This window comes from Streptomyces sp. NPDC093546 (genome assembly GCF_044765045.1).
Lineage (GTDB): Bacteria > Actinomycetota > Actinomycetes > Streptomycetales > Streptomycetaceae > Streptomyces.
Genome location: NZ_JBIWJG010000008.1, coordinates 1 through 56,769 on the forward strand (window position 1 = coordinate 1; position 56,769 = coordinate 56,769).

Annotated in this window: 52 protein-coding genes (1 of these 52 only partly in view); 35 read left to right on the forward strand and 17 right to left on the reverse strand. The window is 73.6% G+C overall.

The features are described 5' to 3' along the window. The first annotated feature begins 242 nt into the window (after positions 1–242). From ACIRNI_RS19105 to ACIRNI_RS19120, 4 genes are all read left to right on the forward strand, one after another. Positions 243–752 (forward strand): phospholipase, encoded by a 510-nt coding sequence (locus ACIRNI_RS19105; RefSeq protein WP_403552554.1) that lies wholly within the window; start codon positions 243–245, stop codon positions 750–752. A 27-nt stretch (positions 753–779) separates the two neighbouring features. Next, positions 780–2,513 (forward strand): DNA polymerase/3'-5' exonuclease PolX, encoded by a 1,734-nt coding sequence (gene polX / locus ACIRNI_RS19110; RefSeq protein ID WP_403552555.1) that lies wholly within the window; start codon positions 780–782, stop codon positions 2,511–2,513. A gap of 71 nt (positions 2,514–2,584) precedes the next feature. After that, complete coding sequence (locus ACIRNI_RS19115; RefSeq protein WP_403552556.1) at positions 2,585–3,169, forward strand: redoxin domain-containing protein; 585 nt, start codon at positions 2,585–2,587, stop codon at positions 3,167–3,169. Between the two features lie 7 nt (positions 3,170–3,176). Next, entirely contained in the window at positions 3,177–4,034 is an 858-nt protein-coding gene (locus ACIRNI_RS19120) for a cytochrome c biogenesis CcdA family protein (RefSeq protein ID WP_403552557.1), read from the forward strand. 27 nt (positions 4,035–4,061) lie between these two features. Here ACIRNI_RS19120 and ACIRNI_RS19125 read toward each other — a convergent pair whose 3' ends face one another. From ACIRNI_RS19125 to ACIRNI_RS19155, 7 genes are all read right to left on the reverse strand, one after another. After that, a complete protein-coding gene (locus tag ACIRNI_RS19125; RefSeq protein ID WP_403552558.1) occupies positions 4,062–5,456 on the reverse strand; it encodes a vanadium-dependent haloperoxidase in 1,395 nt (464 codons plus the stop codon). 97 nt (positions 5,457–5,553) lie between these two features. After that, a complete protein-coding gene (locus ACIRNI_RS19130) occupies positions 5,554–6,774 on the reverse strand; it encodes a DUF6895 family protein (protein ID WP_403552559.1) in 1,221 nt (406 codons plus the stop codon). Beyond that, entirely contained in the window at positions 6,771–7,550 is a 780-nt protein-coding gene (locus ACIRNI_RS19135; protein ID WP_403552560.1) for an ABC transporter permease, read from the reverse strand. Before ACIRNI_RS19135 ends, ACIRNI_RS19130 begins: the two co-directional genes overlap by 4 nt. Beyond that, positions 7,547–8,500: an ABC transporter ATP-binding protein gene (locus tag ACIRNI_RS19140; RefSeq protein ID WP_403552561.1), complete on the reverse strand. Its 954-nt coding sequence runs from the start codon at positions 8,498–8,500 to the stop codon at positions 7,547–7,549. Before ACIRNI_RS19140 ends, ACIRNI_RS19135 begins: the two co-directional genes overlap by 4 nt. Then, positions 8,497–9,843, reverse strand: a complete 1,347-nt coding sequence (locus ACIRNI_RS19145; protein WP_403552562.1) for a lanthionine synthetase C family protein — start codon at positions 9,841–9,843, stop codon at positions 8,497–8,499. The genes ACIRNI_RS19140 and ACIRNI_RS19145 overlap by 4 nt, the downstream gene beginning before the upstream one ends. Beyond that, positions 9,840–13,079, reverse strand: a complete 3,240-nt coding sequence (locus ACIRNI_RS19150) for a lantibiotic dehydratase (protein WP_403552563.1) — start codon at positions 13,077–13,079, stop codon at positions 9,840–9,842. The genes ACIRNI_RS19145 and ACIRNI_RS19150 overlap by 4 nt, the downstream gene beginning before the upstream one ends. A gap of 97 nt (positions 13,080–13,176) precedes the next feature. Next, positions 13,177–13,347 carry a gallidermin/nisin family lantibiotic gene (locus ACIRNI_RS19155; RefSeq protein WP_355364373.1) on the reverse strand — a complete coding sequence of 57 codons (171 nt, stop codon included), beginning with the start codon at positions 13,345–13,347 and terminating at the stop codon, positions 13,177–13,179. 243 nt (positions 13,348–13,590) lie between these two features. On the opposite strand from ACIRNI_RS19155, the gene ACIRNI_RS19160 reads away from it, so the two are divergent. The 7 genes from ACIRNI_RS19160 (at position 13,591) to ACIRNI_RS19190 (ending at position 19,025) form a co-directional block, all read left to right on the forward strand. Next, a complete protein-coding gene (locus ACIRNI_RS19160) occupies positions 13,591–14,148 on the forward strand; it encodes an RNA polymerase sigma factor (RefSeq protein ID WP_403552564.1) in 558 nt (185 codons plus the stop codon). Then, complete coding sequence (locus ACIRNI_RS19165; protein WP_403552565.1) at positions 14,145–15,161, forward strand: hypothetical protein; 1,017 nt, start codon at positions 14,145–14,147, stop codon at positions 15,159–15,161. The genes ACIRNI_RS19160 and ACIRNI_RS19165 overlap by 4 nt, the downstream gene beginning before the upstream one ends. A gap of 182 nt (positions 15,162–15,343) precedes the next feature. Next, complete coding sequence (locus tag ACIRNI_RS19170; protein ID WP_403552566.1) at positions 15,344–16,024, forward strand: hypothetical protein; 681 nt, start codon at positions 15,344–15,346, stop codon at positions 16,022–16,024. Then, the gene (locus ACIRNI_RS19175; protein ID WP_403552567.1) at positions 16,021–16,815 is read left to right on the forward strand and encodes a hypothetical protein; all 795 of its coding nucleotides are present in this window, start codon (positions 16,021–16,023) and stop codon (positions 16,813–16,815) included. The genes ACIRNI_RS19170 and ACIRNI_RS19175 overlap by 4 nt, the downstream gene beginning before the upstream one ends. After that, on the forward strand, positions 16,812–17,714 hold the full coding sequence (locus ACIRNI_RS19180) for an ABC transporter ATP-binding protein (protein WP_403552568.1): 903 nt from the start codon (positions 16,812–16,814) through the stop codon (positions 17,712–17,714). Before ACIRNI_RS19175 ends, ACIRNI_RS19180 begins: the two co-directional genes overlap by 4 nt. 13 nt (positions 17,715–17,727) lie before the next feature. After that, entirely contained in the window at positions 17,728–18,171 is a 444-nt protein-coding gene (locus ACIRNI_RS19185; RefSeq protein WP_403552569.1) for a DUF2511 domain-containing protein, read from the forward strand. Positions 18,172–18,281: 110 nt separating this feature from the next. Continuing rightward, the gene (locus ACIRNI_RS19190) at positions 18,282–19,025 is read left to right on the forward strand and encodes a helix-turn-helix transcriptional regulator (protein ID WP_403552570.1); all 744 of its coding nucleotides are present in this window, start codon (positions 18,282–18,284) and stop codon (positions 19,023–19,025) included. 72 nt (positions 19,026–19,097) lie between these two features. Here the strand turns inward: ACIRNI_RS19190 and ACIRNI_RS19195 are convergent, their stop codons facing one another. Both ACIRNI_RS19195 and ACIRNI_RS19200 read right to left on the reverse strand, forming a co-directional pair. Then, entirely contained in the window at positions 19,098–19,856 is a 759-nt protein-coding gene (locus ACIRNI_RS19195) for an ABC transporter ATP-binding protein (protein ID WP_403552571.1), read from the reverse strand. A gap of 2 nt (positions 19,857–19,858) precedes the next feature. Continuing rightward, positions 19,859–20,662: an ABC transporter permease gene (locus tag ACIRNI_RS19200; RefSeq protein ID WP_403552572.1), complete on the reverse strand. Its 804-nt coding sequence runs from the start codon at positions 20,660–20,662 to the stop codon at positions 19,859–19,861. Positions 20,663–20,948: 286 nt separating this feature from the next. Between ACIRNI_RS19200 and ACIRNI_RS19205 the strand changes: the two genes are divergently transcribed. Together ACIRNI_RS19205 and ACIRNI_RS19210 are read left to right on the forward strand one after the other, a co-directional pair. Then, positions 20,949–21,272 (forward strand): hypothetical protein, encoded by a 324-nt coding sequence (locus tag ACIRNI_RS19205; protein WP_355364343.1) that lies wholly within the window; start codon positions 20,949–20,951, stop codon positions 21,270–21,272. 53 nt (positions 21,273–21,325) lie between these two features. After that, complete coding sequence (locus ACIRNI_RS19210; protein WP_403552573.1) at positions 21,326–21,574, forward strand: hypothetical protein; 249 nt, start codon at positions 21,326–21,328, stop codon at positions 21,572–21,574. Positions 21,575–21,623: 49 nt separating this feature from the next. Here the strand turns inward: ACIRNI_RS19210 and ACIRNI_RS19215 are convergent, their stop codons facing one another. Beyond that, complete coding sequence (locus ACIRNI_RS19215; protein ID WP_403552574.1) at positions 21,624–24,320, reverse strand: SpoIIE family protein phosphatase; 2,697 nt, start codon at positions 24,318–24,320, stop codon at positions 21,624–21,626. Positions 24,321–24,418: 98 nt separating this feature from the next. Here ACIRNI_RS19215 and ACIRNI_RS19220 point away from each other — a divergent pair, with 98 nt between their 5' ends. From ACIRNI_RS19220 to ACIRNI_RS19235, 4 genes are all read left to right on the forward strand, one after another. Beyond that, positions 24,419–24,820 carry a cell division protein SepF gene (locus tag ACIRNI_RS19220; protein ID WP_355364334.1) on the forward strand — a complete coding sequence of 134 codons (402 nt, stop codon included), beginning with the start codon at positions 24,419–24,421 and terminating at the stop codon, positions 24,818–24,820. Between the two features lie 54 nt (positions 24,821–24,874). Then, on the forward strand, positions 24,875–26,047 hold the full coding sequence (locus ACIRNI_RS19225) for an ATP-binding protein (protein WP_403552575.1): 1,173 nt from the start codon (positions 24,875–24,877) through the stop codon (positions 26,045–26,047). Next, entirely contained in the window at positions 26,044–26,412 is a 369-nt protein-coding gene (locus ACIRNI_RS19230) for a nucleotide pyrophosphohydrolase (protein ID WP_403552576.1), read from the forward strand. The genes ACIRNI_RS19225 and ACIRNI_RS19230 overlap by 4 nt, the downstream gene beginning before the upstream one ends. Positions 26,413–26,537: 125 nt before the next feature. Then, a complete protein-coding gene (locus ACIRNI_RS19235) occupies positions 26,538–27,140 on the forward strand; it encodes a DUF6099 family protein (RefSeq protein ID WP_403552577.1) in 603 nt (200 codons plus the stop codon). 34 nt (positions 27,141–27,174) lie between these two features. Here ACIRNI_RS19235 and ACIRNI_RS19240 read toward each other — a convergent pair whose 3' ends face one another. After that, on the reverse strand, positions 27,175–27,354 hold the full coding sequence (locus ACIRNI_RS19240; RefSeq protein ID WP_403552578.1) for a hypothetical protein: 180 nt from the start codon (positions 27,352–27,354) through the stop codon (positions 27,175–27,177). A 170-nt stretch (positions 27,355–27,524) separates the two neighbouring features. Here ACIRNI_RS19240 and ACIRNI_RS19245 point away from each other — a divergent pair, with 170 nt between their 5' ends. Then, complete coding sequence (locus ACIRNI_RS19245) at positions 27,525–28,448, forward strand: LLM class F420-dependent oxidoreductase (RefSeq protein ID WP_403552579.1); 924 nt, start codon at positions 27,525–27,527, stop codon at positions 28,446–28,448. An 88-nt stretch (positions 28,449–28,536) separates the two neighbouring features. Here the strand turns inward: ACIRNI_RS19245 and ACIRNI_RS19250 are convergent, their stop codons facing one another. The 3 genes from ACIRNI_RS19250 to ACIRNI_RS19260 are packed head-to-tail and all read right to left on the reverse strand — an operon-like array spanning position 28,537 to position 32,939. After that, positions 28,537–28,860 (reverse strand): hypothetical protein, encoded by a 324-nt coding sequence (locus tag ACIRNI_RS19250; RefSeq protein ID WP_403552580.1) that lies wholly within the window; start codon positions 28,858–28,860, stop codon positions 28,537–28,539. 33 nt (positions 28,861–28,893) lie between these two features. Further along, positions 28,894–31,458 carry a polynucleotide kinase-phosphatase gene (locus ACIRNI_RS19255; RefSeq protein ID WP_403552581.1) on the reverse strand — a complete coding sequence of 855 codons (2,565 nt, stop codon included), beginning with the start codon at positions 31,456–31,458 and terminating at the stop codon, positions 28,894–28,896. Continuing rightward, positions 31,455–32,939 (reverse strand): 3' terminal RNA ribose 2'-O-methyltransferase Hen1, encoded by a 1,485-nt coding sequence (locus ACIRNI_RS19260; RefSeq protein ID WP_403552582.1) that lies wholly within the window; start codon positions 32,937–32,939, stop codon positions 31,455–31,457. The genes ACIRNI_RS19255 and ACIRNI_RS19260 overlap by 4 nt, the downstream gene beginning before the upstream one ends. Positions 32,940–33,328: 389 nt before the next feature. On the opposite strand from ACIRNI_RS19260, the gene ACIRNI_RS19265 reads away from it, so the two are divergent. From ACIRNI_RS19265 to ACIRNI_RS19275, 3 genes are all read left to right on the forward strand, one after another. Then, complete coding sequence (locus ACIRNI_RS19265) at positions 33,329–34,561, forward strand: arginine deiminase (protein ID WP_403552583.1); 1,233 nt, start codon at positions 33,329–33,331, stop codon at positions 34,559–34,561. Between the two features lie 130 nt (positions 34,562–34,691). Then, on the forward strand, positions 34,692–35,690 hold the full coding sequence (argF, locus tag ACIRNI_RS19270; protein ID WP_403552584.1) for an ornithine carbamoyltransferase: 999 nt from the start codon (positions 34,692–34,694) through the stop codon (positions 35,688–35,690). Between the two features lie 163 nt (positions 35,691–35,853). After that, on the forward strand, positions 35,854–37,293 hold the full coding sequence (locus ACIRNI_RS19275; RefSeq protein ID WP_403552585.1) for an amino acid permease: 1,440 nt from the start codon (positions 35,854–35,856) through the stop codon (positions 37,291–37,293). Here the strand turns inward: ACIRNI_RS19275 and ACIRNI_RS19280 are convergent. Continuing rightward, on the reverse strand, positions 37,265–37,696 hold the full coding sequence (locus ACIRNI_RS19280; RefSeq protein ID WP_403552586.1) for an ATP-binding protein: 432 nt from the start codon (positions 37,694–37,696) through the stop codon (positions 37,265–37,267). The two genes, ACIRNI_RS19275 and ACIRNI_RS19280, sit on opposite strands and share 29 nt — an antisense overlap. A gap of 267 nt (positions 37,697–37,963) precedes the next feature. On the opposite strand from ACIRNI_RS19280, the gene ACIRNI_RS19285 reads away from it, so the two are divergent. Both ACIRNI_RS19285 and ACIRNI_RS19290 read left to right on the forward strand, forming a co-directional pair. Further along, positions 37,964–38,791, forward strand: coding sequence for an enoyl-CoA hydratase family protein (locus ACIRNI_RS19285; RefSeq protein WP_403552587.1), 828 nt, complete (start codon positions 37,964–37,966; stop codon positions 38,789–38,791). Between the two features lie 18 nt (positions 38,792–38,809). Then, positions 38,810–41,152 carry a bifunctional salicylyl-CoA 5-hydroxylase/oxidoreductase gene (locus ACIRNI_RS19290; protein ID WP_403552843.1) on the forward strand — a complete coding sequence of 781 codons (2,343 nt, stop codon included), beginning with the start codon at positions 38,810–38,812 and terminating at the stop codon, positions 41,150–41,152. On the opposite strand, the gene ACIRNI_RS19295 is transcribed toward ACIRNI_RS19290, so the two are convergent. Together ACIRNI_RS19295 and ACIRNI_RS19300 are read right to left on the reverse strand one after the other, a co-directional pair. After that, on the reverse strand, positions 41,118–41,948 hold the full coding sequence (locus ACIRNI_RS19295; RefSeq protein WP_403552588.1) for a PaaX family transcriptional regulator C-terminal domain-containing protein: 831 nt from the start codon (positions 41,946–41,948) through the stop codon (positions 41,118–41,120). The two genes, ACIRNI_RS19290 and ACIRNI_RS19295, sit on opposite strands and share 35 nt — an antisense overlap. A gap of 4 nt (positions 41,949–41,952) precedes the next feature. Then, on the reverse strand, positions 41,953–43,578 hold the full coding sequence (locus ACIRNI_RS19300) for an AMP-binding protein (RefSeq protein ID WP_403552589.1): 1,626 nt from the start codon (positions 43,576–43,578) through the stop codon (positions 41,953–41,955). A 164-nt stretch (positions 43,579–43,742) separates the two neighbouring features. Here ACIRNI_RS19300 and ACIRNI_RS19305 point away from each other — a divergent pair, with 164 nt between their 5' ends. The 12 genes from ACIRNI_RS19305 to ACIRNI_RS19360 all read left to right on the forward strand — a co-directional run. Further along, positions 43,743–44,900, forward strand: coding sequence for an acyl-CoA dehydrogenase family protein (locus ACIRNI_RS19305; protein WP_403552590.1), 1,158 nt, complete (start codon positions 43,743–43,745; stop codon positions 44,898–44,900). Next, a complete protein-coding gene (locus ACIRNI_RS19310; RefSeq protein ID WP_403552591.1) occupies positions 44,897–45,295 on the forward strand; it encodes a RidA family protein in 399 nt (132 codons plus the stop codon). The genes ACIRNI_RS19305 and ACIRNI_RS19310 overlap by 4 nt, the downstream gene beginning before the upstream one ends. A 126-nt stretch (positions 45,296–45,421) precedes the next feature. Beyond that, positions 45,422–47,734: a collagenase gene (locus ACIRNI_RS19315; RefSeq protein ID WP_403552592.1), complete on the forward strand. Its 2,313-nt coding sequence runs from the start codon at positions 45,422–45,424 to the stop codon at positions 47,732–47,734. Positions 47,735–47,814: 80 nt separating this feature from the next. After that, a complete protein-coding gene (locus tag ACIRNI_RS19320) occupies positions 47,815–48,996 on the forward strand; it encodes an NAD(P)/FAD-dependent oxidoreductase (protein WP_403552593.1) in 1,182 nt (393 codons plus the stop codon). Beyond that, positions 48,993–49,280 (forward strand): (2Fe-2S)-binding protein, encoded by a 288-nt coding sequence (locus tag ACIRNI_RS19325; RefSeq protein ID WP_403552594.1) that lies wholly within the window; start codon positions 48,993–48,995, stop codon positions 49,278–49,280. The genes ACIRNI_RS19320 and ACIRNI_RS19325 overlap by 4 nt, the downstream gene beginning before the upstream one ends. Continuing rightward, positions 49,270–50,646, forward strand: coding sequence for an NAD(P)/FAD-dependent oxidoreductase (locus ACIRNI_RS19330; RefSeq protein WP_403552595.1), 1,377 nt, complete (start codon positions 49,270–49,272; stop codon positions 50,644–50,646). The genes ACIRNI_RS19325 and ACIRNI_RS19330 overlap by 11 nt, the downstream gene beginning before the upstream one ends. Continuing rightward, the gene (locus tag ACIRNI_RS19335; RefSeq protein WP_403552596.1) at positions 50,643–51,542 is read left to right on the forward strand and encodes a dihydrodipicolinate synthase family protein; all 900 of its coding nucleotides are present in this window, start codon (positions 50,643–50,645) and stop codon (positions 51,540–51,542) included. The genes ACIRNI_RS19330 and ACIRNI_RS19335 overlap by 4 nt, the downstream gene beginning before the upstream one ends. Positions 51,543–51,544: 2 nt before the next feature. Continuing rightward, on the forward strand, positions 51,545–52,546 hold the full coding sequence (locus ACIRNI_RS19340) for a proline racemase family protein (protein ID WP_403552597.1): 1,002 nt from the start codon (positions 51,545–51,547) through the stop codon (positions 52,544–52,546). A gap of 17 nt (positions 52,547–52,563) precedes the next feature. After that, entirely contained in the window at positions 52,564–53,241 is a 678-nt protein-coding gene (locus ACIRNI_RS19345) for a GntR family transcriptional regulator (RefSeq protein ID WP_403552598.1), read from the forward strand. Positions 53,242–53,317: 76 nt separating this feature from the next. Next, complete coding sequence (locus ACIRNI_RS19350; protein WP_403552599.1) at positions 53,318–54,724, forward strand: FAD-binding oxidoreductase; 1,407 nt, start codon at positions 53,318–53,320, stop codon at positions 54,722–54,724. Between the two features lie 212 nt (positions 54,725–54,936). Then, entirely contained in the window at positions 54,937–55,992 is a 1,056-nt protein-coding gene (locus tag ACIRNI_RS19355; protein ID WP_403552600.1) for an MBL fold metallo-hydrolase, read from the forward strand. 57 nt (positions 55,993–56,049) lie between these two features. Then, positions 56,050–56,769: the beginning of a SpoIIE family protein phosphatase gene (locus ACIRNI_RS19360; protein WP_403552601.1), read on the forward strand. The gene runs 2,028 nt beyond the window's last position; the window shows 720 of its 2,748 coding nt (coding positions 1–720); the start codon lies at positions 56,050–56,052; its stop codon lies off the right edge, out of view.

The following is a 56,769-nucleotide window of genomic DNA, read 5'->3' on the forward strand; positions in this document are numbered from 1 at the left end:
CAACGGAGCGATCAACGCCCACGACTCATCCGTCAATTCATGCCGACGTACCACGAACAGAGCAACGAGCGATCGACTTTCCGGACACGGCCTAGGACCGGCCCTCGCGGCGAACACACTTACGCCGCCTCGGCACTGACGTGGCGTCAACTCGCCACCGAGGTTCAACGCCCGGCCACGCCGGTGAAGCTCCACTCAGCCGGATACCTCCGGGCCCGCCGGTCCCCCACTCGGAGGCCCCCATGCGCCGTCGCCTCGCCGGTCCCTTCGCCGGACCGCTCGCCGCGGTCGTCCTCGCCGTCCCCGCCGCCCTCCTGCCCGCCGCCGACGCGGTGGCGGTCCCGGCGGACAAACCCCAGGTGCTCCAGGCCTGGACCCAGCCCGAGCTGAGCAGCTACCAGGCCTGGGACGCCGCCCGCAGGAACCAGGCCGCCTGGCGGGCGTACGCGTTCGACTGGACGACGGACTACTGCTCCGGCGCGCCCGAGAACCCGCTCGGTTTCCCGTTCAAGGACGCCTGCGCGCGCCACGACTTCGGCTACCGCAACTACAAGGCGGCCGGCGCCTTCCCGGCCAACAAGCCCCGCCTCGACAAGGCCTTCCACGCCGACATGAACCGCGTCTGCGCGACGTACTCCGCCTCCCTGCGCACCCGCTGCCAGGGCGTCGCCTGGATCTACTACCAGGCGGTCGTCGTCGGCGGCAGGTCCTCGGGGCCGTCCGTGGCGCCCCACGGCTCCCCCCTCGCCTGACCCGCCCGGCCGTCGCATCCTGGAGTCATGGCCCGAGTCAACGACGAGGTCCAGGCGCTGCTCCAGGAGTACGCCGACCTCATCGCGATCACCGGAGGCGACGCCTTCAAGGCGCGCGCCTACGAGAAGGCCGCCCGCGCCGTCGGCGGGTACCACCGGGACGTCTCCACGCTCGACGCCAAGCAACTGCGCGAGATCCCCAACGTCGGCAAGTCCATCGCCGACAAGATCACCGAGTACCTCGCCTCCGGTCACGTCCCCGCCATCGAGGAGCGCCGCGACGCCATCCCCGCCGGCGTCCGCGAGCTGATCACCATCCCCGGGCTCGGCCCCAGGAAGGCCATCGTGCTCTACGAGGAGCTGGGCGTCTCCTCCGTCGACCAGCTCCTCGACGCCCTCCACCACGAGCGGCTGCGCGACCTGAAGGGCTTCGGCGAGAAGACCGAGGAGAACATCCTCCACGGCATCGCCCTGCTGCAGAAGGCCGGCGACCGCATCCTCCTCGACGCCGCCATGGACACCGCCGAGCAGATCGTCGCCGAGCTGTCCCGCATCACCGGCTGCGCCGGCTGCTGCTACGCCGGGTCACTGCGCCGCATGCGCGAGACCATCGGCGACATCGACGTCCTGGTGGCCGCCGAGCGGTCCGCGCCGTTCATGGAGGCCCTCGCCGGCCTCCCGTACACCGCGGAGATCATCGCGCACGGCGAGAAGAAGACCTCCCTCCGCACCACCAAGGGCCTCCAGATCGACGTCCGCGTCCTGCCCCCGGACTCCTGGGGCGCGGGCCTGCAGTACTTCACCGGCTCCAAGGCGCACAACATCCGCACCCGCGAGATCGCCGTGCGCCACAAGCTCAAACTCTCCGAGTACGGCCTCTTCGACGCCAAGAGCGGCAAGAAGATCACCTCCGAGACGGAGGAGGACATCTACGCCCGCCTCGGCCTGCCCTGGATCCCGCCCACCCTGCGCGAGGACCGCGGCGAGATCGCCGCCGGACTGCGCGGCGACCTCCCGGACCTCGTCCAGGAACGCGACATCAAGGGCGACCTGCACACCCACACCGACCTCACCGACGGCCTCGCGCCGCTGGAGGACATGGTCGCCGCTGCCGCCGAGCGCGGCTACGCCTACTACGCGGTCACCGACCACGCCCCCGACCTCGCCATGCAGCGCATGACCAAGGAGAAGATCCTCGCCCAGCGCGAACGCGTACGCGCACTGGACCGCGCCCACCACGGCATGCGCCTCCTGCACGGCACCGAGCTCAACATCGGCCCCGAGGGCACCGTCGACTGGCCCGACGACTTCCTCGCCGGCTTCGACCTGTGCGTGGCCTCCGTCCACTCGCACTTCACCCTCGGCCGCCAGGCCCAGACCCGCCGGCTCGTCCGCGCCTGCGAGAACCCGCACATCGCCGTCCTCGGCCACCCCACCACCCGGCAGCTCGGCAGACGCCCGCCCATCGACGCCGACTTCGACGCGGTCTTCGAAGCCTGCGCCCGCACCGGCACCGCCCTGGAGATCAACGCCCACCCCAACCGCCTCGACCTCCGCGACGAGGACATCCTGCGGGCCAAGCGGTACGGCGTGAAGTTCGCCGTGAACTCCGACGCCCACGCCGTCACGCACCTGCCCTACCTGCGCTACGGCATCGGCACGGCACAGCGCGGCTGGCTCACCAAGGACGACGTCGTCAACACCTGGCCGCTGACCAGGCTGCGCCGCTTCCTGCGCGGCAGTGGCGTCACCGTTTCGTAAGGCCGCCGACCCGCCCGAACGGACCTCTCCGCGCCTACGGTGAAGCTCCCTTTCCCGTACAGGAGTTCACCATGCGCGCCCAGTCCCTCGCCGCCACTGTCCTCGCCGCTGCCGCCGCTCTGGCCCTGACCGGCTGCGGCGGCGACACGCAGCCGTCGGCGGACAAGCCACCGGCCGCCCCGGCCACCAGCAGCGCCACCACCGGAGGCACCGCCGGCAGCACCACCGAAAGCACCACCAGCCCCAGCGCCCCCGAAGCCCTCCGCTTCACCGGCACCACCGTCGACGGCAAGCCCTTCGATGGTACGAGCCTGGCCGGCAAGCCCACCGTCCTGTGGTTCTGGGCCCCCTGGTGCCCCAAGTGCAAGGCCCAGTCCGCCGAAACCGCCAAGGTCGCCGCCGAGTACGTCGGCAAGGCCAACGTCGTGGGCGTCGCCGGGCTCGACAAGCAGGCCGCCATGAAGGACTTCGTGACCCGGAACAAGGTGGACGCCTTCCCGCAGCTCTCCGACGAGATGGGCGACATCTGGAAGAAGTTCGAGGTCACGCAGCAGAGCGTGTACGTCGTCCTCGACAAGGACGGCAAGACCACCTTCTCCGGGTCGCTCCCCGGCGGCGAGGGACTCGCCGACAAGGTCGCGAAGCTCGTCGGCTGACCCACTGATGACCGACCTGCCCTTCGCTCTCGCCCTGTCCGCGGGCATGCTCGCCGCCGTCAACCCCTGCGGCTTCGCCCTGCTCCCCGCCTACCTCTCCCTCCTCGTCCTCGGCGACGACACACCCACCCGCACGGCCGCCGTCGGCCGCGCCCTGGTCGCCACCGCCGGGCTGACCGCCGGCTTCACCGCCGTCTTCGCCCTCTTCGGCCTCGCCGTCGCCCCGGTCGCCGGCCAGGTGCAGGAGCACCTGCCCTGGTTCACCGTCGTGTTCGGCGTCGTCCTCGCGCTCGTCGGCGGCTGGCTGCTGGCCGGCCGTACGCTCCCGGCGATGCTGCCGAAGATCCGCCGGGCGCCCGGCGTCACGCGCTCGCTGCCCTCGATGGCCCTGTTCGGCGCCGCGTACGCCATCGCCTCGCTCGGCTGCACCATCGCGCCGTTCCTCGCGATCGTCGTTTCCGCCTTCCGCAGCGGCTCGACCGCCGAGGGCACGCTGCTCTTCGCCTCGTACGCCGCCGGCATGGGCGCCATCGTCGGCGCCGCCGCCCTCACGGTGGCCCTCACCCGCACCACCCGCGTCAGCGGGCTGCGCAAGCTGGGCGCGGCCGCCTCCCGCCTCGGCGGGGCCCTGCTGCTCCTGGTCGGTGCCTATGTGGCGTACTACGGCTGGTACGAGATCCGCGTCCTGCGCGGCGGCGCCGCCGACGACCCGGTGGTCGACGCGGCGGGAGTGGTGCAGGGAACGATCGCCGACGCCCTCGACGGCATCGGCGTACCGGTGGTGGCGGCCGTCCTGGGGCTGCTGGTGGTGACCGCACTTGTGTTGCGGCGCCGTCGCCGCAGCCGTACCGCCGCCGAGGGGTGAGCGGCACCTCACCCCTCGGCGGGGCCGTCAGGACGGGATCGCCTTCAGCTTCGTGGTGAAGACGTGCTCGGCGATGTCCTCGCCGAGCTTCAGCCCGTCCGTCGCGTCCCACGGGTAGTGGACGCCCAGATACACGCGGCTGTCGGCGTTCTCCCGCGCCGCCTGGCTGAAACTGGTGTACGACCGCGTCCGCACGGGCGCGTGCGGATCCTCGGTCGTCAGGCTGAAAGAGACCCCGTCACCATCGAAGAAACGTTTCATGATCCCGGCCCACGCGCCCGCGAACGCCGCGTGGCCCGACGCCCATGCCGGGAAGCACGGCGTGGTGTTCACCCCCGCCCGGTTGGCCGACAGCGGCTTCCACGCCGGGTCGAGACCCCCCTCCCGGATCGCGGACACCGGCCGCCACAGGTCGATCGTCGTCAGGTACTTCACGTCCCACTCAGCGATCGCCGCGTCGGCCATGGCGATCGACACCAGCGCGAACAGCCGCGCGTTCTGGTACGTGTTCAGGCCGCGCGCCTGCGCGACCTCCTTGGTGTGCTGGAGCAGCTGCCCCGGCGGCTTGTACGTGCCGTCGAGGTCGTTCGCCCAGAACCAGGCGATCGCCGTCTGGTCGGTCGTCCGCTCCGCCGAGTCCGCCGCGCCCAGCCGCCGCACCGTGTCGACCTGGCTCTTGTACGCGGGGCTCGCCAGCATCTTCTCGTACGTGCCGTACATGCCCGGCGTCGGCGGCCGGAACTGCGCGCCGGAGGTGAGCGCGAACGGCTTCACCTCGCCCCAGCGCGGCGTGGCCGCCTCGCTCGCCTGGTCGCAGCCGGGGTCGGGCAGGTCCGGGTAGCTGGTCGGCCGCCACGCGCCGGGCACCCCCTCCGCCGTGTACACCCGCTGGTCGTCGGCCTTGTCACCGGCGCGGGCGTTGCGCAGCTGGGTCACCATCTGGTTGACCACCGTGGTGTCCAGCAGGTCGAAGTCGGTCGGCTGCGTCCCGAAGCGCTGCGTGAACGTGCTGTTCAGGTACGCCTTCTGCTCGGGGAAGAGGTCCAGCAGGACGTTGTAGGCGGTGCGCCCCACCACCCGCTCCTCCTCGCCCGGGCCCTCGTTCCAGGCCGCGTAGTTCGAGGCGGCGATGTACGGCTCCGAGGTCATCCGGTGCCAGCGGAGGCGGTAGGAGCTCTCCGCGTCGTACATCGCGGCGTTCAGCATCGCGGCGGCACGGGCCAGCGGGCCGGGGGCGCCGCCGCGCGTGCGCATGAGCTGGAGGAGCACGTCGTTCCAGTAGTGCACCGGGTCACCGGTGTAGTTCGGGGGAGCGGCGACCGCGTGCTGCGGCGGCAGCGCGACCGAGGTCCCGGCGGCCGCGGCCAGCGCGACGGCGAAGGCGACGACGCGTCTTCGGTGGGTACGGCGGCGTGAGGTCACGGTGCTGATCCTTTCGGCGAGGCGATGTCGCGTCAGGTGCTACCCGCGGTACACATCCGCACGCGACCGGCCTGCGGAATGACCGGTTTCGGCCACCTCAAGGTCCGGCTCCCGCCCACGCGGCCAGCAGCGCCGCCGCCGCGCCCACCAGCGGATCGTCACCGTGGCCGAGCCCCTGGGCAGCGGCCAGCGCGGCGGCCACGACCTCCGTATCCCGCCGCTGGACACCCGCCGCCAGCAGCGGCGCCCACACCTCCGGTCCGGCCGCCCCGGACACCTCGCCCGCCCAGCGGGCGACGTCCCGCGGCTCCGCCTGGGGCAGCGGCGGCGGTCCCGGCGGCCGCTCGACCGGAACGGGCCCGGACCGGACGGCGGCGGCCAGGGCCGCGGCCAGCGTCGTGTGGTAGCAGGTCCCGAAGACGTACGCCGCCGCCTTGGCGCCGTCCAGACCGGCCCACACCTCCGCGCGGTGCACCGGGCTCGGCACCGCGCCGTCCGGACGGGCCGCCTCCGCCAGCGCGGCCCACGCGTCGTACACGAGCGCGTCACCGGTGGCCCCTGCGGGCCCGGCCCCCGGCGGGTGCTCCAGCGCCGTGTCGCACAGCAGCAGCTCCGCCAGCAGGTCCAGGCCCCCGCGCACCAGCTGCGCGCCCAGCAGCACCCGCACCGTCCCGCGCAGCCGCGCCACCTCCCCGGCCCCGCCGAGCAGGTCCCGGCGGCGGGCGAAGTCCGTGGCGTAGAACAGCGCGTGCGTCAGGGCGTACGTCTCGCTCGCCGTCAGCTGGAGCACGTCCGGGTCCAGCGCCGCGACGCTCCCCCGGTACAGCGTCCCCAGGTCCGGCAGCCGGGCCGGGGCCGTGAAGCCGCCCCGGTCGGCGAAGTACCGCAGCTCCAGCCGCCCCAGCACCGGCTTGTACGCGCGGCAGTGGCCCCCCGCGTCCGCCGCCAGCAGCTCCCCGCACACCGCACGCAACCGCGGCTGCGGCCGGCCCAGCACCTCCAACAGCGCCACCAGGTTCAGGTGGTACGGAAACAGCTCGTCACCGCGGCGCAGCCCCCGCGCGAACTCCGCCTCCCCGGCGGCGTCCTCCGCCAGGTCCAGCGCCCGCCGCGCGAGCGGCGCGTCCTTCGCCACCACCCCCGCCCGGTCCAGCACCCGCACCAGGCCCAGCAACTCCAGCAGCGGCCCCGGCCGGAACGGCCGCCGCGGCAGGAACTCCTCCCAGCGGCCCGGCGCGAACCACTCCAGGTTCGCCTCCACCCAGCGCAGCGCCCCCGCGAGCACCCGCCGGTCCGCCGGTCCCGGCCCCGCGCTCACCGCCCGCTCCGCACCCGCAGCAGCGCCAGCACCACCACCAGGACCCCGCCCAGCACGCCCAGATCCGCCCACCACGGCAGCAGCCCGCCCCCGCCCAGCAGCGTCTGCCGGGCCAGGTCGACGGCGTACGTCATCGGGTTGGCGTACATCACCCACGCCAGCCACCGCGGCGCGTCCTCGGCGCTGAAGACCGAGCCCGACAGGAACAGCATCGGGAACATGGCCAGCTGCACCGTCGCCTGAAGCGTCTGCATCCGCGTGATCACGGTCGCCAGGCACAGCCCGATGACGCTGAACACGGTCGCGGCCAGCGCGTAACACCCCACCGCCGCCACGAACCGCCCGGGCGTCAGCTCCACACCCATCAGCGGCGCGAACGCGAGCATCAGCACGCTCTGCACGGTCACCGTCCCGGCCCCCGCCACCACCTTCCCCAACGGCAGGCACACGCGTGGCACCGGCGCCACCAGCAACTCGCGCAACACCCCGAACTCCCGGTCCCACGCGTACGACTGGCCGGACGCCACCCCGATGGACACCACCTGGATCGCGATGATGCCCGGGAAGACGTACGCGCTGAACGGCACGGGCTCGGCGCCCGCCGCGCCGACCGAGCCGATCATGCCGTCGAAGCCGACCGCGTACACCAGCACGAAGAACAGGATCTGCACGGCCTGGCTGAACAGCACACCCGGCCGCTTCACCTGGCGCAGCAGATCGCGGTGGGCGATGACACCGATCGCGGCGAGCGAAGGCCCCGCCGTCACGGCCCTCACGACGCACTCCCCGCCGCCGCCACGTACACGTCGTTCATGGACGGATGGCGCACGGACACGGTCAGCCCCGGCACGTCCAGGGCCCGCACCACCGCGGCGATCCGCGCCTCGGGATCGGCGCAGTGCACCGCCACCCCGCCCGGCTCGACCAGCGGCTCGAAGCCCGCCGTCCGCAACTGCCGCACCGCCGCCTCCTCGTCAGCACAGCTCACCACGATCCGCGACGCCTCCAGACTGCTCTTCAGCTCGGCCACACCGCCGCGGCGCACGACCCGGCCGGCCCGCAGGATGACGATCTCGTCGGCGTACTCCGCCTCGTCCATGTAGTGCGTCGCGAACAGCACGGTCACGCCCAGCTCGGCGCGCAGCCGCAGCAGGTCCGCCCAGACGGTCGCGCGCGCGGCAGGGTCCAGGCCGTTGGTCGGCTCGTCCAGGACGATCAGACCGGGCCGGTGCAGCAGGGCACGGGCGATCTCCACCCGCCGGGCCAGCCCGCCGGACAGCTCCTCCACCGGCTGACGGCGCCGGTCCACCAGCTCGAACAGCTCCAGCAGCAGCGCGATCCGCTCCCGCGCGTCCGCCCGCCGCATCCCGAACAGCCGCGCATGGAACCACAGATTCCGCTCCACCGACAGCTCCTTGTCCAGCGTCCGCTCCTGGAACACCAGCCCCAGGCGCCGCCGCGCCGCCATCGGCGCCTCGCGCACGTCGTGCCCGAAGATCCGCACCGTCCCGGCGTCGGGCCGCGCCGCCGTCGACAACACGCCCAGCAGACTGGACTTGCCCGCGCCATTGGGCCCGAGCAGCGCCGTGATCCGGCCCGGGGGAGAAGCCATCGACACACCGTGCACGGCGGTCACCCGGCCGTGGCGCACCACCACGTCGGCCAGCTCGAACGCCGGCGCTCCGCCGCCCGTCCCGCTCACCTCCGCCGCCCTCACGGCACTCACGCGAGCCCCAGCGTGCGGTCCCACGGCAGCGGTACGCCGTCCTCGACGGGCAACAACGACAGCGCCACGCCCGCCGCGCCCTCCAGCATCCCCGCCGTGTCCACGGCCCGGTGCGGCACCGGCGAACGCGCCGCCGCCGGAAAGCGCATCAGATGCCGGAAGCCGAACGGCGCCTCCTCCTCGGCACACGCGAGCACCTTGTCCACGAGCCGCTCCCGCCCCGCCGCCAGCTCCGCGTCACCCGTCATCGCCGCGGCCCGCGCCACGATCCGCAGCAGGCCCGCGTAGCCATGGCACACCGTCGCGCCCTCGATCGCCCACAGCGCCTCGTCGCGCCGCAGCGCCGCACGCAGCCCCTCGACGGCCGCCGCGCACCACTCCGGCCGCTCCATCGCCCGCCCTGCCCGCACCAACGCCGCGGCCACACCCGGAGTGCCGTAACACCACGCCGTCCGCGTGAACAGCGCGTTCGGGCGCCGCTCCGCCACCTCGTACTCCAGCCCTGCGCGCGCCGGCCAGTACGGCCCCGCCTCATCGCGAAGCGTCCAGCCCAGCAGCCAGTTGGCGATCCGCTCGACGGCCTCGCGCAATTCGTCTACGTCGCGCCCCGCCTCGTACGCCGAACAGAGCACCGCCAGCGGGCCCGCGATGCCGTGCGCCATCCCGAGGTTGAGGTCACCGCGCGGATAGTCGCGCCGGTCCCGCTCACTGACCTGCAACTCCGGTGGCACCCACCACCCCGGCACCTCGTGCCCGTCCACCCGCACCGGCTTGGTCAGGCGCACCAGGTGCCGCAGCGACTCGGTCAGCGCCGACTCGACGGCGGGCGAGGCCTCCGCCGGATCGGCCGCCGCGTCCAGCAGCAACCGGGTCGTCCCGGAGAGGCCGTTGATCAGGTCGTACGCCGCCCAGTCCACGCCCGGGCCGGTACGCGTTCGGAACACCGCCAGCCGGTCCAGCTGGTCCTCGGCCAGCCAGGCGGCCAGCTTCCGGCGCAGCCCGGCGTAATGCCCCTCCGGACCGGCGCAGGTCTGCGCGGCGGCCAGCAGCGCGGCCGGACCGGAGAACAGCCCCCGGCTCGGCGCCGTGGCCATCGCCCGCCCGGCCGCCGCCAGATGCCGGTGCGCCACCGGCCGCCACGCCTCGTCGGCGCGCGCGAGCTCGCCGTACAGCAGCGCGGTCCCGGGCAGGCCGTTGGCGAGCGTCAACGGCCCCCACATCACCGCGTCGTACACCGGGTCCCGGTTGTCGTCGCGCGAGGCGACCGCCGCCACCCGGTCGGGGTCGGCGAGCCGCTCCGCCACCAGCTCCACGGCCTGGGCCGTACGGACCGCTGTCGTCATGACCGGTGCCTCCGGCGGTTGAGGTGATCCTGCACCGCGCCCCGGGCGATCCCCAGCACGGTCAGCTCGCGGGCGCTCTCCCCGCCGAAGAGCCGGTTGCAGACCATGTGCAGCAGGCTGCCCACGACCCGCCCCTCCGGCGTGCCGCCCGCCTCCCGTACGACACGGGCCAGCTCCCGTACGGCCTCGTCACGCGGGCGCAGCGCGTCCAGCGCGCCCGCACCCGCCGGGTCCCGGTCCCCGGTGAGCCCGGGCCAGCCGCCGTACGGATCGACCGTACGGCGCCAGTGCGCGGCGCGGCCCCGGTACGCGGGCGGCAGGTCGCGGCGCCCGCCGGTCATCGACAGCCAGGCCGCCGCCGCGTCGTCGCCGCAGTCCTCCGCGAGGAGCGGATGACCGGGGTCCGGAGGCCCGAAGGCGTGCGCCAGCGCGGCGCAGGAGAGGACGGCCAGGTCGTCGACGCCGTACGCGTTGGCCGGGTCCTTCGCCAGTCGCAACAGCGCGAGCGCCGCCTCGCTGTCGCACTGGAAGACCCGCTCCGCGAGCCGCTGCGCGGCCGGACCGCCGTACCGCTCCACCTCCGGGTCGTACGCGGCCAGGGCGTGCCCGCGTACCAGCCCCCGCTCCCGCCACCGCGCCAGCAGCGCCCCCACGGCCGGGGCCCCCTCGCCCCACAGCCGCGCCGGGTCGGGGCCGTGCAACCGCAGCCGCAGGTGGTGGCCGCCCTCGTCGGTGTAGCGGATGAAGAACCAGCCGTCGGCGCCGTGCCCGGCCGCCGTCGCGACCAGCTCGGGGACGTGGTCCCGCAGCAGGTCGTCCTGCGTCCGCGCCGAGCCGTACAGCTTCAGGTACAGCCACTCGCCGCCCAGGCCGTGCACGGTCCGCGCGGGCTGGTGGCTCCCCGCGTACGGGCGGCGGCGCTGCCCCTCCGCGTCGCGGCGCGTCAACGGCACCACCAGCTCCGCCAGATGCCCGGCCAGCGGGCTGTCCAGCCACCCCTCGTACTCGCCCGGCACCTCCTGCGCGATCAGGTCCGGGTGACGGGCGACCTGGTCCCGCAGCAGCTCCCGGTGGAACGCGTCGTCCAGGTCCAGCAGCAGCCGCTGGTCCGCCGTGACGGCCAGGACCCGGCGCGGCACGTCCCAGGTGGCGCGCCAATCGGCCACCGCGCGCGACCAGTCCCCGCCCGCCGGGTCCCGCAGCGCGTCGAGCCGCCACACGGCCGGCGCCAGGACGAACCTCCCGTACCGCACGCGCGGCACGAACGGCGCGTCGGCGAGCGTGCCCCAGTTCCACGGCTCCCACAGCCGCTGCCCCTCCAGGCCGATCTCCCACAGCAGCCGTACGGCGTTGGGCGCCTGGGCCGGGGCGCTCACCATGTTGCCGAGGACCGGGACGATCTCGCGGCCCGTGGGCAGGTGCACGGCGGTCAGCCGCTCCAGCGTCGCCCCGATGCCGATGTCGGCGAGCCGCAGCTCCTCGACCCCGCCGCCCGGCACGTCGGGCACGCCGACGCCGATGCGGCGGCCGGTGGCCGGGACGGTGTGCGCCAGGTTCGCCGCCCGGCCCGAGCGGGGCCGGAACGCCAGGTCCACCGGGACCGCCCCCGCGACGTGCACCGGATCGTCACGGTGCAGCGCCGCGAACTCCGCGCGCCAGACCGGGTCCATGTCCGCGAAGCGCGCGAAGGTCGACCCGGCGCGGTGCGACCCGGGCGACGGCGCCAGGAAGACCCGGAACTCCCCGTCGTCCAGCGCCTCCACCGACGGGGCCACCACCTGGACGGTCACCTCGCACGAACTCGGCAGTTCGGCGGGATCGTCGGGGCCCACGTGCTCGTGACGCAGCTCCGCCAGGTCCTCGTCGGCCAGGACGACCTCGCGCCGCCCGGCGCGCAGCGCGCCCGCCACCAGCCGCGCCATCGCACGGTCCCGGCGCGCGGAGCGCGGATCGTGCGGCTCCACGGGCGCCGCCTCGCTGTTGGGCCAGCCGTAACCGGCCGGAGCCCCGAGCCCGGTCGACTCGTCGACGAGCTCCAGGACCGGCACCAGGCGGTCGGCGCCGTACACGTCGAGGAAGCGGCGGTGGTAGTCGCGCAGCGCGAACAGCCCGAGCTTGGGCCGGGACAGCCGCCACATCACCTCGGTGGCCCGCTCGACCACCTCCCGTACGGAGTACGGGAGGTGCAGTGCGGCGTCGAGCCGGGTGTCGACGTGCAGGGGCGTGTCGTCCGGCTCCACCGCCCGCGCCGTCGCCAGCAGCCGGGTCAGCTCGGCGTGACCCGCGCCGACGGGGCGGTCGTCGTACGCGTGCCGCTCGCGCTCGACCGCCAGCAGGCCCTCGTGGACGCGGCGCGTCTCGGCGGACGGGCCCCGCACGGTCGCGAGCAGCCCGAGCACATGGTGCAGCGGGTCGCCACCGTCCAGGGGCGGGCGCAGCGCGGTGACGAGGATCTCCTGGCGCACCAGCTCCGCCAGCAGCCCCCGGATCCGCTCGACCGGTGCCCCGGGGAACCCCTGGGCGGTGTGCGGCACGAGCTCCTCGTACGGCACCGGCGCCACCGCCCCGGCCACCGCCCGCGCGACGACCGGTGTGTGCCGCACCGACACCGTGGAGCGGCCCTCGCCGGTCTCCGGGAGCCGTACGCCCTGGTTGGAGGGTGCGGTGAGGACCAGACGGTCCCCGCGTACGGCGAGGGCCTGGTGCGCCTGGACGGTCAGCGCGGCGAGGACGGCCGGGTCGCGCTCCAGGCGGTGGACGACCCGCGTGAGCCACTGCAGGTCGACGTGCGTGCGGGTGAGGTGGGCCGTGCCGCGCGCCGCCTTGGCCGTCGAGTCGAAGTGCCCGGCCGCCACGCCCGCGAACAGCCCGAAGGGCGTGGGGCGGGTGCGCATCCTGATGTCGTAGCGCGCCACCGCGAGCGCGGCCCGGCGCAGCCGGGCCGCCTTGACGCCCGCGGGCCCGTGCGCGGCGACGCGGCGGACGAGGGCGCTCAGGCTGGGGGAGGCGAGTTCGAGCGCCTCGGCGAGCAGCGGATCGGCGGCGGCGCGGTCGAGCACCGCGGCGCACGCGCCGAGGTCCGGGGGACCGTCGCCGGTCCCGCCGGTCCCGGCCGTCCCCGGGGCCAGCGGGGCCCGGTACAGGAAGACGTCCTTCGCCTCGAACAGTGCCGGTCGTGCCGGCGGTGCCGGCGGTGTCGGTCGTGTCGGCGGTGTCTCCGGTGCCGCTTCCCCCACGGGTCTCCCCTCTCCTCCTCCGAACGGACCTGAACGCCCGTGGGACCGGGGCGGGCAGTCGCCGGCCCCGGCCCCACGGACGCGTCGCGGTTGCGGTTCAGCAGCAGTGGCTGCAGCCGGAGCCGCCGCCCTCGCTGGTGCAGCCCGGGGTGCAGTAGGAGATGCTCGTGATGGCCGGGCCGGCGACGGACTGCTCCACGCCGATCTCCAGGTCGAGGTCGAACAGGTTTCCGTCGTTCTGCGACTGAGCAGGGGTGTTGATTCCCATGCTGAACTCCTCCGTGAAACCGAATGGATGTTCGTGGATCGCGATCCGGTGCCTCACGGAATCACGCCGCGTGATGCCCGTTCAATGGCTTCCGCCCGGCTTGGCAGTCCTGGCAGTTCGCTGGCAGGACGGCCATGACGGGACGGCCGCACCGCGATCGCGCGCACATCGGTTTCCGGTCGTACATCAATTCGGTGGCACGGGACCGTGAACCGATGAGTCAGTTCTGGATACGTACGTGATGTGTGTTCGGACGAAGCTCTGCTGACCGCCGTGGCCCGCGGCGACCAAACCGCCCTCCGCGCCCTCTACGAGCGGCATGCCGCCGCCATGCTCCGCCTCATCCGCAGGCTCACCTCCGACCAGGGAGTCTCCGAGGAGATCCTCCAAGAGGCATGGTTCGCCGTATGGCGCTCGGCGAGCGGCTTCCGGGGCGACTCCAGCGTGCGCGGGTGGCTCCTCGGCGTCGCCAGACGCCAAGCCCACAACCAGCTCCGCAGATCCCGCCCACAACTCACCGACATCGCCGAAGCCCAGGACGTCCCCGACCCCGCACCCAGCGTGGAGGACCAGATCCTGAAAGAAGCCGAACGCACCGAACTCGCCGCAGCCGTACGCGCCCTCCCCGAACACCTCCGCGAAGTGCTCGCACTCGTCCTCATCGAAGAACTGCCCTACCCCGAAGTGGCCACCGTGCTCGCCATCCCCGTGGGTACCGTCAAAAGCCGGATGTCCCACGCGCGAAGGCGGCTGGGCAGCATGCTCGCCGCCACGCGGCTGGAAGGAACGGGACGACGATGACCGACCACCACCACCCCCACCACACCACCGAACACCTCACCGACGACGTCCTGGCGCGCCTCGCCGCCACCCCCACACCCCACCCCGACCACACCACCCCCCACCACACGCACATGGCGCACTGCCCCGACTGCCGAACCCGCCTCGCCATCTGGCAGGACATCGGAGCGGCGGTACGCATCACCGAAACCCCGGCCGAAGCAACCACCCACGCCGAAGCCGCCCCCACCCCGCCCCCCTTCGACACCCTGCTCGGCCCCGCCCTCGCCGACCTCACCCGCCCCGCCGGCACCACGGACCTCAACGGCCTCACCGAGGCCCCGGCCCACTCCCCGGCCCAGCCCCAGCCCCCGGCCAAGCCCCAGGTCCGCACCCCCGGCGTCGCCCGCCCCTGGCGCACCGCATGGCAACTCGCCGTCAGACAAGCCACACTGATGCCCAGCCTCTGGGCACCCCTCAGCGCCGCCGGATTCGTCGGAGCCGCCCTCCTCGCGTCCACGCACGTACCGGACCGTTTCGCCGTACGGCTCTTCGGCGCCGTGGCCGTCCTGCTGGTGATGTTCGGCGCGCTGATGGTCGCCTCACCCGGTCGGGACCCCCGCCGCGAGCTGCTCTTCACCCTCCCCGTGCCGCCCGCCGCCGTGTTCCTCGCCCGCCTCACCGTGGTGCTCGCCGTCGACGTGACCCTCGCCATGGCCTGCTCCGCCCTCGTCGACGGGCCAGGATGGTGGCCCGTGGTCTCCAGCTGGCTCGGCGAAGCCCTGCTCGCCGCCTCCCTCGCCCTCGCCCTCGCCGTCCGCCACTCACCGGCCGTCGGCGCGGCATCCGGCGCCACCCTCTGGATGCTCGGAGTGTTCGGCGGACCCCAGGGCATCCTCGCCACCCCCTTCGACGGCCTGCTCGACATCCTCCTGTCCACCACCCCGTGGACCCTCCTCGCGGCCGCCGCCCTCCTCGCCTGGGCCGCCACCGCCATGCGCTCCTTCGGCGCCACGGGCACACAGCCGTCGTAGCTCCGGCGGCCCGCACACGTCGGCGAATTCTTCCGCGCCGGCCGTGAACCACCCCAGGCCGCACCGCTACGTACAGGGTGTACCGCCGCTTTCGGCCGGCATCCCGGTAGCCGCCGCCGGGCGGCGGTACACCACGCACGGCCGGCACCCCTGAGCGGGAGCCGAAAACGGGAGGAGCCGACATGACCGCTGCGACGTGGTGGACCCACGAGGTGCGCCGCTGCGGGAGGCAGGCGTACGCCCTGCCCCTGCTGGCCGCCCTCCTCGCGTACGCGGCGATGGCCACCGGCCCCGGCGGCGGCGCGCTCCTCGGACGCGCCCTGCTCACCACCGCGCTGCCCGCCGCCACCGCACTCGCCAGCGCGGCGATCGTCGCCCGCGAGCCCCTGCTCGAACTGCACCTCTCCCTGCCCACGCCGTACGCACGCACCGTCGCCCGCCGCCTCGCCTGGCCCGCCACCGTCACCGCGTTCGCCGCCGTCGCGCTGGTGAGCCTCCTCGCGACCACCGGCCGGGACCTCGACCCCGTGCCCACCCTGCTCGAACTGGCCGGGCTCACCGCCCTGCTGAGCGGCGCCGCCGTCTGGGCGACCGTTCGGACCGGCTCCGCCGCCCCCGCCACCGGCCTCGTCGTCGCGGCCGTCCTCGCCAAACTCCTGCTGGTCGACCGCGTCGTACCCGACGGAGCCGCGCAGGCCGTGCCCGCGCTGCTCGCCGGGGCCTGGCTCACCGCCCTCGCGCTGCGCGCCCTCGGCCCCGGCGGACACACCGGCGCCCACCTCCGCCCCACCACAGGACCGCACGGACCGCACGGACCGCACGGACCGCACGAATCGCACCTCGGCACCCGGGAGGGAGCATGACCGCACTGCTGTGGACCCTGCGGTACGAGGCCCTCATGGCCGCCCGCCGCAAAGTCGTCTGGGGCGCCGTCCTGCCGCTCGCCCTGCTGAGCCTGCTGCTCGCCGCCACCTCACCCGTCGTCACCGGACACGGCGACCCCGCCGCCCGCACCGGCGCCGCCGCCGTCCTCGTCAACACCCTCTGCACCCTCGGCGTCGGCCTCGCCCTCGCCGACCGCCTCCGCCGCGACATCGAAGCCCGCGGCATGCCCGAACTACTCGCCGCCACCCCGGCGCGCCCCCTCCCACGCACCACCGGAACCCTCGCCGGCCCCCTCCTCACCGCCCTCGGCCCCATCGCCGCCCTCTTCCTCCTCTACGCCACCGTCGTCTCGGCCACCAGCGGAACCCTCACCCCACTCGGCTCCGCCGCCGTCGCCCTGACCACCGCCGTGCTCCCCGCCGCGCTCCTCGTCACCGCCCTCGCCGGACTCCTCGGCGTACTCCTGCCAGTGGCCGCCGCCCGCGCCGTCACGGTCGTACTGTGGCTATGGGCCTGTCACTTCCCCCCGACCTTCTCACCGCTCCCCACAGCGACCGGAACCGTCCTGTCACCGCTCGGCGGCTACGCCCTGGTGGCGTGGGCACACGCGCCGCAGGTGTGGGCGACCCGGCAGGGCACCGGCGCGCTGCGCCCCGCCGTCAGCGACACCACCGCCCTGCTGAACATCGCCCTCGTCCTGGCCATGGCCGCCGTCTGCTACGCACTGGGACACCTCGTCGCCCGCGCCAAACACCACGGAGCATCATGAACATCACCACCGAGCAGCTCACCAAAATCCATCCAGGCGGCCGCCGTGCCCTCGACGCCGTCGACCTCCACATCGACAGCGGCACCGTCGGACTCCTCGGCGCCAACGGCGCGGGCAAAACCACCCTCCTGCGCATCCTCACCGGAGTCCTGCGCCCCACCTCCGGGCGCGTCACCGTCGCCGGACACGACCTGTCCACCAGCGCCGGCCTCACCGCCGTCAAACGCACCCTCGGCTACCTCCCGCAAGAGCTCGCCCTCTACCCCGACCTCACCACCCGCGAATTCCTCGACTACATCGGCGTCCTCAAAGGCATCCACGACAAACGCGAGCGCCGCCGACAAGTCGACGAGCACATCGCCGAAGTCGGCCTCCAAGACCGCGCCCGCGAACGACTCGCCGGATTCTCCGGCGGCATGAAACGCCGCGTCGGCATCGCCCAAGCCCTCATGGGCAACCCCACCGTCCTCATCGTCGACGAACCCACCACCGGCCTCGACCCGCACGAACGCATGCGCTTCCGCACCCTCCTCGCCGGACTCGGCCGCGGCCGCACGGTCCTCCTCTCCACCCACATCCTCGACGACGTCGCCCAAACCTGCCCCGAAGTAGCCGTCCTCTCCACCGGCCGGCTCGTCTTCCACGACACCACCACCGCCCTCGTCAGCCAAGCCGCCGGCTGCACCTACCTCACCCGCGCCACCGGTGCCGGCGGCCCACCCCCCGGCGCTGAAGTGGTCAGCGCCGTCACCACCGCCGAAGGCACCGAATACCGCATCGTCACCACCACACCGCCCGCCGGAGCACGCCCCGTCGAGCCCTCACTCGAAGACGGCTACGCCGCCCTCCTCGCCGCCGACGGCGCCACCCACCACCCCACCAGCACACTCCGACAGTGAGGCAGCAACACCCGTGAACACAACGCACACCCACAACACCCACAACCGCAACCACAGCCGCCACCGCACCCACACCGGCCTGGCCGTCCTCATCAGCGGCCTCACCCTCACGCTCACCGTCAGCCTCACGGCCTGCGGAGGCGGCGGCCGCACCGACCCCGCCACCAAAGAACCCGTCCCCCTGCCCAGCCCCACAGCGGCCAGCCAGCAGATGAGCGAAAAGAACCTCGGCTACATGTGGCCCCTCACCGTCGACCACGGCACCGCCGAATGCCGTAAAGGCGAGCAGGCCGTCTTCACCACCCCCGACGGCACCACCTACGCGCTCAACGACCGTGCTGAAAAGGCCGGTTACCGCACCATCGACGCCGTACGCGCCACCGGCGAAGGCGGCGACAAGGTCAGCCTCGGCACCCTCCTCAGCACCACCATGAAACTCTGCCGATTCTCCCGGTGACCGAACCCGGCACGTGACACGGCCGGGCACGCGCACCCACCAGCAACACCACGCACCCGGTCATCGGCCCGACCACCGATGACCACGGGACGACCACGGGGGACACGCCCTTGCACCCGCACGCCACACACACCAGCGACATTCACGTCCTCGCCCACTCCGGCCTCCAAACCCACCTCGACTCCCCGAACGCCCCACTCGGCACAGTCCGCACCATCCTCGACCGCGTCGACTTCGTCGACGACGACGACCTCACCGCACCCGGCGAGGCCATCGAACTGCCCGTACTGATACCTGTCACCAGCGAGTTCCAGGCCGAAGGCCTCCGCGCCATCCGCGTACGCCACCCCCTCTCCCTGCTCATCGCCGTCACCACCGACGTCTCGGGATACCGCACCTACTACGCCATCCGCTCCGGTGCGAACTTCGTCCTCAACCTCGCCATACCGGCCGAAAGTCAAATCGACATGCTGTACGCGCAGTTGAGGGCCCACAGCATGACCACCACCCGGCTAGAGCCCACCGCTGAGCCGGCCGGACCCGCCGCGCCCTGGCTCCAGGCCATCCGCAGCCACGACGAGCACCACCCTGAGGAGCCGGCCCGTCCCAGGACGTATCAGCACGTGTCGCACCCGCCGGCTCTGTGCGAGGGGGACCTGGAGCTGGCGCGCATGCTGTGCACGTCGATGACCGTGTCGGAGATCGCCCGCCGCCACTATTGCTCCGAGCGGTCCATGTACCGCCGCATCCGCAGGCTGTATGACGATCTCGGGGTCGCGGGCCGCGCCGAACTGATGGCGATGGCCGCCGTGTTGGGCTCGGGCCGCCAGGCGCTGACGGCCCGCGCGGGCTGATCCCTCGCTGTTGGGCCCCGTGACGCTCGCGTCGGCGGGGCTCAACAGTCGTGTCGGTCACCGGGTTGGTCGTCAGTGGATCCCCGCATCGGCGCGTTCCAGTAGCCGGAAGAAGCCGGCTTCCACGTCTCCGTCGACGGCGAGGCCCGCCAGCGGTCCCTCGTACTGGGTGCGTCCTGCCGCCAGGACTTGGACCCGGTCGCAGACCTGGGCGACTTCGGCGAGCTGGTGGCTGGCGATGAGCACGGCCACGCCTTCGCCGGCCAGCGACCGGATGATGCCGCGCATTTCGCGGATGCCGACCGGGTCGAGGCCGTTGGTCGGCTCGTCGAGGACGATGAGCCGCGGCCGGGCCAGCAGGGCGACGGCGATGCCCAGCCGCCACCGCATGCCGAGGGAGTAGGCGCCGACCCTCCGGTTGCGCGCGTCGGTCATCTTGACGAGGCTGAGCGCCGGTTCGATCCACTCCTCCGGTACGCAGCGCAGCTTGGCGTGGACCTTGAGGGTTTCGTCCCCGGTCAGTGTCGGCCACAGCCCCGGTACTTCGATCAGGGCGCCGACATCGGCCAGCGACTCCCGCCCAACGGGCTTGCCGAAGATCTCGATGGATCCCGATGTGGGCCGCTGGAGGCCCAGCAGTGCCTTCATCAGGGTCGTCTTGCCGGCGCCGTTGGGCCCGAGCAGGCCGTAGACCTCGCCCGTCCTGACGGTGAGGTCGACACCGTCGAGGGCGCGGTGGGAGCCGTAGTGCTTGTGCAGCTCGCGAATGCGCAGCGCGGGCGCCGGCGTGACGGGGGTGCCCGCTGCGGCAGGCGTGGTCGGCGTGGTCATGATCAGATCTCCTTACGGCGCATGTGCAGACTGCCGACGACCAGCAGGATCGCGGTCAGGGCGAAGGCGAGGATTACGGCGACCGGAATGGCCGACATCGCCGTCACCGGACTGTCCTTGGGCAGCGGTACGCCGTTGGGCCCGATCCCGGCGAGCGGCAGCACGACCCGCATGGGCCAAGCGAAGGGGACCGCGTACCAGAAGTCCTTGTCCGAGACGAGGGCCCCGCTCAGCAGCCCGGCCACGCCCACGCCGATGCTGGGGCCCATGCCCCACACCATCGCGACGAGCACCGCCAGCGCCGTCATGGACAGGCCCACCAGCCACGGCAGGTAGACCGCCGCGACCACCGTCCCCAGGGCGCCCGGGAACCGTCCGCTGACCGCCGCGCCGAGGGAGAGCATCACCAGCAGCACGGTCGAGGAGACGAACCCGAGGACGCCGAGTGCGGCGACCTTGCCCACGAAGTACCGCCCGCGGGGCACGCCGTACGACAGCAGCAGCCGCCAGGCGTCCTGGTCGGCCCGGACCGACAGCGCCGCGGCCAGGCCCGCCGTCATCGGCACGAGTACGCCCCAGAACTCCAGGGTCACGTTCCGGAAGACCTCGAACGTCTGGCCCGCCTTCGCCTCCGAGGAGCCGAGCGCGCCGAGGAACAGCGGCACCGTGATGATCACGGGCGCGAGAAGGTGGTACCAGGGAAGGAAGCCCCGCTTGTGGCGGGCGAGCTCGGTGCCCACCACGGTCACCAGCGAGGGGTTGTCGCGCCGACCCGCGAGGGGCGGGGCAGCCGTGTCGTACGCCATGGGTTCTCCTACCCGGCCGCGTGGGCCTGGCCGCTTTCGGTTACGCCCTGTACGTAGCGTGGCCGCGCGGTCCGGTTCACCGTCGGGAACGCGGAATGCTGCCACCGTGGACGGGATCCGCTGGCAGCCGGCGGACAGCTGACACGGGACTGCCAACCCCGCTGCCAAGGGGCGCACGGGCCGGTGCCGGAGTGCGAGGGTCGTAGAGCCGCGGACCGGCCGAATCCCCCGTCGGCCGGTCCCCGGCGTGGCTGATCCTCGTCCCACCATTCCTCAGGGAGGACCCATGAAGACGTTCCGCCCGCTCCACCGCACCCTGGTGGCCGCCACCCTCGCCCTCACCCTCGGCGGCCTCCTCGCGCCGGCCGCCTCCGCGACCCCCGCCGCCCCCGCGGCACCGGCCCCGGTCGGCGGAATCCAGGTCCTGAAGACCTGGCACGCCACGGTCCAGTGCCAGATCGTCCGCATCAGCGACAACAACGTCGTCGGGTACGAGCGCGCCGACGGCACGGGCAACAGCAAGGAAGCGGCCATCCACGACGCCCAGCGCAACGTGCCCGTCCCGCAGGGCCACTACAAGCGCCACTGCGACACCAAGCGCGTCTGGTAGCGTCGAACGTCCCTTTCTCGCTTGCACGAAACTTGCACGGAAACAGGTGTGCGATGTCCGAGGACTCGAGTGTCTGGGAAGTACGGCTGGGTATCTACGCCACCGAGAAGCAGGCCGAAGAGGTCAAGGAGCGCATCACCAGGCTGCTGTGCCCGGACCCCGACCACGCGCCGCCGTGCCCGGTCCCGTGGTCGGTGATGCTGCTGCACGGGTCGGACCTCGACGACTCCGAGGCGTACGCGGAGCTCGTCGAACAGGCCCGCATCGAACGGGCCGCGGCCGAGAACCGCGGCCCCGAGTGAGGGTCTCGGCCCGAGTGAGGCGCCCGAGTAGGGCCCTCGGCGAGACGCCCTAGGTCGCCGAGGCCCGCCGGCGCAGCGGCTGTTCCGCCCAGACGACCTTGCCCGTCCCGGTGTACCTGGTGCCCCAGCGCTCCGCGATCTGGGACACCAAGAACAGTCCCCGCCCGCCCTCGTCCGTCTCCGCCGCCCACCGCAGGTGCGGGGCGGTGCTGCTGCCGTCGGACACCTCGCAGACCAGCACCCGGTCGCGGATCAGGCGTACGCGGATCGGGGCGGCGGCGTGGCGCACGGCGTTGGCGACCAGTTCGCCGAGGGCCAGCTCGGTGGAGAACACCTCGTCCGCCAGCCCCCAGGCCTCCAGCGTCCGCCGGGCCTCCGCCCGCACGCGTCCCACGGCGGCCGGCTCCGCGGGCACGTCCCAGGTGGCGGTACGGTCCGGGGCCAGCGTCCGCGTCCGGGCGACCACGAGCGCGACGTCGTCGCGCGGCCGCTCGGGCAGCAGGGCGTCCAGCAGCACACGGCAGGTCTCCTCCGGCGTCCGGCCCGGGTGCGCGAGGGTACGACGCAGCAGCCGGAGGCCCTCGTCGAGGTCGCGGTCCCGGTCGCGGTCCTCCAGGAGCCCGTCGGTGTAGAGGACCAGACTGCTGCCCTCGGGCAGGCGCACCTCGGCCCTCTCGAAGGGCAGGCCGCCCAGGCCGAGGGGCGGCCCGGTGGGCAGACCGGGGAACTCCGCGCGGCCGTCGGGGTACACGATCGCGGGTTCGACGTGACCGGCGCGGGCCATGGTGCACACCCCCGAAACCGGGTCGTAGACGGCGTACAGGCAGGTCGCCCCGGTGATCGCCGTCGCGTCGCCGTCCCCGCTGTCGTCCTGGTCGATCCGGGCGACCAGTTCGTCCATGTGCCAGAGCAGTTCGTCGGGGGCCAGGTCGAGGGCGGCGAAGTTGTGGACCGCGGTGCGCAGCCGCCCCATGGTGGCGGCGGCCCGGATCCCGTGCCCCACCACGTCTCCGACGACGAGACCGACCCGCGTCCCGGGCAGCGGGATGACGTCGAACCAGTCACCGCCGACGCCGCCCTGTCCGCCCTGACCGGCCTGTGCGGGCAGGTAGCGGTGCGCGAGCTCCAGGGCGGTGTGCTCGGGCAGGGAGCGGGGCAGCAGGCTGCGCTGGAGGGTGACCGCCATGGCGTGTTCGCGGGTGTAGCGGCGGGCGTTGTCGATGCTGACGGCCGCGCGGGCCACCAGCTCCTCGGCGAGGGACACGTCGCCCTCGTCGAAGGGCTCGGGCGCGTCGGCGCGCCAGAAGGTGGCCACGCCCATGATCACGCCACGGGCGCGCAGCGGTGCGGCGATCATCGAGTGGATGCCGTACGCGACGAGCCGGCGGGCCCGGTCCGGTTCCTGTGCCTGCCAGCCGTGGAAGGCGGTCATGTCCGCCTCCAGTACGGCCCTGCCGGTGTCGAAGCCGCGCGCCTGCGGGGTGTCGGGCAGGAACCGGATGAGGGTGCCGGCGGGGTGGAGCGGTGTGTCGTCCCCGATGCCGCGGTACGCGACCCGGCGCATCTCCCGGAGGGAGCCGGTGTCCGCGGGCTCGCCACCGCGCAGCACGGGCTCGGGGACGTCGACGGTGACGAAGTCGGCGAACCGGGGTACCGCGAACCGGGCGAGCTCCTGGGAGGTTCGTACGACGTCGAGGCTGGTGCCGATCGCCACGCCCGCGTCGTACAGCAACTCGAGGCGGCTCTGGGTGCGGTCGGCCCTGCCGGTGACCAGCCGGAGCTCCGTGGTGTCCCGCAGGGTGGCGACGGCGCCGGGCGGCCCTCCGGTGCGGTCGCCGGTCAACCGCAGGCTGACGGCGAGGAGCCGGTCCCCGGCCGGGCGCACCTCGTCGGTGGCGGGCCGCCCGGAGTCCAGCAGCCGGGCCGTCTCCGGGTGGACGCCCAGGTCGCGGACGTGGCGGCCCTCCGCGTCCGGGGGCAGACCGAGCAGCCGGCGTGCCTCGTCGTTGGCGAGCAGCAGCCGGTGGCCGCCGTCGAGGATGAGCACGCCCTCGCGTACGGAGTGCAGGACGGCGTCGTGGTGTTCGTACATCCGGGCCATCTCGGCCGGTCCGAGGCCGCGGGTCTGGTGCCGCAGCCGCCTGCTGACCAGGGCGGCGCCGGCCGTCGCGAGGGCGAGGGCGGCGGCCGCGGAGGCGAAGACGACGGGCAGCTGGTGCTCGACGACGCCGCTGATGCGGTCGATGGTGATCCCGGTCGCCACGAGCCCCACGACCCGGCCGCCGGGGCCGGTGACGGGGGAGACGTGCTGGACGGCGGGTCCGAGGGCGCTGTCGACGGTCTCCGTCACGGTGCCGCCGGCCGCGGCGGGCGCGATGGTGCCGGCGTACAGTCCGCCGATCAGGTCGGGGTCCGGATGGGTGAGGCGCGTGCCCTCGGGCGACATCACGACGACGAAGTCCACGCCGGACGCCTCGCGGAGCCGTTCGGCGCGGGGCTGGAGGACGGCGGACGGGTCGGGTCCGGTGAGGGCGGCGGCGACGCCCGGAGCCCTCGCGAAGGTCTCGGCCACGGCGACCGAGCGCTGACGCGCTTCCCGCTCGCTGTCGGTGCGCGACTGCAGCAGGAGCGCCACCACGACGGCGACGACGAGCAGCAGCACCACCGCCGCCTGCAGGGCGAACACCTGGCTGGCGACGGCACGCGCGCTCAAGCGCGAGCGCAAGCGGCCGAAAGGTCCGGCCATGTCTCATTTTCTCATACGGGTTCTCGGGCCTCCCGCGGGCAGGACACGGCGAGTGTCGCAGTTGGGCCGAACGGGTGAGGCGGGCGAGGATAGGGCCCATGAGTAGGTACGAGAGGTACGACGTCACCGACGAACAGTGGGAGGGCCTGGCCCAGGTCGTCCCGCTTCGGGGGCGCAACGAGTGGCCGTCCAGGATCGACCACCGGACGATCCCGCAGGATTACGAGGCCGCCGAGCAGCGCCGCATGGTCGTACTGCGGGTGCAGGTCTTCGCGGACGCGCGTGAGGTCGCCGAGTACCTCATCGCCCAGATCCCGGTCCTGCTCGACCTCACCGGGGCGGACACCGAAGTCGCCAAGCGGATCCTCGACTTCAGCAGCGGCGTCGTCTTCGGGCTCGGCAGCGGCATGCACCGTGTCGACCGGAACGTCTTCCTGCTGGCGCCGGTGGGGACCGAGGTCGAGGGCGCGGCGGCGGAGACGGCCGTCCCCCATTCGTAGGAGCCCGTCCGGGTGAATCGGTTCGGCGCGCGGCCGTGACCGTACGGTCCGGCCATGGACTCCGCCCACGCCACCCGTCCGGCCCGCCCCGCCCTCACGCAGCTGCGGCTGCCCGCCTTCAGAGCGCACCGCGGGACGGTCCTCCCGCTCGGTCCCGTCACCTTCTTCACGGGCCCGAGCGGGAGCGGCAAGTCCAGCGCGGTCCAGGCGTACGAGGCACTCGCGCTGCTCGGCGCGGGAGCGGCGGTCGGCAGCGCGTTCCCGGACCCGGCCGGCTGCGTACCGGAGGGCGCGGTGGCGGACGCGCAGGGGAGGCGGGGCTTCCGCATCGGCTGTACGGCGGACGGCCCGGCCGGTCCCGTACGGCTCGATCTGACCGTGCAGGCGGAGCCGGAACCCCGCATCGTGAGCGAGCGGCTGACGGACGCCGACGGGCGGGTGCTGCTGGCCACCGCGCCGCACGACCCGCGGCGGCGCACCGTGCGGGCCGAATGGCTCACGGCGGGCCCGGCGCCGGGTGCCCGGGAGGCGCGGGTGACCCGCGAATCACTTCCCGACGACCTGCTCGGCACGGCGCTGCTGCCGCTGCGGGTGGCGGGGCGGACGGACGGGCAGCGGCGGGTGCTGGCCGCCGCCGAGCAGGTCGTCCTGGCGCTGCGGTCCGTCTTCCCGTGCGAGCCGCGGCCCGACCGGATGCGGGCTCCGGTGGAGCCGGGGGACGGCCGGTTGCGGCGCGGGTGCGAGAACCTCGCGGAGGTGCTGCACCGCACGCGCGCCGACTGTGCGCGGCGCCACGCCCGGCTGGCGGCCGCGGCCCGTGCGGGATGCGCGGGGCCGGTACGGGACGTGGGCGTGGAGCGGCTCGCGGACGGCAGGGTGCGCGCCGTGCTCGACCGGGGCGCCGGCGCGTCGCGTCGCGGCACGCCGCTGGAGCGGCTCGGCGACGGCGAGTTGCGGTACCTGGCGCTCGCGCTGGTCCTGCTCACCGGGCCGCGGGTGCTCGCCGTCGACCAGGCGGTGGAGGTGCCCGGAGCGCTGCAGACCCTCACCGTCCTCGCGGACGGCTTCGACCGGGACCTGGACGCGCGACAGGCGCGGGAACTGGTGGGGCTCGCCGCGCTGATCTGCGCGGAGGGCCACATGCGGCTGGTGGGAACGGCCGGTGAGGCGGTGGCGGGGGCCGTGCGCGGGCGGGAGGGGGTGACGGTGGTAGACCTGGGGCCGTGACGGAACCGGATGTACGAGAACTGCAGCGCCGACTGGCGCAGTTCGCGGCGGCACGCGCGTGGCAGCCGTACCACACGCCGAAGAACCTGGCCGCGGCGCTGAGCGTCGAGGCCGCCGAACTGCTGGAGATCTTCCAGTGGTTGACGCCCGAGGAAGCGGCGCGGGTGATGGAGGAGCCGGAGACGGCGCACCGGGTCGCCGACGAGGTCGCGGACGTGCTCGCCTACCTGCTGCAGTTCTGCGGGGTGCTGGGCGTCGACCCGCTGGCGGCGCTCTCCGCGAAGATCGACCGGAACGAGCTCCGCTTCCCGGTGGGGCGGCCGCCGGGAAGCGCCGCATCAGGAGATCGTCACTCTCCGGAGTGACCGAGTTATTCGCACTGAGCTTGCTGTCCACAGATTTCCGAATTCCCCTGGCTTTTGGGTCCGTTCAGCCTCACTCTGGGTAGTGAACCAGTGGGCGGACAGACGTACGAACGGGGGCGGCCCGGATGGATGCGGAACGACTGATTGTGGCGGGTCGGGGTGGGCTGGCGGAGAGCCGGGTGGCGCTCGACATCGTGGCGGAGGCGTGGCAGGCACAGGCGCTCGCGCAGGCCATCGGCCGGCACCTGGCGCTGTTCGGGCCGCTGGAGCTGCGCAACGACGCGCGGGGGCTCAGCGAGATCGGCGGGCGCGGTGGCACCGTGCCCGACCATCCGGGGCTGCGCGGCGGAGGCGTGCGAGCCGCCCGCCTGACGGAGGTCTCCGATGTGCGGGGCACGTTACGGGCGCTGGGCGCGCTGCTGGGCGAGGTGGGTATGGCGCTCGTCGGCGTCGCCTGCGCCACCGACGAGGAGGGGCTGTACTGGCAGTGCATCGAGGCGATCGACGCCGCCGACGAGTCGAGCGACCGGGTGCGCGTGATGCTGCGCAGACTCACCGCGCGGCAGTCGGGCAGACCGCCCGAACCGCCGGAGCTGAAGGAACTCAAGGAGCTGACCGACCTGTCGGCCGATCTGTCGACGGACCTGACGGACCTGACGGACCTGACGGACCTGACGGACGCGGAGGGCTCTGCGGACTCGGTGGACTCGGTGGCGGGTCCGTCGTGACCGGGCGTGCGCCACCGGGACGTGGGACGGCGCGTCAGGCGGGTTGCTCGGGAACGGCCTCGCCGGCGGTGCGGCCGCGGTCGGCCGAGCCCTGGAGGTCGGCGTCGAGCTGCGAGAGGTCGGCGGTGAGCGCCGCCATCAACTCCTCCATCTGCTGAAGCAGACCCTTGGGGGCGCCGGCGCCCTGGTGATCGGGCATTGCTTCCTGGGACATGAGGGGCCTCCTCGGCAACGACGTGCCGACAGCTGCCGCCGGCACGCGGGCCGGGCGGTCCGGCTCCAGCCGAGCCAACGACGGGTGCGGGCGGCGAGTCACCGGGTTCGTGGATCTTCACCCGGGCGAGCCCGCGAAATGACGTCCGTTCGAACGGGCAGGATGGGGGCATGGATCTCCGCATCTTCACCGAGCCCCAGCAAGGGGCGAGCTACGACACCCTGTTGACCGTCGCCAAGGCGACCGAGGACCTCGGCTTCGACGCCTTCTTCCGCTCGGACCACTATCTGCGCATGGGGTCCGTGGACGGCCTGCCCGGGCCGACCGACGCCTGGATCACGTTGGCCGGCCTGGCCCGGGAGACCAAGCGGATCCGCCTCGGCACGCTGATGACCGCCGCGACCTTCCGGCTGCCGGGCGTGCTCGCGATCCAGGTCGCGCAGGTCGACCAGATGTCGGGCGGCCGCGTCGAGCTCGGGCTGGGCGCCGGCTGGTTCGAGGAGGAGCACCAGGCGTACGGCATCCCCTTCCCGAAGGAGAAGTTCGGGCGCCTGGAGGAGCAGCTGGCCATCGTGACGGGCCTGTGGGAGACGGAGGCCGGCAAGACGTTCTCGTACGAGGGGAGGTACTACCAGTTGACCGACTCGCCCGCCCTGCCCAAGCCCGCCCAGGCGAAGGTGCCGGTGCTGATCGGCGGCCACGGCGCCACGCGTACCCCGCGGCTGGCCGCGAGGTACGCCGACGAGTTCAACATCCCGTTCGCCTCGCTGGAGGCCACGCGGGAGCAGTTCGGCCGGGTCCGGGCGGCCGCGGAGGAGTTCGGCCGCCGCCCGGACGACCTCGTGTACTCCAACGCGCTGGTCGTCTGCGTCGGCAAGGACGACGCCGAGGTCGCCCGCCGCGCGGCCGCCATCGGCCGGGACGTGGACGAACTGAAGGCGAACGGCCTCGCGGGCTCGCCCGCCGAAGTCGTCGACAAGATCGGCCGCTACGCGACGCTGGGCACGTCGCGGGTCTACCTCCAGCTCCTGGATCTGACGGACCTGGACCACCTGGAGCTGATCTCGTCGCAGGTGCAGTCGCAGCTGGACTGAGCCGCCGCACCGGAGGGGGCGGGGCCGCCGGGCCGGGGCCCTTCGCGGATCACTCGGTCCACGAGGACCCCGTCTCGGGTCACCCGCCTCAGGTCATCGCGCGGATCGCCACCATGGTGAGGGCGATACCAGCCAGTGCGCCCACCACCATGGCGGCGACAGCCGCCGTCCTGCCGACACCCTCCTCGAGGGGGATGTTCGGTACCACCTTGTACAGGACGGGCGCCACCAGGAAGACGAGACCGAAGCCGACGCCGAAGCGCCAGTACGCCTCGCCGGAGCAGGCCTCCCGGAAGCGCCCGCCGCAACCGCCCGGCTCCACGGTGAAGCTCGTCACCACGAGGAACAAGGCAGCCCCATACACCGCGGCGAACAGCGCCGTTACGCCGAAGTCGACGCGCCGTACCCTCACTGATGCCTCCCCGCCCTCGGCTCGCCCCACAACCTACAACCGGGGGTCCACCGGTTCCGACTCCAGGGCGAGGACCGCGAAGACCGCTTCGTGGACGCGCCACAGGGGCTCGCCGTCGGCGAGGCGGGACAGGGCCTCCAGGCCGAGGGCGTACTCCCGCAGGGCGAGGGAGCGCTTGTGGCCGAGGAAGCGGGAGCGCAGGCGGTCCAGGTTGTCGGGGCGCGTGTACTCGGGGCCGTAGATGATCCGGAGGTACTCGCGACCCCGGCACTTGATGCCGGGCTGGACCAGGCGGCCCTTGCCGTCGCGGGCGAGGGCCCGGAGCGGCTTGACGACCATGCCCTCGCCGCCGCGGCCGGTCATCTCCAGCCACCAGTCGACGCCGGCCGCGACCGACGCCTCGTCGCCGGTGTCGACGTAGAGGCGGCGGGTGGTCCGGAGCAGACCGGTGGTGTCGTGCTCCACCATGCGGTCGATCAGGGCGAGCTGCTCGTCGTGCGGGAGCGCGGCGAGGCTGCGGCCCCGGGCGGCGAGCAGCTGGAACGGCGCCAGCTCCACGCCGTCCAGGCCGTCGGTGGTCCAGCAGTAACGACGGTACGCCTCCGTGAAGGCGGCCGCGTCGACCGCGCGGTCGCGCTGGCGTGCCAGCAGCCCGTCGACCTCGACCCCGCGCGCGGCGGCCGCCTCCAGCGCGGCGAGCGCGCCGGGGAAGACGGCCGAGGATGCGGCGCCCACCGCCGCGTACTGCGAGCGCAGCAGCCCGGAGGCCTTGAGGGACCAGGGCATCAGCTCCGCGTCGAGCAGCAGCCAGTCCGTGTCGAGCTCCTCCCACAGCCCGGCCGCCGTCACCGCCGTGCGCAGACGGCCGAGGATCTCCTCGGTGACCGAGGGGTCGTCGAAGAAGGGCCGGCCGGTGCGCGTGTAGAGGGACCCGGTGGGCCCGCTGGACCCGGCCGGGCCCGGCTCCACGCCGAAGTGCTCCCGGGCCGCCTCCGCGTCACGGCATACCAGGGCCACGGCGCGCGACCCCATGTGCTTCTCCTCGCACACCACCCGGGCGACACCGTCGGCGGCGTACGCGGCGAACGCCTCGGCCGGGTGCTCCAGGTAGCCCTCGCGGCGCGACGTGGCGGTGGGCGCCATGGTCGGCGGCAGGTAGGGCACGAGCCGCGGGTCGACGGCGAAGCGGCTCATGACCTCCAGCGCCGCCGCGGCGTTCTCCTCGCGCACGCCGACGTTGCCCGCGTACCGGGTCTCGACGACCCGGCGCCCGTGCACGTCGGCCAGGTCCAGCGGCCGCCCCTGGTGGCCGCCGGGCGCCTCGGTGGCGAGCGGCTTGACCGGCGCGTACCAGACCTTCTCGGCCGGTACGTCGACGAGTTCGCGCTCCGGCCAGCGCAGCGCGGTCATCTTTCCGCCGAACACAGCGCCCGTGTCGAGGCAGATGGTGTTGTTGATCCATGAGGTGCTGGGCACGGGGGTGTGGCCGTAGACGACCGCCGCCCGGCCCCGGTAGTCCTCCGCCCACGGGTAGCGCACCGGCAGGCCGAACTCGTCCGTCTCGCCGGTCGTGTCGCCGTACAGCGCGTGCGAGCGCACCCGCCCCGACGTGCGGCCGTGGTACTTCTCCGGCAGTCCGGCGTGGCAGACGACGAGCCGGCCCTCGTCCAGGACGTAGTGGCTGACCAGCCCCGCGATGAACTCCCGCACCTGCTCGCGGAACTCCGGGCTCTCGCGCTCCAGCTGCTCGACGGTCTCGGCGAGACCGTGCGTGTGCTGGACGTTCTTTCCGCTCAGCCAGCGGCCCAGCTTGTTCTCGTGGTTGCCGGGCACGCACAGCGCGTCGCCCGCGGCGACCATGCCCATGACGCGCCGCAGCACACCCGGGCTGTCAGGTCCCCGGTCGACGAGGTCGCCGACGAAGACGGCCGTGCGCCCCTCGGGGTGGTGGCCGTCGACGTACCCCAGCTTGGCGAGCAGCGTCTCCAGCTCCGAGGAGCAGCCGTGGATGTCGCCGATGATGTCGAACGGCCCGGTCAGGTGCCGCAGGTCGTTGAACCGCTTCTCCAGGACGACCTCGGCCGCCTCCACCTCCTCGACGCTGCGCAGCACGTGCACCTTGCGGAAGCCCTCGCGCTCCAGGGCGCGCAGCGAGCGGTGCAGCTCGCGCCGGTGGCGCTGGATGACGTGGCGCGGCATCCCCGCCCGGTCCGGCCGGCCGGCGTTGCGCGCCGCGCACACCTCCTCCGGCAGGTCCAGCACGATGGCGATGGGCAGGACGTCGTGCTCGCGCGCCAGCCGTACCAGCTGGCGGCGGCTCTCCTGCTGCACGCTGGTCGCGTCGACCACGGTCAGCCGGCCGGCCGCGAGGCGCTTTCCGGCGATGTAGTGCAGGACGTCGAAGGCGTCGCGGCTGGCGCTCTGGTCGTTCTCGTCGTCGGCGACGAGCCCGCGGCAGAAGTCCGACGAGATGATCTCCGTCGGCTTGAAGTGCCTGCGCGCGAAGGTGGACTTGCCGGAGCCGGTGGCGCCGATGAGGACGACGAGGGAGAGGTCGGTGACCGGCAGCAGCCTGCGGGGTGTGGTGTCGGTGGTCATGCGGCCTTCTCCTCGGACAGGGGTGTTGCGGGTGCGGCGTTCAGCGTGAACACCGCCATCTGCGTCGGCGGGCCGACCTCGGGGTCGTCGGGTCCGACGGGGCGGAACTCCACGCCGTACCCGTGCCGTTCGGCGACCGCCAGGGCCCAGGTGCGGAACTCCGCGCGGGTCCACTCGAAGCGGTGGTCCCCGTGGCGTACGTGACCGGCCGGGAGGGTCTCCCAGCGCACGTTGTACTCGACGTTCGGCGTCGTCACGAGCACGGTCGCCGGGCGGGCCGCCCCGAAGACGGCGTACTCCAGCGCGGGCAGCCGCTCCAGGTCCAGGTGCTCGATGACCTCGCTGAGCACGGCGGCGTCGTACCCCTTGAGCCGCTTGTCGGTGTACGTGAGCGAGCCCTGGAAGAGCCGGACGCGCTCCGCCTGCCGCTCGCCCATGCGCTCGATCCGCAGCCGCCGCGCCGCCAGCGACAGCGCCCGCATGGACACGTCGACACCCACGATCTCGGTGAAGCGGGGGTCCTTCAGCAGTTCGCGCACCAGCTGGCCCTGCCCGCAGCCCAGGTCGAGCACCCGGCTCGCGCCCGCGCCGCGCAGCGCCTCGACGATCGCCGCACGCCGCTGGACCGCCAGCGCCACCGGGCGCTCCTCGGTGTCGGTGTCCTCGTCGACGGCGTTGTCGATCTCCTCGACGTCGCTGTCGTCCGCCGCGGCCAGCCGCGCCAGCTCGATGCGCTCCATCGCCTCGCGCGTCAGCGACCAGCGGCGCGCCAGGTAGCGGCTGGTGATCAGCTTGTGCTCCGGGTGGCCGGGTAGCCAGCCCTCGCCGACCCGCAGCAGCTTGTCGACCTCGTCCGGCGACACCCAGTAGTGCTTGGCGTCGTCCAGGACCGGCAGCAGCACGTACAGGTGGCGCAGCGCGTCGGAGAGCCGCTGCTCGCCCTCCAGGACGAGGCGGACGTACCGCGACGCGCCCCACTCCGGGAACCGCTCGTCGAGTGCGATCGGTTCCGCCGTCACCGCCCACCCCAGGGGCTCGAACAGCTTCCGTACGAGCTCTGCGCCGCCGCGCGCGGGCAGCGCCGGCACCTCGACGCGCAGCGGCAGCGCCTGGCCGACGAGCTCGGGCCGGGCCTGGCACTGCCCCTTGAGCGCGCTGGAGAAGACGTTGCCGAGGGCGACGGCGAGCAGCGAGGAGGCGGCGTACGGCCGGTCGTTGACGTACTGCGCGAGCGCCTGGTCGGGCGCGCCTCCGCGTCCCTTGCCGCCCTTGCCCTTGCCGCGGCGTACGAGCGCGACGGGGTCCACCTCCAGCAGCAGCGCCGCCGTGCAGCGCTCGGGCGTCGCCTCCGGGTAGAGGACGTGGGCCGTGCCGTAGGAGGTGGAGAACGCCTGCGCCTTGTCCGGATGCTTGTGCAGCAGGAAGCCGAGATCGGTGGCGGGGCGTTCATGGGTGCCGGTCGTACTGATCGTCAGGAACACGTGTCCGAGTATCGGCCGTCGTGCCGTCTCCGACCATGGAATTTCGTCACCGGCCGCCGTGAGGTGGGGGAGGCGGGCGGAGGAGGCGCGTGCCGAGGCGCGGGGAGGCGCACGGGGAGCAGGGGAAGGTGCACCGCTTCGTGGCTCCCGGAGCCTGTTGACGCAGGTCGGGACGAGCCCTTACGTTCGTGACCGCGTGGAGTGATGCCCCCCGAACTACCCCTGAACAAGGCTTAGTTGGGAGGGGCGGTGTCTCCCCTTACCGGTGGCGGTGGACCGAAGGAGGGGACGGTCCACCGCCGCCGCACACCCACCACCCGGTCGCCCCGGTGGCACGTCGTGCCGTACGCGGGGGCGCGCCGAGCGCGCGGCTCGGCCAGGATGGGTGCATGGGATTCCATGTCGATTCCGAGACCGGGCGGCTCCGCCGCGTCATCCTGCACCGGCCCGACCTGGAGCTGAAGCGGCTCACGCCCAGCAACAAGGAGCGGCTCCTCTTCGACGACGTGCTCTGGGTGCGGCGGGCCCGTCAGGAACACGACGGTTTCGCCGACGTGCTGCGGGACCGTGGTGTCGTCGTCCACCTCTTCGGCGACCTGCTGCGCGAGGTGCTGGAGCTGCCGGCCGCCAGGAAGCTCGTCCTGGACCGGGTCTTCGACGAGAAGGAGTACGGGCCGCTCGCCACGGACCACCTCAGGGCCGTCTTCGACGAGATGGAGACGGCCCGGCTCGTCGCGGCGCTGGTCGGCGGGATGACGAAGCGCGAGTACCTCGCCGGTCACCCCGAGCCGACGTCCGTCCGGTTCCATGTGATGGACCTGGACGACTTCCTGCTGCCGCCCCTGCCGAACCACCTCTTCACCCGGGACACCTCCGCCTGGATCTACGACGGGGTGGCCATCAACGCCATGCGCTACCCCGCCCGGCAGCGCGAGACCGTGCACTTCGAGGCGATCTACAAGCACCACCCCCTCTTCACCGGACCGGAGGCGGGCTCCTTCCACCACTGGTCGGAGGGGCAGGACGACTACCCGTCCACCATCGAGGGCGGCGACGTGCTGGTCCTCGGCAACGGCGCGGTGCTGATCGGGATGAGCGAGCGGACCACCCCGCAGGCGGTGGAGATGCTGGCCCGCGGCATGTTCGCGGCCGGTTCGGCGCGCACGATCGTGGCGCTGGACATGCCGAAGAGGAGGGCGTTCATGCACCTGGACACCGTGATGACGATGGTGGCGCCGGACACCTTCACGCAGTACGCGGGGCTCGGCATGCTCCGCTCGTACACCATCGACCCGGGGGACCGGATCGGCACGCTGAAGGTCTCCGACCATCCGCCCGAGCACATGCACAGCGCCATCGCGGCGGCGCTCGGCATGACCTCCGTCCGGGTGCTGACGGCGACGCAGGACGTGCACGCGGCCGAGCGCGAGCAGTGGGACGACGGCTGCAACGTGCTGGCGGTGGAGCCGGGGGTCGTGGTCGCGTACGAGCGCAACGTCACCACCAACACGCACCTGCGGCGGGAGGGCATCGAGGTGATCGAGATCCCGGGCAGCGAGCTGGGGCGGGGGCGGGGCGGCCCGCGCTGCATGAGCTGCCCGGTCGAGCGCGACGCCCTGTGAGCCGCGATGCGGGCGGCGCCATGAGCCGTGCCGGCGGGTCGCGCCGCGCCTTACGGAAGCGGACGAATAGAAATTCTGACCTTCGTATAGACTTCCACAGTCCCCGACCCCCGTAACCCAGGAGCGCCCCATGGCCACCGATCTCACCGGCCGCCCCTTCCTCAAGGAGCTGGACTTCACCGCCGACGAGTTCCGCAGCCTGATCGAGCTGGCCGCAGAACTCAAGTCGGCGAAGAAGGCGGGGACCGAGGTCCAGCGGCTGCGGGGTCGGAACATCGCGCTGATCTTCGAGAAGACCTCCACGCGCACGCGCTGCGCGTTCGAGGTCGCGGCGGCCGACCAGGGCGCCTCCACCACCTACCTCGACCCCTCCGGCTCGCAGATCGGCCACAAGGAGTCGGTCAAGGACACCGCCCGCGTCCTCGGCCGCATGTTCGACGCGATCGAGTACCGGGGCGACGCCCAGGCGACGGTCGAGGAGCTGGCCGCGTACGCCGGGGTCCCGGTCTACAACGGCCTGACCGACGACTGGCACCCCACCCAGATGCTCGCCGACGTGCTCACCATGACCGAGCACACCGACAAGCCCCTGGAGGCCGTCGCCTTCGCCTACCTGGGCGACGGCCGCTACAACATGGGCAACTCCTACCTCGTCACCGGCGCCCTGCTCGGCATGGACGTACGGATCGTGGCACCCAAGGAGTTCTGGCCGGCCGAGGTCATCGTGGCGAAGGCGCGCGAGCTCGCCGAGGCCAGCGGGGCGCGCGTCACGCTCACCGAGGACGTCGCCGAGGGGGTCCGGGGCGCCGACTTCGTCGCCACCGACGTCTGGGTCTCGATGGGCGAGCCGAAGGAGGTGTGGGACGAGCGCATCGCCGCCCTCGCCCCGTACGCCGTGACCATGGACGTCCTGCGCGCCACCGGCAACCCCGGGGTGAAGTTCCTCCACTGCCTGCCCGCCTTCCACGACCTGGGCACGGCGGTCGGCCGCGAGATCCACGCGCGGCACGGGCTCACCGAGCTGGAGGTCACGGACGAGGTCTTCGAGTCGGAGCACTCGGTCGTCTTCGACGAGGCCGAGAACCGCATGCACACCATCAAGGCGGTCCTGGTGGCCACCCTTGGCTGACGGAGCCGCCGTGCCCGGGATGGCCATGCGGGCGATGGGGTGAATATGCGAGGTACCGGTTAGTCTCGGTACAGAAGGTGGGGTCCGGGCTCACATGTCCGGACCCCTTCCGCTTGTGCGCCACCCCTGCACGAGCCCGCACCACCCGCCGGGAGAACCACCCATGCAGCGCCTCAAGACCCCCGCCCAACTGGTCGCCGAATCCGGCGCCGACCTGGAGGGACATGGCCTCAAGCGCACCATGGGCCTCTTCCAGCTCGTGTGCTTCGGCGTCGGCGCCATCGTCGGCACCGGCATCTTCGTCGGTCTCTCCGACAGCGTCGCCGAGGCGGGCCCCGCGGTCGTCGTCTCCTTCGTCCTCGCCGCGATCACCTGCGTCTTCACCGCGTTCTCCTTCGCCGAGCTGGGCAGCGCCATCCCGGTCTCCGGCAGCTCGTACTCCTTCGCCTACGCCGCCCTCGGCGAGCGCGTCGCCTTCCTCACCGGCTGGTGCCTGCTGCTGGAGTACGGCGTGTCCGTCTCCGCCGTCTCGGTCGGCTGGGGCCAGTACCTCAACGAACTGCTCGACAGCCTCATCGGCGTCCAGCTGCCCGCCGCGCTGTCCGCACCGCCCGGGGACGGCGGCGTCGTGAACGTCCCGGCCGTCGTCGTGATCGCCCTCGCCGCCGTCCTGCTCGTGCGCGGCGTGCGCGAGAGCGCCCGCGCCACGGCCGCCATGGCCGTCATCAAGATCGCGATCCTGATCCTGTTCTGCGCGCTCGCGTTCAGCGCCTTCCACTCGGACAACCTCACGCCGTTCGCGGCGCACGGCCTCGCCGGGGTCACCTCGGGCGCGTCGCTCGCCTTCTTCTCGTACATCGGCTTCGACGCGATCACCACCGCCGGCGAGGAGGTCAAGAACCCCCGCCGGAACGTGCCCCTCGCGATCATGATCTGCATCGGGGCCGTCACGCTGCTGTACGGGCTGGTCGCCCTCGCCGCCATCGGCGCGATGTCCGCCGGTGACGTCGCCGACCAGCCGGCCGCGCTCTCGCTCATCGTCGACAAGGTCACCGGCTCCGCCCTCGGCGGCGGGATCATCGCCTTCGGCGCGGTCGTCGCCATCGCCTCCGTCGTCCTCGCCGTGATGTACGGCCAGACCCGCATCCTGATGTCGATGTCCCGGGACGGGCTCATCCCGCGCGTCTTCGAGAAGGTCTCGCCGAAGACCTCCACCCCCGTCGCGAACACCTGGATCGTCGCCGCCGTCTTCGCCGTCCCGGCCGCCGTCGTGCCGCTCGACGTCGTGATGAACCTGACCACCATCGGCACCCTCGCCGTCATGGCCGTGGTCAACATCGCGGTGGTCGCCCTGCGCCGCCGCCACCCCTCCATCGAGCGGAGCTTCCGGGTGCCGCTCTACCCGCTCAGCCCGGTCCTGGGTGTCGCCTTCTGCCTGTACCTGATGTGGGGCACCGGCTGGACCACCTGGGTGCAGTTCGCCGTCTTCCTGCTGGCCGGCGCGCTGGTGTACGCGCTCTACGGGCGCCGCAACTCGCGGCTGGCCGCCACGCCGGCACCGGAGGCGGAGGAGGTCACGCCGTCCCGAGCCCAGGGAGCGTGAACCACACCGCCTTGCCCTGCGGGGTACGGCGGTGACCGCACGCCGCGCTGAGCGTACGGATCAACAGCAGGCCGCGGCCGTGCTCCTGCCACGGGTCCGGCGGCGCGGTGTGGCCGGGCGACAGATCACCGGGCGGGGCCGGGTCGCGGTCGTGCACCTCGACCTGGCAGCCGGTCTCCAGCAGCTCCACCACCAGCTCGATCGGCGGGTCGCCCGGGTCGGTGTGCTTCACCGCGTTCGCCACCAGCTCCGCCGTCAGCAGCTCCGCCGTGTCGGTGTCCGCCGAGGCCGGAGCGTCGAGGTCCGCGAGGGCCTTGCGCACCAGCGCCCGGGCGAGCGGCACGGCGGCCGCGGAGTGCGGCAGGGCCAGGCGCCAGTAGGCGGGACCGGAGGCTTTGAGCACGGTGGCGGTCCTCCGTTCCGGTCGGCGGGTCTCCTGGAGCCGCCTTCGGTTTCAGCGGTCCAGTCCTTCCCTTCCACCTTACGGACCGCAACCGGCGGCACCAGAGCCCCACGGCACCCATGAGGAGACCTGCACCACACCCGTTACGGAGCGCTCGGCACGCCGCCTCGCTCTATCGCGTGTACGTGACGGCAGTCACGGTTGAGTGATAGCGTCGACGGGCAGGTACTCGCCAGGCAATCCGCTCGCCGAGGGAGGCCGCACCCCATGAGCCCCTTCACCAGCTCCGCGCCCCGCACCCCCGAGTGGCGCCATCTGAGGCTCACCGTCGACGACGGCGTCGCGACCGTGACGCTCGCCCGCCCCGCCAAGCTGAACGCGCTCACCTTCGGCGCCTACGCCGACCTGCGCGACCTGCTCGCCGAGCTGTCCCGGGAGCGTGCCGTGCGGGCGCTGGTCCTCGCGGGGGAGGGGCGGGGCTTCTGCTCCGGCGGCGACGTGGACGACATCATCGGCGCCACCCTCGCCATGGACACCGCCGAGCTGCTCGACTTCAACCGGATGACCGGCCAGGTCGTACGGGCGCTGCGCGAGGCGCCCTTCCCCGTGATCGCCGCCGTCCACGGGGTCGCCGCGGGCGCCGGGGCGGTCCTGGCACTCGCCGCCGACTTCCGGATCGCCGACCCCACCGCCCGCTTCGCGTTCCTCTTCACCAAGGTCGGCCTCTCCGGCGGCGACATGGGCGCCGCGTACCTCCTGCCCCGCGTCGTCGGCCTCGGCCACGCCACCCGGCTGCTCATGCTCGGCGAACCGGTCCGCGCCCCCGAGGCCGAGCGCATCGGCCTCATCAGCGAGCTCACCGAGGAGGGCCGCGCCGACGAGCGCGCCGCCGCGCTCGCCCGCCGCCTCGCCGAGGGCCCCGCCCTCGCGTACGCACAGACCAAGGCGCTGCTCACCGCCGAGCTCGACATGCCGCTCGCGGCCGCCGTCGAGCTGGACGCGGCGACCCAGGCCCTGCTGATGAACGGCGAGGACTACGCCGAGTTCCACGCCGCCTTCACCGCGAAGCGGCCGCCCAAGTGGCGGGGGCGGTGACCTGCCGTGCGCCCTGCCCTGCGCGTGGCCGTCATCGGCGGCGGGCCCGGCGGCCTGTACGCCGCCGCGCTCCTCAAGCGCCTCGACCCCGCCCGTGACATCACGGTCTGGGAGCGCAACGCCCCCGACGACACCTTCGGCTTCGGCGTCGTCCTCTCCGACGAGACCCTCGGCGGCATCGAGCACGCCGACCCCGCGGTGTACGCCGCGCTCCAGGCGGAGTTCGTCCGCTGGGACGACATCGACATCGTCCACCGCGGCCGCACCCTCACCTCCGGGGGCCACGGCTTCGCCGCGCTCGGCCGCCGCAGGCTGCTGGAGATCCTCCACGCCCGTTGCGCCGAGCTGGGCGTACGGCTCCGCTTCCGCACCGAGGCGCCGCCCGCCGCCGAGCTGGCGACCTCGTACGACCTGGTCATCGCGGCCGACGGTGTCCACAGCCGCACCCGCGAGACCCACGCCGACGTCTTCCGCCCGGCCCTGACCACCCACCGCTGCCGCTACATCTGGCTCGCCGCCGACTTCGCCTTCGACGCGTTCCGCTTCGAGGTCGCCGAGACCGAGCACGGCGTGATGCAGCTCCACGGCTATCCCTTCGCCCGCCCGTCGCCCGACCACCACCCCTCAACGAGGCCCTCCGGGCCGCAGAACCAATCCGGCGCCTCCACCGTCATCGTCGAGATGCGCGAGGAGGTCTGGCGGGCGGCCGGTTTCGACGAGCTCGACACCCAGGAGTCCATCGACCGCTGCGCCAAGATCTTTGCCGAGGCCCTGCGCGGCCGCCCCCTGACCTCGAACAACAGCACCTGGACCGCCTTCCGGACCGTCGTCAACGACCGCTGGTCCCACGGCAGCACCGTCCTGCTCGGCGACGCCGCCCACACCGCGCACTTCTCCATCGGCTCCGGCACCAAGCTCGCCGTCGAGGACGCCCTCGCGCTGGCCGCCTGCGTCGAGGAACAGCCCTCCCTGAGCGAGGCGCTCGCCGCCTACGAGGCGGAACGCCGCCCCGTCGTCGAGTCCACGCAGCGCGCGGCCGCCGCCAGCCTGCGCTGGTTCGAGGAGCTCGCCGGATACCTGGACCAGCCGCCGCGCCAGTTCGCCTTCAACCTGCTCACCCGCAGCCGCCGCGTCACCCACGACAACCTGCGGCTGCGCGACCCCCGCTTCACCGACGCCGTCGAACGCGACTTCGGCTGCCCGCCCGGCACCCCGCCGATGTTCACGCCCTTCCGGCTGCGCGGGCTGACGCTGCGCAACCGCGTCGTCGTCTCGCCCATGGACATGTACTCGGCCGTGGACGGCGTCCCCGGCGACTTCCACCTCGTCCACCTCGGCGCCCGCGCCCTGGGCGGCGCCGGGCTGGTCATGACCGAGATGGTGTGCGTGAGCCCCGAGGGCCGCATCACCCCGGGCTGCGCGGGCCTGTACACGCCCGCGCAGGCGGCGGCCTGGTCCCGGATCACCGACTTCGTGCACCGCCAGTCACCGGGCACCGCCATCGGCGTCCAGCTCGGGCACTCCGGCCGCAAGGGCTCCACCAAACGCATGTGGGAGGGCATCGACCAGCCCCTCGACACCGGCAACTGGCCCCTGGTCGCCGCCTCACCGCTGCCGTACCGCCCCGGCGTCAACCAGGTCCCGCACGAGCTGCACCGCGCCGCGCTCACCGACATAAGGGAGCAGTTCGCCGCCGCCGCGCGCCGCGCCGCCCGGGCCGGGTTCGACCTGCTCGAACTGCACTGCGCCCACGGCTACCTCCTCTCCGGCTTCCTCTCCCCGCTCACCAACCGCCGCACCGACGCCTACGGAGGCTCCCTGGAGCGCAGGCTCCGCTTCCCGCTGGAGGTCTTCGACGCGGTCCGCGCCGCCTGGCCCGGCGAGCGGCCCATGACGGTGCGCCTCTCGGCCACCGACTGGGCGCCCGGCGGCACCACCGCCGAGGAGGCCGTCGAGATCGCCCGCGCCTTCGCCGACCACGGCGCCGACGCCATCGACGTCTCCACCGGCCAGGTCGTCCCCGACGAGCGCCCCGAGTACGGCCGCTCGTACCAGACCCCGTACGCCGACAAGATCCGCAACGCGCTGAAGGTCCCGGTCATCGCGGTCGGCGCGATCTCCTCCTGGGACGACGTCAACTCCCTGCTGCTCGCCGGCCGCGCCGACCTGTGCGCCCTGGCCCGCCCGCACCTGTACGACCCGCACTGGACGCTGCACGCCGCCGCCGACCAGGGCTACGACGGCCCCGCCGCCCCCTGGCCCGCCCCGTACCGCGCGGGCAGCCGCAAGCCCCCGACGGGCCGCACGGACGCCCCGAAGCAGAGGCTCAGTCTGACGCCGACGGCGCAGCCCCGCCCCTGACGAACGCCTCGCCCCGGTCCCGCAGCAGCCCGTGCAGCCCGCCGAAGACCGCCGCCGCCCGGCCGCCCGGCCAGCCCGCCGGGAGCAGGGCGGCCGGGAGGCCCGGGTCCGCGTACGGGAGGCGGCGCCAGGAGTCGAGGGCCAGCAGGTAGTCGCGGTAGGCCTGCTCGGGGGAGGGTTCGCGGGTCGACCAGGTGCGCAGGACCGGCCCGTGGAGGTCGAGGAACTCCTCGTAGAGCTTGGCGATGGCGGCCAGGTCCCACCAGCGGCCCACCGCCTCGGCCGTCGGTGCGAAGCCCAGGTGCTCGCCGCGGAAGAGGTCCACGTACGGGTCGAGGTGCAGCCGCGTGAGGGTGTGGCGGGCCTCCTCGTAGAGCGCGGCGGGGGCGATCCAGACGCCCGGGGCCGCCGTGCCGAAGCCGAGGCGGCCCAGCCGGGAGCGGAGCAGGTGGCGCTTGTGCCGCTCGGCCTCGGGGACCGAGAAGACGGCGAGCACCCAGCCCTCCTCCTCGGACGGCTCACCGGCCGCGTAGATGCGCCGGTCGCCGTCGTCGAGGAGCTGGCGGGCGTCCGCCGACAGGGCGTACCCGGCCGCCCCGTCCGCCGTGCGGCGCGGTTCCAGCAGGCCGCGCCGCTTCAGCCGGGACACCGAGGACCGGACGGACGGGGCGTCCACGCCGAGGACCGCCAGCAGCCGGATCAGCTCGGCCACCGGCAGCGGGGCGTTGTCGGGCGTCCGCCCGTACGCGCCGTACAGGGAGACGATCAGGGAACGCGGAGTGTGCTGCTCGGCCACGTGGTCACTTTACGGGCGCGTCCGGCGCGCGCAGCCGGAAGCGCTGGAGCTTCCCGGTGGCCGTCCGGGGGAGGGCGTCCAGGAAGACGATCTCGCGCGGGCACTTGTACGGGGCGAGGCGCGACCGTACGAAGGCGCGCAGCGCCTCGGCCGCGGCGTCGTCGCGCGCGACCCCCTCCCGGACCACCGCGTACGCGACGGCGATCTGGCCGCGCACGTCGTCCGGCCGGCCGACCACCGCCGCCTCCACCACGTCGGGGTGGGCGAGGAGCGCGTCCTCGACCTCCGGGCCGGCGATGTTGTAGCCCGCCGAGATGATCATGTCGTCCGCGCGGGCGACGTAGCGGAGGTACCCATCCGGTTCGCGTACGTAGGTGTCACCGGTGAGGTTCCAGCCGTCCCTGACGTACTCCGTCTGGCGCGGATCGGACAGGTAGCGGCAGCCCACCGGGCCGCGCACGGCCAGGAGGCCCTCCTGCCCGTCCGGGACGGGTCGCCCGGAGCCGTCCACCACGCGGGCCTGCCAGCCGGGCACCGGCACGCCGGTCGTGCCGGGTCTGATCGCCTCGTCGGCCGCCGAGATGAAGATGTGCAGCAGCTCGGTCGCCCCGATGCCGTTGATGATCCGCAGCCCGGTCCGCTCGTGCCAGGCCCGCCAGGTGGCCGCGGGCAGGTTCTCGCCGGCCGACACGCACCGGCGCAGTGAGCCGGTGTCGTACCCGTCGAGGTTCTCCAGCATCACCCGGTACGCGGTCGGCGCCGTGAACAGCACCGAAACCCGGTGCTCGGCGATCGCGGGCAGCAGCTGCTTCGGCCCGGCCTGCTCCAGCAGCAGCGCGGAGGCGCCCGCCCGCAGCGGGAAGATCACCAGGCCGCCGAGCCCGAAGGTGAAGCCCAGCGGGGGGCTGCCCGCGAAGACGTCGTCCGGCTCGGGGCGCAGGACCCGCGCCGAGAAGGTGTCGGCGACGGCCGGCACATCGCGGTGGAAGTGCATGCACCCCTTGGGCCGTCCGGTGGTCCCCGAGGTGAAGGCGATCAGCGCGACGTCGTCGGCGGCGGTGTCGACGGCGTCGTACGCGTCCGGGTGGCGGGCCGCCAGCCGCAGCAGGTCGTCGGGCGCGTCGCCGCCGTACGCCGTGACGCGCAACCCCTCCACCTCGGCCTTCACCAGGTCGTCGACCGATCGGATGTCGCACAGCGCGTGGCTGACCCGGGCCATCTCGCACATCACGGCGAGCTCCCCGGCGCGCGCCTGCGCCAGGACGGTGACGGCCACGCCGCCCGCCTTCATCACCGCCAGCCAGCAGGCCGCCAGCCACGGGGTCGTCGGGCCGCGCAGCATCACGCGGTTGCCCGGCACCACGCCCAGGTCGTGGGTGAGGGCGTGGGCGATCCGGTCGACCCGCGCGCGCAGTTCGCCGTACGTCCACACGCCGCCCGCGCCGTCCCGGAACGCCGGCCGGTCCGGGCCGAACCGCTGGATCGTACGGTCCAGCAGCTCCGCACCGCAGTTGAGCCGGTCCGGGTAGCGCAGCTCGGGCAGGTCGAGGAGGAGCTCGGGCCACTGCTCGCGGGGCGGCAGATGGTCGCGGGCGAAGGTGTCGAGGTGGGCCGATCCGGTCAGCTCCATGATTCGCCCCCTGTGGGTGGTCCCTTGGGGGGCTCCCGGTGGGTGACCCCTTTGGGTGACTCCTGGTGGGTGGTGGGAACGCCCATCGAGCGTATCGTGAAGGTGACGACAGTCAACGGTACGCGATAGACCGGGCTCTGACGGATTCCTCGGAGGGGGCGCGAATGCCCGCATTCTCACTTGATCCGGCACAGAAGGCATGGTGCGAGGAGGTGCGTGTCCTCGCCGCGGAACGTCTGCGCCCCCTCGCCGAGAAGGGCGAGCCGGGCCGCGTCAACCGCCCGCTCGTCGCCGCGCTCGGCGAACTCGGGCTGATCTCCCGCCTCTTCGGCTCCGGCGCCCTCGACCTGTGCCTGATGCGCGAGTCCCTCGCTCGCGCCTGTACGGAGGCGGAGACCGCCCTCGCGCTCCAGGGCCTCGCCACCCACCCGGTCGCCGCCTTCGGTACGCCGGAGCAGCGGGCGCGCTGGCTGCCGGAGGTCACCGCGGGGCGGGCGGTGGCGGCCTTCGCGCTCAGCGAGCCGGACGCCGGGTCGGACGCGGCGGCGCTCACGCTGGAGGCCGTACCGGAGGGGCAGGGGTGGCGGCTGACCGGTGAGAAGTGCTGGATCTCCAACGCCCCGGAGGCCGACTTCGCCACCGTCTTCGCCCGTACGACCCCGGGCGCCGGGGCGCGCGGCGTCACCGCCTTCCTGGTGCCCGCCGACCGGCCCGGCCTGACGGGCGATCACCTCGACATGCTGTCCCCGCACCCCATCGGCCGCCTGCGCTTCGACGGCGTACCCGTCACGCGCGCGGACGTGCTCGGCGAGGTCGACCGGGGCTTCCGCGTCGCGATGACCACGCTCAACCTCTTCCGGCCCAGCGTCGGCGCCTTCGCCGTCGGCATGGCCCAGGCCGCGCTGGACGCCACGCTCGCGCACACCGCGCGGCGGACCGCGTTCGGCGGCGTGCTGAAGGACCTTCAGGCGGTCGCGCACCAGGTCGCCGAGATGGCGACCCGCACCGAGGCCGCCCGCCTGCTGGTGTACGCGGCGGCCGCCGCGTACGACGCGGGTGACGGCGAGGCGGGGGGCGGCGACGACGTGCCCCGGCGCGCCGCCATGGCGAAGCTGCTGGCCACCGAGACCGCGCAGTACGTCGTCGACGCCGCCGTCCAGCTCCACGGCGCCCGCGCCCTGCAACGGGGCCACCTGCTGGAGCACCTCTACCGCGAGGTGCGGGCGCCGCGCATCTACGAGGGCGCGACCGAGGTCCAGCGCACGATCATCGCGAAGGAGCTGTACGCGAAGGAGCCGTACGCCGAGGAGTTGGGTTCATGAGCATCGAACGCGTCAACCCCGCCGACCTCTCGCCGCCCACCGGCTTCTCGCACGCCGTCGTCGCCACCGGATCGCGCCTGGTCTTCCTCGCCGGGCAGACCGCGCTCGACGGCGGCGGCCGGGTGGTGGGGGAGACCCTGCCGGAGCAGTTCGAGACGGCGCTCGGCAATCTGCTCGCCGCCCTGAAGGCCGCCGGCGGCACCCCCGCCGACCTCGCGCGCGTCACCGTCTACGCGACCGACGTCGCCGACTACCGGGCGCGCGCCGCCGAACTGGGCCGGATCTGGCGGCGGCTGGCGGGCCGCGACTATCCGGCGATGGCGGTGATCGGCGCGGTCCGGCTCTGGGACGAGCAGGCGCTGGTGGAGCTGGACGGGTTCGCGGTCCTGGACTGAGCCGTTCCACATCGGCGAGGCGGCGATGTGCTCCTGACGGGTTGTCAGTGCAATATCACATTACTATGTTACGCGTCGTACAGCAGTGGCATGCACTCGACAACCCACCCCACTCAGGAGTCGCACATGCCCCAGCCCACGACACCGGGCCGCAGCCGCTTAAGCAGAGCCCTCCTCGCCGCCGCGGTCGCCACCGCGACCCTCCTCGGCGGCGGCGTGACGGTTCTCGACGCCCCCACCGCCCACGCCCGCCCGCTCACGGCCCCCGACCCCAACGAGAAGCCGCACGACGAGGTCGTACGCCTGGCCACCGCGCCGCCGCCCGCCCCGCGACCCGCCCCCGCGCCCGGACAGCACGCCGACGCCCGTGTCCCCGGGCCACAGACACCTCCGGCGCCGACCACGGCCGCCGCCCCCGCCTGCACCCTGGACGGCGTCACGGGCTTACGCCCCGAGGAGTTCGCCGACTTCCTCGCCGACCCCGCCGTCACCGCCGACGGCTGCCTGCGCACCCTCCTGTGGACCTGGGACGCCCGCCTCGCGCCCGTCATGTCCGACGCCCACGTCCAGGCCGTCTCACGCCGCGTCTCCGCGCTCGCCCCATCGCACGACGGCGCGAACGGCACCCACCTGCTGGAGATGCTCACCTACCTGCACGCGGTCGTGTACCACGACTTCTCGCGCGGCGAGATCGACGTCACCGACCCGCCCACCACCGAGGCCATGCGCCGCGCCGTCCACGCCTTCGGCTCGGCCGCCCGCTCCTTCCGCGCCACCCGCGCCAACGCCGACAGCCTGCGCGAGGCCCTCTACACCGGCAGCGCCGCCGGGCTGCGCCACTCCCAGCTCGGCCTCGTCCAGAAGGTGCTGGCCACCATGGACCGGTACCACACCACCACCTACCGCGACCCGGCCTGGGGCGGCGCCGCCCTCGCCGCGCTCTCCGTCAACCACCTCGGCGTGTACCCCGGCAACCGCGACACCGCCTTCCACACGCTGGCCGCCCGGAACACCGCGTACCGCGCCGCCTTCCGCGCCTTCGCCCACCACACGCACCTCAAGGGCACGCCCAACGAGTGGGTGGTGCGCGACGCGCTCGCCGAGTACGGCCGCTTCGGCCAGATCGACGCGCTCAAGGCCGAGATCGTCCCGGACGTGGGCGCCCTCCTCGACCCCGTCGTACGGAACTTCGGCGAGGGCAGCGCGCCCTGGGCGCGGCTCGCCGGCTGGCTCGTCTTCTACGAGGCGTGCGCGCCGTACCGCGTCTGCAAGGACGACATCGAGCGGCGGATCTTCCCGCACGCGTACCGCTACGACACCGGTGCCCTCAAGGTCCGCACCGGCCTCGACACCGCCACCGTCGACCAGCTCTACTACGCGAGCAAGCAGGTGAAGGCGCAGTTCCACCGCGTCCTGGGCGGCGAGGCGCCGCTCGCCGGCGACACCAACACCGCCCTGACCGTCGTGCTGTACGCCTCGCGGGCCGACTACGAGAACTACCACCCGCTGCTGACCGGCATGGACACCGACAACGGCGGCATCTACATCGAGCGCGGCGCCACCTTCTACACCTACCAGCGGCGCGTCCCGCAGGACTCCTCGCTCACCCTGGAGGAGCTCTTCCGCCACGAGTACGCGCACTACCTCAACGGCCGTTTCGCCGTGCCCGGTTACTTCGGCGAAGGGCCCTGGTACCAGGGCGACCGCACCACCGCGATGGACGAGGGGACCGCGGAGTTCTTCGCCGGGGCGACCCGTGACGACGGCGTCGCCGTCCGCAGGTCGCTCGTGCGGAGCGTCATCGCCGACACCGCCGACGGCAGCCCCCGCATGAGCGTGGACGAACTGCTCCACGCCACCTATGCGGGCGACGGCTTCCGCTTCTACAGCTACGCGGGCACCTTCTTCTCCTACCTGTGGACCGAACGGCCCGCCCTGCTGCGCGAGATGTACCGGCACCTGCGCGCCGACGACCCCGCCGCCTTCGACGCCTGGCGGGACCGGGCGGGCCAGGACCCCGCACTCCAGCGCGGGTACGACGCCTTCCTCGACGCACGGATCGCCCGGGTCGACGAGCTGTTCGTGCCGAACACCCGCTACGTCCCCAACGACCGGCTCGACCACGCCGCCGCCGACGACGTCCGCGCGGCCTTCGCGGCGGCGACCGGCGCCACCCCGCGCTGCGCCGACAACGGCGACACCGCCAAGCGCCGCTTCGTCTGCACCGGCCGCGTCACCGCGCGCCTCACCGACGCGGACAGCCCGGACCGGGTCTTCCGCGACATGGCGGAGACCGTCGACCACTTCCTCCTCGACCGGGCGCGCCCGGCGGCCACCAACCTCGCCGACATGAACTGCTCCTTCGGGGAGGTGGAGATCCGGCCCGACCGCACCGGCGGCACCTCGCCCTACACGTGCGAGGGTCCCTTGCGTACCTGACGTGCAACTCCACTTCCCGGGACGGGAATTACCCGTACGGACCCTGTACGAGCGGCAGTAGTGCGTGAAATATTATTGCCGTGCCCACGCGACATGTGAGTCATGTGCCGGCCGCCCTGGACGCCGTGATCATCGGCGCCGGGGTCGTCGGTGCGGCCTGCGCCTACTACGCGGGCCGCGCAGGACTCGCCGTCGCCGTCGTCGACCGCGGCCCCGTCGCGGGCGGCACCACCGGCGCCGGCGAGGGCAACCTGCTCGTCTCCGACAAGGAGCCGGGCCCCGAGCTCGACCTCGCGCTGCTGTCCACCCGACTGTGGCGCGAACTCGCCGAAACCCTCCCACCGGAGGCCGAGTACGAGCCCAAGGGCGGTCTCGTCGTCGCATCCGACGAGACCGCCCTCACCGCGCTGCGCGCCTTCGCGGCGGGGCAGCGCGCCTCCGGCGTCGACGCCCGCGAGCTCCCCGCCGACCGGCTGACCGACCTCGAACCGCACCTCGCGCCCGGCCTCGCGGGCGGCTTCCACTACCCGCAGGACGCCCAGGTCCAGCCCGCCCAGGCCGCCGCCCGGCTGCTGCGCGCCTCGGGCGCCGCCCTCCTGCTCGGGGAGGAGGTCACGGCCGTCCTCACCGACCGGCGCGGCGCCGTCCGGGGCGTACGCACCACCCGCGGCGACCTCCACGCCCCCGCCGTCGTCAACGCGGCCGGCACCTGGGGCGGGGCGCTCGCCGAACGGGCCGGCGTCCACCTGCCCGTGCTGCCCCGCCGCGGCTTCGTCCTCGTCACCGAGCCGCTGCCGCCCCGCCTCGTACGCCACAAGGTGTACGCGGCGGACTACGTCGCCGACGTCGCCAGCGGCTCGGCCGCCCTCCAGTCCTCCGCCGTCGTCGAGTCCACCCCGGCCGGACCCCTCCTCATCGGCGCCACGCGCGAGCGCGTCGGCTTCGACCGGACGCTGTCGACCGAGGCGCTGCGGCGGCTCGCGGCGCAGGCGACCGCCCTCTTCCCGGTGCTCGGCGGCGTACGGGCCCTCCGCGCGTACCACGGCTTCCGCCCCTACCTGCCGGACCACCTCCCGGCCATCGGGCCCGACCCGCGTGTGCCGGGCCTCCACCACGCCTGCGGCCACGAGGGCGCGGGCATCGGCCTCGCCCCGGCGACCGGGCTGCTCGTGGCGGCCGCCCTGTGCGGCGACCAACCGCCGCTCGATCCGCGGCCGTTCCGCCCGGACCGGTTCACCGCCCCGGAAGGAGCCACCGCGTGACCTCCGCGACACCGTCCCCGTCCCCCTTCACCCTCACCTTCGACGGGCGCCCCCTCACCGCCCGGCCCGGGCAGACCATCGCCGCCGTCCTCTGGGGCAACGGCGTCCTCGCCTGGCGCACCACCCGCGGCGGCGGCGCGCCGCGCGGCGCGTTCTGCGGGATCGGCGCCTGCTACGACTGCCTGGCGACCGTCAACGGCCGCCCCAACCAGCGCGCGTGCCTGGTCCCGGCCCGCCCCGGCGACACCGTCACCACGCAGGAGGGCACGGGCCGTGACCGCTGACCGCACGACGGCCGACCTCGCCGTCGTCGGGGCCGGGCCGGCCGGTCTCGCCGCCGCCGGGACGGCCGCCCGGCTCGGGCTGAGCGTCACGCTCCTGGACGCGGGGGAGCGGGCGGGCGGCCAGATCTTCCGGCACCCGGCGCACGGCCCCGTACCGCGCGCGGCCCGCGACCTCGTGCGGGGCCTCGCCGGCGGCGTACGCCACCTGCCGCTGCACCACGTGTGGACCGTCGTACGGGACGGCGACGGCTGGCTGTTGCACTGCGTCGCCGGAGGAGGCACCGGGCCCGACGAGTCCCCGGCGACCGTCCGCGCCCGCCGCGTCCTCCTCGCCACCGGCGCCTACGAACGCCAGCTGCCCTTCCCCGGCTGGACCCTGCCCGGCGTCGTCGGGGCGGGCGGCGCCCAGGCGATGCTCAAGTCCGGCGGCGTCCTGCCCGGCCGCCGGATCGTCGTCGCGGGCAGCGGCCCCCTGCTGCTCGCCGTCGCCACCACGCTCGCCGCCGCCGGCGCCCGGGTGCCCGCCGTCGTCGAGGCCGCCGACTACACGGCGTACGCCGGCCGGGCCGGCGCGCTGGTCCGCAACCCCGGCAAGCTCACCGAGGGCGCGCGGCACGGCGCCGCCCTGCTGCGCCACTCCACCCGGCTGCTGGCCCGCCACGCCGTCACCGCCGTCCACGGCACCGCCGACGGCGCTGCTCACGCCGCGCGCGTCGAGGCCGTCACCGTCACGCGCCTCGACCGCGACTGGCGGCCCGTCCCGGGCACCGGGCGCCGCATCCCCTGCGACGCGCTCGCCGTCGGCCACGGCCTCGTACCGCAGCTGGAGCTCGCCACCGGCCTGGGCTGCGCCACGCGGCGCACCGCCGACGCCACCCCCGCCGTCGCCGTGGACGACGGGCAGCGCACCTCCGTGCCCGGAGTGTGGGCCGCCGGGGAGGCCTGCGGCGTCGGCGGAGCCGAACTGGCCCGTACGGAAGGCGAGATCGCCGCCCTGTCCCTCGCGGGACGGCGCCCGCCGGAGGCCCTCCTGCGCCGCCGCGCCCGGCTGCGCGCCTTCGCCGAGGCGATGGCCGCCGCCCACCGGCCCGGCCCCGGCTGGACCGACTGGCTGGACGGCGCCACCGAGGTGTGCCGCTGCGAGGAGGTCCCCGCCGACCGGATCCGCGAGGCCGTCACCGCCCTCGGCGCCCGCGACGCCCGCACCGTGAAGCTGCTCACCCGCGCCGGAATGGGCTGGTGCCAGGGCCGTATGTGCGGCCAGGCCGTCGCCCGCCTCGCCGGCGAGGACCCGGCGCCCGACCGGCGCCCGCTGTCCTGCCCCGTCCCGCTCAGCCATCTGGCACAACCACCAGGAGCCGCATGATGGACCACCGCACCTCCCCCTGGCACGGCATCATGGTCGCCACCGCGCTGCCGCTGCGCGACGACCTCACCATCGACTACGACGCCTACGCCGAGCACGTCTCCTGGCTGATCGCCCAGGGCTGCGACGGCGTCGTCCCCAACGGCTCCCTCGGCGAGTACCAGACCCTCACCGACGACGAGCGCGCCCGACTCGTGCGCGTCGCCGTCGAGGCCGCCGGCGACGGGTCCCGCGTGATGCCCGGCGTCTCCGCGTACGGCGGCGCCGAGGCCCGCCGCTGGGCCGAGCAGGCGGCCGAGGCGGGCGCCGGATCCGTCCTGCTGCTGCCGCCGACCGCGTACCGCGCCGACGCGCGCGCCGTACGCGCCCACTACGCCGAGGCCGCGCGCGCCGGGCTGCCCGTCGTCGCGTACAACAACCCCCACGACACGCGCGTCGACCTGACGCCCGCGCTGCTGGCGGAGCTGCACGGCGACGGCAGCGTCGTCGCCGTCAAGGAGTTCAGCGGCGACGTGCGCCGCGCGTACGAGATCGCCGAACTGGCCCCCGGACTGGAGCTGCTGATCGGCGCCGACGACGTGCTGCTGGAGCTGGCGGTGGCCGGCGCCGTCGGCTGGATCGCCGGCTACCCCAACGCCCTGCCCGCCGCCTGCGCCGCCCTCTACCGCGCCGCCACCGCCCGCGACCTGGACACCGCCCTGCCGTTGTACCGGTCCCTGCACCCGCTGCTGCGCTGGGACTCCAGGCCGGAGTTCGTCCAGGCCATCAAGGCGTCCATGGACCTGGCGGGCCGCCACGGCGGTCCGTGCCGCCCGCCCCGCACCCCCCTGGACGAGGAGCGGTACGCCGCCGTCCGCGCGGCCACCGGGAAGGCACTCGCGGAGGGACTCGCCTAGCCATGCGCACCCGGCACGTCTACCACGCCGTCGACTCGCACACCGAGGGCATGCCGACCCGCGTCATCACCGGCGGCGTCGGCACGCTCCCCGGCGCCACCATGGCCGAACGGCGCCGCCACTTCGCCGACCGGCTCGACCACGTCCGCACGCTGCTGATGTACGAGCCGCGCGGCCACGCCGCCATGAGCGGCGCCATCCTCCAGCCCCCGACCCGCTCCGACGCCGACTACGGCGTGCTCTACGTCGAGGTCTCCGGGCTGCTGCCGATGTGCGGCCACGGCACCATCGGCGTGGCGACCGTGCTCGTCGAGACCGGCATGGTGCCCGTCACCGAGCCGGTCACCACCGTCCGCCTCGACACCCCGGCCGGGCTCGTCACCGCCGACGTCCGCGTCGAGGACGGCTCCGCCCGGTCCGTCACCCTCACCAACGTCCCCGCCTTCTGCGCCGCCCTCGACCGCACGGTCCACGTCCCCGGCCACGGCACCGTGACCTACGACCTCGCCTACGGCGGCAACTTCTACGCCATCGTCCCGCTCGACGCGCTCGGCCTGCCCTTCGACCGCGCCCGCAAGGACGACCTCCTCGCCGCCGGACTCGCCCTCATGGACGCCGTCAACGCCACCGACCGCCCCGTCCACCCCGAGGACCCGGCCATCGGCGGCCTCAAGCACGTGTACCTCGCCGCCCCCGGCTCCGACGCCGTACGCTCCCGGCACGCCATGGCCATCCACCCCGGCTGGTTCGACCGCTCCCCGTGCGGCACCGGCACCTCCGCGCGCATGGCGCAGCTGCACGCGCGCGGCCTGCTGCCGCTCGGCCGCGACTTCGTCAACGAGTCGTTCATCGGTACGGAGTTCACGGGGCGGCTCGTCGGCGAGACGACGGTCGGCGGCCTGCCCGCCGTCGTACCGACGGTCACCGGCCGCGCCTGGATCACCGGCACGGCACAGTACTTCCTCGACCCGGAGGATCCGTTCCCGGCGGGCTTCCTGCTGTGAGCGGCGGAAGGAACACGATGAGCAGACCGACGGCGCTGACCACACTCACCGCCCACGACCGCCTGAGCGACCGCGTCGCGCACGCCCTGCGCGCCGCCCTGATCGCCGGCGAACTGCGCCCCGGGGAGGTCCACTCCGCGCCCGGCCTCGCCGCCCGCTTCGGCGTCTCCGCGACCCCCGTGCGCGAGGCGATGCTGGAGCTGGCCCGCGAGGGCCTGGTCGAGCCCGTACGCAACAAGGGCTTCCGGGTCACCGAGGTCAGCGAGCGGGACCTCGACCAGTACACGCAGCTGCGGGCGCTCATCGAGGTGCCCACCGTCGGCGTCGTCACGGGCGCGGCCACCCGCCGTCAGCTGGAGGAGCTGCGCCCGGTCGCCGAGGAGATCGTCGCCCGCGCCCGCGACCACGACCTGATCGGCTACCTGGACGCCGACCGCCGCTTCCACCTCTCCCTGCTGGCCCTCTCCGGCAACGACCGCCTCGTGGAGACCGTCGGCGACCTGCGCAAACGCTCCCGCCTCTACGGCCTGACGGCCCTGGACGAGCGGGGCCTGCTGGTCGCCTCGGCGCAGGAGCACCACGAGCTCCTCGACCTGATGCTGGCGGGCGACGCGGCGGCGGCCGAGGCGTGCATGGCCCGCCACCTGGGGCATGTGCGCTCGACGTGGGCCCGGTCGCGTACGGAAGGCACGTAGGAGTTTGCCCCGATTTGTCCACCCGTTCGGGTGTCGATAGGTTGACAGTGCGGCGGCACAACCCGCGGAGGCTGCCATGACCACCCTCGCCGACCAGACCATCGGCCCCCTGCGCGCCCGCCTCGAAGGACGGCTCGTCACCCCCGCCGACCCGGACTACGACCAGGTCCGCTCCCTCTGGAACGGGGCCATCGACCACCGCCCCGCCCTGGTCGCCCGGTGCGCGACGCCGCAGGACGTCGCCGCCGCGCTGCGCTTCGCCCGCGACGAACACCTGGAGATCTCCGTCCGCGGCGGCGGCCACAGCTTCTCCGGAGCCTCCGTCTGTCCCGACGGCCTGGTCGTCGACCTGACCGACATGAACCGCGTCGAGGTGGACGCGGACACCCGCACCGTGCGCTGCGGTGGCGGCGCGCGCCTCGCCGACCTGGACGCCGGGACCGCCCCGTACGGCCTCGCCGTCCCGGCCGGAACGGTCAGTCACACCGGCGTCGGCGGCCTCACGCTCGGCGGCGGCCTCGGCTGGCTGACCCGCAAGCACGGCCTGACCGTCGACAATCTGGTGGCCGCCGACGTGGTCCTCGCCAACGGCGGTCTCGTCCGGGCGAGCGACGACGAGAACGCGGACCTGTTCTGGGCGCTGCGCGGCGGCGGCGGGAACTTCGGCGTCGTCACCACCTTCACCTTCCGCGCCCACCCGGTCGGCCCGGAGGTCCAGCTGGGCCTCTTCTTCTGGGACCTCGCCGACGGCCCCCAGGCCCTGCACCTCATCGCCGACCTGGTCCCGGGCCTGCCGCGCACCGCCGGCGCCCTGATCGGCGTCGGCCTGAGCGCCCCGCCCGCGCCCTTCGTCCCGGCCGAGCACCAGGGCAAGCCGGGCCACGCCCTGATCGTCGCCGGTTTCGGCTCCCCCGAGGAGCACGCCGAGGCCCTCGCCCCGCTCGCCGACGGCCTCCCGCCGCTCTTCGAGCTGCGCACCCCCCTGCCCTACACCGCGCTCCAGTGCATGCTGGACGACTCGGCGCCGACCGGCATCCTCTCGTACGACAAGGGGCTGGCCTACACCGATCTGAACGACGACGTGATCGGCCTGCTGAGCGCGTACGTGCCGCGCAAGACCTCGCCCATGTCCTTCTGCCCGACCTTTCACGTGGCCGGGGCGTACACCGACCCCCACGAGGACGACACCGCCTTCGGCGGCCTGCGTGAACCCATGTACGTCATGAGCGCCTCCGCCATGAGCCCGGACCCCGACGTCCTGACGGCGGACACGGCGTGGGTGCGGGCCCTGTGGACGGAGCTGACGCCGCACGCGGCGAACACCGGCGGCTACGTCAACTTCATGGTCGAGATCGAGGAGGACCGCGTCCGCAGGTCCTACGGGCCGGAGAAGTACGACCGGCTGTCCCGCGTCAAGGCCGCCTACGACCCGGACAACGTCTTCCACCGCAACGCGAACATCCTCCCGGCGGTCGCCGCCTGACGCCCGCTCGATGCCCCGCCCGACGCCCCTTGAGGCCCTCGGGTGGGCACGCCGCCTGTCGGAACAGACAAACGGAGCCCCGGATTCCGCCGCCGGTCTCGTGTGAACCGTTGATGTCGCCGCAGAGGCCCGCGTTGCTCTACTGGAGCCGCTCCACGTGAGCCGCCCCCCGCGCCTCCGCTGCTCACCCCTGCGTCTCCCCAAGGAACGATATGAGCGTCCCCTCCCGTCCCGCGACCGCCCGGCGCTCCCTGCTCGGCGGAGCGGCAGCCCTCTCCCTGGGCCTCCTGGGCTGTACGTCGAACCGCTCCGGCGAGGAGCCCGTACCGGCCGCCCGCGCCACCGACGCGAAGGGTGAGCGGCCCGTTGTGAGGGTCCACCTCCTCGGGACCGGCGGGCCGGAGATGTCGACCAGCCGCAAGGGCATGTCCACCCTCATCGAGGCCGGCGGACACCGGCTGCTGTTCGATGTGGGCCGCGGAGCCACCCAGAACATGTACGAGTCGCGGATCAACCCGAAGGGCGTCACCAAGGTCTTCCTGACCCACCTCCACAACGACCACTACGAGGACCTGCCGAGCCTCTGGCTGAACCCGTGGTTCATGCTCGGGCGGACCGAGCGGCTGGAGGTCTGGGGGCCGCCCGGGACCGCGGGGATGGTCGCCGGTATGCGGGCGATGTACGCGCATGACCTGGAGCACCGCTCGAACGACCTGTTCAAGAAGGAATACCTGGACATCCGCGTCCACGAGATAGGGCCCGGAACCGTCTACGAGCAGGACGGCCTCAAGGTCACCGCCTTCACCGTCGAGCACAAGGACGGCAACCCGGCCTACGGCTACCGCTTCGACCACGCCGGCAAATCCGTGCTCCTGTCCGGCGACACCACGTACCACAGGAACGTCGTGGAACACGGCAAGGGAGTGGACCTGCTCGTCCACAACGTCATCGCCTTCGACGAGGAGCTGACCAGGAGCGGGAAGCTGAAGGCCGTCGAGGAGAAGCTCACCACCCCCGAGCAGGCTGCGCGGGTCTTCTCCGAAGCCGGGCCGCGCGTCGCCGTCTTCTCGCACATCGCCAAGAAGGGCCTGCACGGCAAGGCGGGCGACGACGTCATCATGGCCCGGACCAGGAAGGCCGGATACGACGGCCCCCTCCACATGGCGCTGGACCGCATGACCGTCGACATCGGCGCCGACGTCACCGTGCGGCCGCCGCTCGCGACCGCCGACCTGCCCGAGCTGGACGGACCCGACACCAAGCTCTGAGCACGGAGCCCACCCGTCCCTTCGCCCCGGGTCGGCCACCGGTGCTAGAAAGTGACCATGAGGGAAAAGGGCCTCCCAGGCCCAGGCCCAGAAGTTCCATGGTGGCGGGCGTCGCTGCGCAGCGCCGCCGGGCAGGTGTTCGCTCTCCAGGTCGTGATCGTGCTGCTGCTGGCGGCCGCCGCGATGACGGCCCTGGTCGTGCAGGCCAACCGCGGCAGTGAGCGCGAGGCGGAGCGCCTGTCGATCACGGCGGCCGAGATGTTCGCGAACGCCCCCGGCACGGCGGAGGCGCTCCAGGGACCGGACCCGACGGCCGTGCTGCAGCCGCGCGCCGAAGCGGCCTGGCGGCGGGCGGGCGTGGACTTCGTGCTGGTCATGGACACGGAAGGGATCCGCGTCACCTACCCCGACCCGCGGCAGATCGGGAAGAAGTTCGTCGGCACCATCCAACCGGCGCTGGAGGGCCGCACCGTCGTCGAGCGCGCGGGCGGCCCGCCGGTGCCCGCCGGCACGGGAACGGCCGTGCAGGCGGTGGTCCCGGTGAGAGGGGCCGACGGGTCGGTCGTCGGGCTGGTGTCCGCCGGGATCACCGAGGAGAACGTGGGGGACCTGGTCGAACGGCAGCTGCCCATCATCCTCGGCACCGGCGCCGCGGCGCTCGTCGTGTCCACCGCCGGTACCGCGCTGGTGTCGCGGCGGCTGCGGCGGCAGACGCACGGCCTGGGCCCGGCGGAGATGACGCGCATGTACGAGCACCACGACGCGGTGCTGCACGCG

Coding starts and splice junctions, on each gene's coding strand:
- ACIRNI_RS19310 (WP_403552591.1), top strand. CDS start 44,897: ATGAGCATCGAACGCGTCAACCCCGCCGACCTCTCGCCGCCCACCGGC.
- ACIRNI_RS19350 (WP_403552599.1), top strand. CDS start 53,318: ATGACCACCCTCGCCGACCAGACCATCGGCCCCCTGCGCGCCCGCCTC.
- ACIRNI_RS19195 (WP_403552571.1), bottom strand. CDS start 19,856: ATGACCACGCCGACCACGCCTGCCGCAGCGGGCACCCCCGTCACGCCG.
- ACIRNI_RS19305 (WP_403552590.1), top strand. CDS start 43,743: ATGCCCGCATTCTCACTTGATCCGGCACAGAAGGCATGGTGCGAGGAG.
- ACIRNI_RS19115 (WP_403552556.1), top strand. CDS start 2,585: ATGCGCGCCCAGTCCCTCGCCGCCACTGTCCTCGCCGCTGCCGCCGCT.
- ACIRNI_RS19335 (WP_403552596.1), top strand. CDS start 50,643: ATGATGGACCACCGCACCTCCCCCTGGCACGGCATCATGGTCGCCACC.
- ACIRNI_RS19240 (WP_403552578.1), bottom strand. CDS start 27,354: ATGTCCCAGGAAGCAATGCCCGATCACCAGGGCGCCGGCGCCCCCAAG.
- ACIRNI_RS19265 (WP_403552583.1), top strand. CDS start 33,329: ATGGGATTCCATGTCGATTCCGAGACCGGGCGGCTCCGCCGCGTCATC.
- ACIRNI_RS19255 (WP_403552581.1), bottom strand. CDS start 31,458: ATGACCACCGACACCACACCCCGCAGGCTGCTGCCGGTCACCGACCTC.
- ACIRNI_RS19215 (WP_403552574.1), bottom strand. CDS start 24,320: ATGGCCGGACCTTTCGGCCGCTTGCGCTCGCGCTTGAGCGCGCGTGCC.
- ACIRNI_RS19355 (WP_403552600.1), top strand. CDS start 54,937: ATGAGCGTCCCCTCCCGTCCCGCGACCGCCCGGCGCTCCCTGCTCGGC.
- ACIRNI_RS19345 (WP_403552598.1), top strand. CDS start 52,564: ATGAGCAGACCGACGGCGCTGACCACACTCACCGCCCACGACCGCCTG.
- ACIRNI_RS19205 (WP_355364343.1), top strand. CDS start 20,949: ATGAAGACGTTCCGCCCGCTCCACCGCACCCTGGTGGCCGCCACCCTC.
- ACIRNI_RS19225 (WP_403552575.1), top strand. CDS start 24,875: ATGGACTCCGCCCACGCCACCCGTCCGGCCCGCCCCGCCCTCACGCAG.
- ACIRNI_RS19180 (WP_403552568.1), top strand. CDS start 16,812: ATGAACATCACCACCGAGCAGCTCACCAAAATCCATCCAGGCGGCCGC.
- ACIRNI_RS19315 (WP_403552592.1), top strand. CDS start 45,422: ATGCCCCAGCCCACGACACCGGGCCGCAGCCGCTTAAGCAGAGCCCTC.
- ACIRNI_RS19165 (WP_403552565.1), top strand. CDS start 14,145: ATGACCGACCACCACCACCCCCACCACACCACCGAACACCTCACCGAC.
- ACIRNI_RS19300 (WP_403552589.1), bottom strand. CDS start 43,578: ATGGAGCTGACCGGATCGGCCCACCTCGACACCTTCGCCCGCGACCAT.
- ACIRNI_RS19245 (WP_403552579.1), top strand. CDS start 27,525: ATGGATCTCCGCATCTTCACCGAGCCCCAGCAAGGGGCGAGCTACGAC.
- ACIRNI_RS19210 (WP_403552573.1), top strand. CDS start 21,326: ATGTCCGAGGACTCGAGTGTCTGGGAAGTACGGCTGGGTATCTACGCC.
- ACIRNI_RS19200 (WP_403552572.1), bottom strand. CDS start 20,662: ATGGCGTACGACACGGCTGCCCCGCCCCTCGCGGGTCGGCGCGACAAC.
- ACIRNI_RS19170 (WP_403552566.1), top strand. CDS start 15,344: ATGACCGCTGCGACGTGGTGGACCCACGAGGTGCGCCGCTGCGGGAGG.
- ACIRNI_RS19220 (WP_355364334.1), top strand. CDS start 24,419: ATGAGTAGGTACGAGAGGTACGACGTCACCGACGAACAGTGGGAGGGC.
- ACIRNI_RS19120 (WP_403552557.1), top strand. CDS start 3,177: ATGACCGACCTGCCCTTCGCTCTCGCCCTGTCCGCGGGCATGCTCGCC.
- ACIRNI_RS19285 (WP_403552587.1), top strand. CDS start 37,964: ATGAGCCCCTTCACCAGCTCCGCGCCCCGCACCCCCGAGTGGCGCCAT.
- ACIRNI_RS19145 (WP_403552562.1), bottom strand. CDS start 9,843: ATGACGACAGCGGTCCGTACGGCCCAGGCCGTGGAGCTGGTGGCGGAG.
- ACIRNI_RS19340 (WP_403552597.1), top strand. CDS start 51,545: ATGCGCACCCGGCACGTCTACCACGCCGTCGACTCGCACACCGAGGGC.
- argF (WP_403552584.1), top strand. CDS start 34,692: ATGGCCACCGATCTCACCGGCCGCCCCTTCCTCAAGGAGCTGGACTTC.
- ACIRNI_RS19275 (WP_403552585.1), top strand. CDS start 35,854: ATGCAGCGCCTCAAGACCCCCGCCCAACTGGTCGCCGAATCCGGCGCC.
- ACIRNI_RS19175 (WP_403552567.1), top strand. CDS start 16,021: ATGACCGCACTGCTGTGGACCCTGCGGTACGAGGCCCTCATGGCCGCC.
- ACIRNI_RS19105 (WP_403552554.1), top strand. CDS start 243: ATGCGCCGTCGCCTCGCCGGTCCCTTCGCCGGACCGCTCGCCGCGGTC.
- polX (WP_403552555.1), top strand. CDS start 780: ATGGCCCGAGTCAACGACGAGGTCCAGGCGCTGCTCCAGGAGTACGCC.
- ACIRNI_RS19235 (WP_403552577.1), top strand. CDS start 26,538: ATGGATGCGGAACGACTGATTGTGGCGGGTCGGGGTGGGCTGGCGGAG.
- ACIRNI_RS19155 (WP_355364373.1), bottom strand. CDS start 13,347: ATGGGAATCAACACCCCTGCTCAGTCGCAGAACGACGGAAACCTGTTC.